Here is a 57,671-nt window from a genome sequence, read left to right as displayed (position 1 = left end):
CTGCATCTCAGCCCACCCCGGCCCGGCGCAGAGGCGCGCGCACCCAGTCCTTTTACGATACCAAGACCCAAGTGTTTTCTGCGCTTATCGATACGATCGATCTGTCCCAGCTCTCGAAGCTGGAAAACGATAGCGCGCGTGAAGAAATTCGCGATATCGTCAACGATATCATCACGATCAAAAATCTGGTTATGTCGATTTCCGAGCAGGAAGATTTGCTCGATGACATCTGCAACGACGTTTTGGGTTATGGCCCGCTGGAGCCCTTGCTGGCCCGTGATGATATTGCCGATATCATGGTCAATGGTGCGGGCCAGACTTTTATCGAAGTCGACGGCATTACCGTGGAATCGGACATCCGGTTCCGCGACAATGCGCAGCTTCTGTCGATCTGCCAACGTATTGTGGGTCAGGTTGGTCGTCGCGTGGATGAATCCAGTCCAATCTGCGATGCCCGTCTGCCGGATGGTTCACGCGTAAACGTGATTGTCCCGCCGCTATCACTGGACGGCGCGGCGCTGACCATCCGAAAGTTCAAGCGCGACAAGCTCACGCTTGATCAACTGGTGCGCTACGGCTCCATCACGCCGGCTGCAGCGTCGCTGCTCAAAATCATTGGACGCGTACGCTGCAATGTCGTTATTTCCGGAGGAACCGGTTCGGGAAAGACGACGCTTCTGAATTGTCTGACGGCCTATATCGATGGCAATGAGCGGGTCATCACCTGCGAAGACTCAGCGGAGTTGCAACTGCAGCAGCCGCATGTGGTGCGCCTTGAAACGCGTCCTCCCAACATTGAGGGCGAGGGTGAAGTCACCATGCGCGACCTTATCCGCAATTGCCTGCGGATGCGGCCCGAACGGATCATCGTTGGGGAAGTGCGCGGGCCGGAGGTGTTCGACCTCTTGCAGGCGATGAATACGGGCCACGATGGTTCCATGGGCACAATCCACTCTAACTCGCCGCGAGAATGCCTTAGCCGAATTGAGTCCATGATCGCGATGGGCGGCTATACGCTGCCTGCTAAAACAGTGCGCGAAATCATCTGTAACTCCGTGGATATCATCATTCAGGCACAACGCCTGCGCGATGGGTCGCGCCGCATAACCCAGATCACCGAAGTGGTGGGCATTGAAGGCGATGTCATCACCACGCAGGACCTGATGCGTTTTGAAATCGATGGAGAAGACATGTCCGGCAAGTTGATCGGGCGGCATGTTTTTACCGGCATTGGGCGTCCGCATTTCTGGGATCGCGCTCGGTACTTCAACGAGGACAAGCGGCTGGCCGAAGTTCTGGATCAGATGGAGCGTGGATAATGCTCAACGGCAGCGTCATCCTTATCGCTATTTTGGGTGCCATATCGGCAGCTTCGTTTGCCTATGTCCTCCTGTTTCAGCGTATCGAATCGGCGAAGAAAACGACGTCGCGCATGAGCCGTGTGAAATATGCGGAAACCGACCACGTCAAAATTTCAGCTGCGCGCGACCGGGTGGCTGAAATGTCCAAGCGCCGACGGTCTGTGCAGGAATCGCTGAAAGGCATCGAAAAGAAACAGGAAGAGAATACGAGAAAAGCCTCTCGCTCCATTCGCTCGCTTCTGCTGTTCGGTAATATTCCTGTCAGCGTTACCATGTTTTACGTTTACAGCGGCATTTTTGCGCTCATCGTCTTTCTTGTCGTTCTGCTTGCAGGTGCCCCTTTGTGGGTAGCGAGCCTTGTAACGGTGATCAGCGCGGGTCTCGTGCCCCGATTGACGATTTTGTACCTGTTTAATCGCCGCATGACCAAATTTCGCGACGAGTTTCCTAACGCGCTGGATGTGATGGTGCGCTCGATTCGGTCTGGTCTGCCGCTGAACGATGCGCTGGAACTGATTGCCTCCGATTCCCAGGAGCCAGTCAAGAGCGAGTTTCAGCGCGTGGTTGACAGCCAGCAGGTCGGCTTTACGGTCACCGAAGCGTGTATGCGCATGCAGCAGAACATTCCCCTGATGGAGGTAAACTTCTTCTCCATCGTCATCGGTATTCATGCACAGGCGGGTGGAAACCTGTCGGAAGCGCTCGGCAACCTGTCCCGCGTACTGCGCGAGCGGCGAAAACTCGGTGCCAAAGTCAAGTCGCTGTCATCGGAATCGAAGGCATCGGCGTGGATTATCGGCTTAACGCCCATCGTCATGGGCGCTGTGCTGAACTTTGCGTCGCCGGGGTATATCACTGTTCTGTTCACGGATTTTCGCGGCCAGATCATGGTGGCAGCCAGCGCGGTCTGGATGCTGATCGGCATTCTGGTCATGCGCCAAATGGTTAACTTTAAAGTTTGAGGTGTTCTGATGCCGTCAACCCTCTGGGGTGTGAGCCTCGACCAGCGGCTTCTTCTGGCGGTTCTGGTTGCCGTTGCGGTGCTTGGGTTGATCTATGTGGTCGCTACGCCGTTTCTGGATGGTAACAGCCTCAATCGGCGCATGAAGTCTGTTGCGACCGAACGGGAGCGTATTCGCGCACGCGAACGCGCACGGCTTAGCGCCCAAAAACTGACGAAGGCATCGCTCCGGTCTCGCAACAACACGTCTGTTCAAACGATTGTGGAGCGCCTGAACCTGCGCAAGGCGCTGGTCGATGACGGTACATTGGCAACCCTTCGTACCGCTGGTTTCCGTTCACAAAATGCGCTGAACACATTCCTGTTTGCCCGCTTCACCCTTCCCTTCGTTTTCGCCTCTCTTGCTGCTTTGTACGCAGTAGTTTCTGGCACATGGGCACAGTCGGGCGGTAAAAGCATGATGATCGTGCTGGCTGCTCTCGCCCTGGGATTTTATCTGCCCAACATCTACGTGTCGAATGTGCGTCAAAAACGGCTGGCATCCATTCGAGGCTCCTGGCCCGATGCTCTGGATCTGATGCTGATCTGCGTGGAAGCGGGCGTGACTGTGGAACTTGCAATGCGCCGCGTGGCCGATGAAATTGCCGGACAATCCCCGGAGCTTGCGGAAGAGCTCGTGCTGACAACGGCCGAACTGTCGTTTCTACCAGAGCGTCGCATGGCGCTGGAAAACCTCGGGAACCGCGTGGGGCTGGATAATGTAAAGGCTGTTGCGCAGGCTCTGATTCAGGCTGACCGGTTCGGCACCCCAGTTGCTCAGGCCCTGCGTGTTCTGGCGCAGGAAAGCCGCGATATGCGCATGGAAGCGGCAGAAAGAAAGGCCGCCTCACTTCCACCCAAGCTGACGGTGCCGATGATTATCTTCTTTCTACCGGTCCTGTTTGTCGTCATTCTGGGTCCTGCCGCGCTCCAGATCATCGACCAGTTCATGAAATAAGTCGCCTATTACGGTTTGGCGGCCAATTGCTTCCATGCGTTTTGCTGTGCCAACATTCCGCGCAGATAGGTCAGGTTCGCCTGAGCCTGATCCGGGGAAAGTTCACGCGTGGCAATTGCTTCGGCTTCCGAAAACCGGCCTTGCAGGCCTACGGCCAATGCAAGGTTCTGGCGTACGCTGCTGTCGGCACCCGGCTGCTGTGCGGCTTGTTGCATGTAGTTTTCTGCGGTTTTCAAGTCCTTGGCAAGAAGGTAGGACATGCCGAGATTGGACAAAACCGAAGGCTCGTTTGGCTGCAAATCCAGAGCCTCGCGATAGCGTTGCCGTGCCTCGTTCGCGCGGCCAAGCTGGTCCAGAACTGCACCTTCGGCAGATTTCAGCCGCCAGTCCGGCCTGTCTGGTGTTTGTGCCCGCACGATGGTTGTCAGGGCCTGCTCCAACTGGCCTGCGGCGGCCTGCGCCTTGCCATAGGCTGAAAGCACCTCTCGGTCATTGGGATGGTGGATTGTCACCTGCTGCATCACCGCCAGAGCCTGTGCACTGCGCCCGGTGGAGCGCAGGAGGCTGGCATAGTTCAAACCCGCCTGCTTATCCTTGGGGTTGCGCTCATAGGCTCTGCCTGCACCGTCCGTCGCCCTGTTCAGTTCCGGCAACGTCATGGACGATACGGCACCGGGCTTCGGAATGGAGCCTGTTATCAACTCCCGCTGCGGCTGGGTGTTGCATCCGGCAAGCAAAATCAGCGCAAGGCCGAGACCCGTATGACAAATTGGCTTGGTATATCTTCTTGCAGCGGCCATTTCGGCTCCCTAACGCCTTTGCGGACCACGCATTGCCCGCCCGAATCTCCCTGAAATCAATAATTGGTTAACCCTAATAGAGCGTTAACGCAGAAACACCGCTTGATTTGCAGCCATCGGCTCTATTCTATACCCAATCAGTTCCGGTGATTGCGAAGGTACTTCGAATGGCTCCCTACCAGTATATTTCCCGCCCCTCCCCCTTCACCGATGAGGGGGCAACCTTGCCGGTTTTTGCCGTTACGCCTGACAATATCGAGGCTGACAATATCGACCCCGTCGCGCTGGACTGGGCCCGCAAAACCGGCTTCAAGGCCGAATCCGGTGCGGTGCTGTTGTTACCTGCGCAGGATGGCAGCCTTGGAGGCGCGCTGTTCGGGCTTGGAAAAACACCGGCCATCGCACCCTTCATCACCGGCCGCCTTGCGCGCACCCTGCCTGCCGGACAGTGGCACATTGAAACCGCACCGCTGACCCCGGAGCGGCTGTCGCTGGGCTTCGGCTTGGGAAGCTACCGGTTCGAGACGTATAAGGAAATCAAGGACGACCGGCCTCTGCTGCGTCGCCCTGTCGATGCGGATGGGGCCGATATCGACAGGCAACTTGCCGCAAGTTTTCTCGCCCGCGATCTCATCAACACCCCCACCAACGATATGGGGCCGGATGCGCTGGAAGCGGCGTTCCGCGCACTGGGCGCTCATTACGATGCACAGGTTTCCGTAATTGCGGGTGATGAGCTTCTGTCGCAAAACTTTCCGCTGATACACACGGTGGGACGCGCAAGCGCGCAAGCACCGCGTTTACTGGAAATGCGCTGGGGCAACAGCGGGGGCCGCAAGATCACGCTGGTTGGCAAAGGTGTTTGCTTCGATACCGGCGGGCTGGATATCAAGCCGTCATCCTCCATGCTTCTGATGAAGAAGGATATGGGCGGAGCCGCCAATGTCATGGGTCTGGCGCTGATGATCATGGATGCCGGGCTGAATGTGGACCTGCGCGTGCTGGTGCCAGCGGTGGAAAACTCGATTTCTGCCGATGCTTTCCGCCCCGGTGATATCTACAAAAGCCGCAAGGGTCTCACTGTGCAGATCGACAACACCGATGCGGAAGGCCGCTTGATTCTGGCTGATGCTTTGACCTATGCCGATGAGGAAGAAACCGATCTGCTCATCGATATGGCAACCCTGACGGGTGCGGCCCGGGTCGCGTTGGGTGCGGATTTACCACCCTTCTTTACCGATGACGAAGAGCTTGCCGTCAGCCTTTCCAAAGCCAGCGATGCGGTGGATGACCCGATCTGGCGCCTTCCCCTCTACAAGGGCTATGAGAAAGATGTGACGTCGCGCATCGCGGATTTGACCAATGCGCCTGCTGGCGGCATGGCCGGTGCCATTACGGCGGCGCTGTTCCTTAAGCGGTTTGTCGAGAAAGCACCGAGCTGGGTGCATCTTGATATCTTCGGCTGGGCACCGACCGAGCGTCCTCACGGACCGATCGGCGGCGAGGCACAGGCGATCCGCGCACTTTACGAGCATATTCGCCATATCGCTGGCTAACGAAACGGTTGCGTAACGATCCGATGGTAATGTCAGGTACTATCGTCGGAGGCGCTCATGCCGGTTGAACTCAATCCATCGCAGGCGCTGGGTCTGTGGCACGCGGTTGCGCTGCGTCACGTGCAGGATAACGACCCAGACCTGACCATGCGGCAATGGTCGATTCTTCTGCATATCTATCTGGTGCCGCCGCCGCATACCGTGCGCGGCCTTGCCACCACATTGGGGGTCACCAAGCCTGTGATTACCCGTGCGCTGGATACAATGGGGGAAATGGGTCTGGTTAACCGCGTGCGTGATGAGCGCGATAGACGCAATGTCATCATCAAACGCACCGTTGCCGGTGCGCTATATCTGGAAAAATTCGGCGATCTGATTATAGATCGAGGCCGCACACTGATTGTATAGGATTCACAATGCCGCTCGACAGACGCTTGAATGCCTATCGCTCCGATCTGGCAGACGCACGATTGGAGGGTATGGTGGAAGCAGGTCGCTTTACCGAAGGTCATAGCGCCCACGTGACCGTGCCGGTCGCCGACCTCCGCCAGCGTCCCAATGGGCAAATTGGCATTGATACGCAACTTCTCTACGGTGAACCGGTGCGGGTGCTGGATGAAGAGGATGGCTGGGCGTGGATCCTATCGGAAGTGGATGGCTATGTTGGCTACCTCCAGCAGACGGACCTTAGCAGCAGCAACGCGCAACCGACCCACCTGATTACGGCTCCCCGCACCTTCGCCTATTCCAGCGGCGATCTGCGAAGCCCGGTTGTATTTCCCCTGTCCATGGGCAGCCGTGTGGTGGTGACGGGCAGCAGCGAAACACGCGGCACCGACTATTTCACGCTTTCAACGGGGCAGTCCGTCATTGCCAACCACTGCATTCCGATAGGCCAATTCGTATCACGGGATTACGTTTCGATTGCTGCGCGGTTTATCGAAACGCCCTATCTCTGGGGTGGCCGTTCCGGCTTCGGGATCGATTGCTCGGGGCTTGTCCAACTGAGCCTGATGATGGCGGGCATCGCCGCACCGCGTGATTCCGACATGCAGGCGGCATTCGGCACAGCCATAGAAAAGGACGAGTTGCAACGTGGCGATCTGGTGTTCTGGAAGGGCCATGTGGCAATCATGCTGGATCATGACAGCATCATCCACGCCAACGGCCACAGCATGAGCGTTGCCTGCGAACCGCTGGACGATGCGATCCAGCGAGTCAGTTGGCTCTACCATGAGCCAACCGGATACCGCCGTCCCGTTCGTTAATAGCCGTTATTCCGGTCCACCACATGCTCCAGTGGCAAGCCATTTTCAAAGCGGTCGATCTGCCGGGAGACATGTCTGAACAACGCGTGGACATCCGACGCCGCCGCCGCATGGGGTGTGATATAAACCTGATCGTATCCCCACAACACACTGTCACGCGGTAGCGGTTCCTGTTCGAAGACATCCAGCGATGCCCCTTTGAGCGTACCGTTATCGAGCGCGCTCACGATATCCCGCTCCACCTGACTACCGCCGCGCCCTCCATTTATGAAGACTGGCCCACCCAGCGGCCCGGATTGGTTGAGTTTGGCAAACAGCGACCCATCGAAAATGTCAGTTGTCTCCGCCGTCAGCGGTAGCAGCCCAACCAGAATATCTGTGCGGGCCAGAAAAACGTCGAGCCCGGACTGGTCATAAGTGTCCATTGTGTCAATGGATTTGCGCGTACGCGACCAACCGATGACCTTGAAGCCCATAATCTGCAGCTTGCGGGCCGCATCTTGTCCCAGAACGCCCAGACCCATCACGCCCACGGTCACCTCGCGTGCTTCAGGTTGCGCACGTTCGTTCCATTCGCGCTGCCGTGCCTGCGCCTGATAGGTAGCATGTTGACGCAAGTGCATGAGACACTGCATCACCACCCATTCGCTCATGCGCGTGGTCAGCGTCGGGTCGACAAACCGTACGAGTGGTGCATCCGGCAAACCCGGCAGTTTCAAAACGTGGTCCACCCCGGCACCGCCGGAAAACACAACTTTCAGGCCCGTTGCCCGCTGAAACAGATCGGCAGACGGTTTCCAGACGACGGCATAGGCAGCATCCGAAACAGCGTGCGGGGTCGCGGTGTCATCGGCCAGGTTGATCACCTCGCGCCCGTGAAACACTGTTTGCAGCGCGTCCCGTACGCTCTCCGGATTCATTTTCAGATCAACGATCACGCTTGGCTTCAATGACATTGTATGTTCCTACTCACGGATGACGCTGGACGTGACAGCTTCCAGATTGAAAGCCGCCGCCATCAACGCCTGCGTATAGGCGTGCTGTGGTGCATCGAAAATCTCATCGGCAGGACCTTGCTCCATGACCTTGCCCAGCCGCATGACGATCATGTCATTGGCAAGCGCACGAACGACTTTGAGATCGTGGCTGATAAAGAGGTAGGCAAGATCGTGGCGGCGTTGCAGATCGCGGAGCAGATCCACCACCTGCGCCTGCACGCTCATATCCAGCGCCGAGGTCGGCTCGTCCAGCATGACGAATTTCGGTTTCAGCACCATGGCGCGGGCAATGGCGACACGCTGGCGCTGCCCGCCGGAAAACTCATGGGGAAACCGCCAGCGTGTCGCCGGATCAAGCCCCACTTCTTCCAGCGCCTGTGCCACGCGCCGGTCCCGCTCGGTGGCCGACAGCCCGCTTTCATGGATTGCCAGACCCTCGGCAATGATATCGGCGATGGGCATACGCGGACTAAGAGAGCCGAACGGATCCTGAAACACCACCTGCATTCGTGCTCTCAGCGGCTTCATCCGGGCAAAACGATAGTCCTGAATATCCTTGCCGACGAAGGCGATGCGCCCCTTGGAGGCGATCAGCCGTGTCAGCGCCAATCCGAGCGTCGTCTTGCCGGAGCCGGATTCGCCCACCACGCCCAGCGTGTGCCCGGCGCGCAAGCGCATGTCGATGCCATCCACCGCCTTCACATAGTCCACGACCCGGCGCATGAACCCGGCTTTAATCGGAAACCACACTTTCACATCAGTGGCTTCCAGCACGACAGGCTTTGCTGCGTCGCGCGCCGGTGGCGTCCCCTTGGGCTCGGACGTCAGCAAATGCCGGGTATAGGCATGACGGGGATTATCAAAAATTTCGACGACCGGACCGGACTCGACGATTTTGCCGCCGGTCATCACGCAGACGCGGTCGGCAAATTTGCGCACGATTCCAAGATCATGGGTAATGAACAGCATGGACATGCCATGCTGGACCTGAAGGTCTTTCAGCAGCTTCAAGATTTGCGCCTGCACTGTAACATCAAGTGCTGTGGTCGGCTCATCGGCAATCAGCAGTTCCGGGCGATTGGCGAGTGCCATGGCAATCATCACGCGCTGGCGCTGCCCGCCGGATAGCTCATGCGGGTAAGCCGCCAGCCGCTTTTCCGGCTCGCGGATGCCCACCTGGTTCAGCAGTTCCAGCACGCGGGCGCGTGCGGTCTTAACCGACACCTCGCCGTGAAGGGCCAGAATTTCTGCAATCTGCTTCTCGATTGTGTGAAGCGGATTGAGCGACGTCATCGGCTCCTGAAATATCATGGTGATGTCGTTGCCGCGCACCCGGCGCAGGTCCGCATCCGTGGCTCGCATCAAATCCTGCCCCTTGAACAGGATGCTGCCACCGGGATGGCTTGCCGCCGGATAGGGTAGAAGTTTCAGAATGGAATTGGCGGTCACCGATTTGCCGGAGCCGGACTCGCCCACCAGCGCCAGCACCTCACCACGCTGAATATCGAACGAAACGCTGTCGACGGCCAGCGTCGTCTTGCCGCCCTGATGGAAAGCGACGGACAGATCGCGAATGGAAAGCAGAGGCTCTGTCACATCACTCACCGGAATGTCTTTCTGGGATCAAAGGCATCGCGCGTTGCCTCGCCGACAAAAATCAGCAAGGACAGCATGATCGACAGCACGAAAAACGCCGTCAACCCCAACCAGGGCGCCTCGATATTGGTTTTTCCCTGAGAAATCAGTTCGCCCAGCGACGGAGACCCCGGCGGCATGCCGAAGCCGAGAAAGTCCAGCGAGGTCAGCGTGGTGATGGAGCCGGACAGGATAAAGGGCAGAAACGTCAGCGTCGCCACCATGGCATTGGGCAGCAGGTGCCGGAACATGATGGTGACATTGCCCACGCCCAAGGCGCGCGCGGCGTTCACATATTCAAAATTGCGCGCCCGCAGGAACTCTGCCCGCACAATGCCGACAAACCCGACCCAGGAAAATAGAAGCATGATGCCAAGCAGCACACCAAAGCCCGGCGGCAGCACGGCCGCAATGATCAGCAGAATATAGAGCACCGGCATGGACGACCAGATCTCAATAAAGCGCTGCATCAACAGATCCGTCCAGCCGCCGAAATACCCCTGCACCGCCCCGGCCGTTACCCCCACCAACGCCGACAGCGCGGTGAGAATAAGCCCGAACAGCACGGAAATTCGAAAACCGTAGATGATCCGCGCCGCCACATCGCGCGCTTGATCATCCGTTCCAAGCCAGTTGAAATTGGCAGGACGGCACTCGGGATCATTCACCCCCTGCGGGTAACCCGCGCAGCGGTCTTGCCTGCTCAGCAGCCAAACGGGCGGTGTCGGAGCGGAATGCGGGATGTAGGCGTTGGCGGTCTGGTAGGAGTAGCGGATGGGCGGCCAGATGGTCCAGCCATGCGCGTCAATCTCGTTCTGTATGAAATCCGAACGATAATCCGTCTGCGCCAGAAACCCGCCGAACTTTTCCTCGGGGTAATCAACCGCCACGGGAAACAGGATTTCACCCTTGTATGAGGCAATGATGGGCCGATCATTGGCAATCAGTTCAGCGCAAAGGCTCAAGCCGAACAGGACGGCAAAAATCCAGAACGACCAGTAGCCGCGCCGGTTCGCCTTGAAATTTCCCCAGCGGCGAAGGCTGATTGGAGAAAACAGACCGGTTCTTGGCGGTGCATTCACTTGAGAGACACGTGTCATGGTCACACGTCCCTCCGGTCAAAATCGATGCGCGGATCTACCCAGGTGTAGATCAGGTCCGAAATCAGCCCCACGACGAGGCCCATCAGCGAGAAGATAAACAGCGTGGCAAAGACGACGGGGTAATCGCGCTTGACGATGGCGTTGTAGCCAAGCCGCCCCAACCCATCGAGTGAGAAGATATACTCAATCATCAGCGAGCCGGTAAAAAATGCCGATATGAAAGCTGCCGGAAAGCCCGCAATGATGATCAGCATGGCATTGCGAAACACATGGCCGTAGAGCACCTTGCGCTCGGCCAGCCCCTTGGCCCGCGCCGTGACCACATATTGCTTGCGGATTTCCTCGATGAAAGAGTTCTTCGTCAGCAGCGTGGTTGTGGCAAAGGCAGACAATGACAGCGCCAGCAGCGGCAATGTCAGGTGCCAGGCGTAATCAACGATCTTGCCCCATAGGGTCAGGTCGGCAAAATTATCCGATACCAGACCGCGCTGCGGAAACCAGCTATAGAAAGACCCACCCGCAAAAACGACAATCAGCATGATGGCGAACAGGAAGCTTGGAACCGCATAGCCGACGATGATGACGCCGGATGTCCAGACATCAAAGGCAGACCCGTCCTTTACCGCCTTGGTAATGCCAAGCGGCACCGAAATAATGTAGGAAAACAACAGGATCCAAACACCAAGCGAAATGGAAATCGGCAACCGGTCGATAATCTGATCCACCACCCGGGTGTTGGAATAGAAGCTTTCACCAAAATCGAAGCGGATGTAATTCCACATCATCAGCCCGAACCGCTCCAGCGGCGGCTTGTCAAAACCGAACTGCTTTTCAAGCTTGGCAATAAAGTCCGGGTCCAGCCCCTGCGATCCCCGGTATTTGGAGCCGCTATCCTCTGAGAAGCTCTGTTGCGCCGTCAGGTCACCGCCCCCGCCGGAAAGCCGGTCGCCGCCATTCTGCCCGGTCAGATCGGAAATTACCTGCTCCACTGGCCCACCGGGGGCAAATTGTGCCACAGCAAAGGAAATCGCCATGATGCCGACAATTGTCGGTATCATCAGCAACAGGCGGCGCAGAATATACGCGCCCATCAGCGGTCCTGTTTCGTGCGGTCGGTGGCAGGTATGGTCAAGACTGTCTGTCTCCGTCCATTGGGAATTTGATTCGTTTGACGGGCAATGTCGGCGGCACACCGGCCAAAGGCAAGCACTTCATTTCTGCGCATCTGCCGACCACCAGAGTTCAGGAAAACCAAGACCATATTTCGGCAGGTCCTGCGGGCGGGCGATACGGGTCCAGTAGGCAATGCGGGAAGCCTGGCTGGCGTAACTCGGCACGATGATGTGATGAGCCAGCAGAACCCGGTCGAGCGCCTTGACACTGGCGATCAGATCATCCCGATCCTTGGCAAAAATAACCTTCTGAATAAGCGCATCCACGCCTGCATCCTTGATGCCGCTATAGTTTGCCGACCCCTCGCGGTCTGCGGCGGCAGAGCCGAAATACTCCGCCTGCTCGTTGCCGGGGTTGAGCGACTGAGCCCAGGCGTTATACAGCATGTCATAGTCGCGCGCGCGCCATCGGTTGGTGTACTGGGACGCATCGACAATACGCACCGTCACGGCAACACCAATGCTTTTCAGGTTCTGTGCGTAGGGCAGTGCCACCCGCTCTATGATATTGCTGGGCAGCAAAATCTCGAACCCGAAGGGCTCACCCGTGCGCGTGTTGGTCATACGACCATTGCGCATTTCATAGCCAGCCTGCGCAAACAGGTCCATTGCTGTGCGCAGATTATTCCGCATCCTGTTCTGATCGCCACCCACCGGGTTTGTATAGGCCTTCGTAAAGACGCTTGGCGGCACCTTGTCACGCACGGAATCCAGAATGTCCAGCTCTTGGCCCGTGGGCAGGCCTTGGGCGGCGAGCTCCGTGCCGAAGAAGAAACTGTCGATGCGCTTGTAAAGATCATAGAACAGGCGATGGTTCAGCGCTTCGAAATCGAAGGCATAATTGAGCGCTTCACGGACACGCGGGTCACTGAACTTTTCCCGGCGCATATTTGGAACGAACCCTACCATAACGCCACGGCTGGCGGATTCGTTCAGCAGTTCCTCGCGCTTTATGCGTCCATCCCGTATGGCTGGAAAGTCGTACGCCGTGGCCCATCGCTTGGCGGCGTTTTCCCACCAATAATCAATATTTCCGGCGCGGAAGGATTGAAACATCACGTCCCGGTCGCTGAAGAAATTATAGACGAGCGTGTCGAAATTATCGTGCCCCACCTTCACATTGAGATTGGCACCCCAGTAATCCGGGCGGCGCTCGTAGCGGATGGTGGCACCCGGCTTCATATCCGCGATACGGTAGGGGCCCGAGCCCATGGGCGGTTCCAGGGTGGTGCGGGTAATATCGCGCCGGTTGCCATTGGCATCCGTCCCCTCCCACCAATGCCTGGGCACAATGGTCAACTGACCAACACTCACCGGAAGCTCGCGATTGTTTTTCTCAGCAAAGGTAAATGTCACGTCCCGTTCGCCGGTCTTTTCCGCCTTCATCACATGGGTGTAGTAGAACTGAAGCTGAGGGTTCAATTCCTTGGATTTCTCAAAGGAAAAAACCACGTCCTCAGGTGTGACCGGCGTTCCATCCGCCCATCGCGCCTCGGCACGCAGCCGGTAGGTGGCGCTGGATATATCGTCTGGATACGCCACCGCTTCCGCCAAAAGGCCGTAGGAGGATGAAATCTCATCCTGCGACTGAACCATCAGGGTTTCGAAGACATTGCCCAACCCATCTGCCATTTCTCCCTTGGCAAGCAAGAAATTGAACGAATCAAACGTGTCGTTATTAGACCCAATCTGCAACGTGCCGCCTTTGGTGACGGCAGGGTTGACATAATCGAAACGGCTAAAACCCGGAGCATATTTTGGTGGAGCGATGGTAGAAATGGCCGTGCGCCACTGCAGATCCTGCGCATAAACCAGTGGCATGGATGCAGCCAATGACAGAAAGATTGCTCCTATTGTCCGTATCCACCGCTGTCGCTTTTGCATGCGTACCCTGTCTTCCTGTTTCGTCTGCCGCACAATAGGCCCAATCATGTCAAATGACAGGCAAAGCCCGAAGAAGCACTTCGAAATTATGATTTGCGCTATAGCTTGTTTTGACGAAGCCTCTCGCACCCATCCATCGGAACCCGCCATGCCCGCCTTTTTGCGCCGTGCCTTCCACGCTCTTGTCGCCGTCACCACTCTGTTTGGAACCGCACAGGCGCAAGATGCGCCTGCTGCCCGTGACCTGTTCGGGGCCGTGAGCCTGCCGTCGGTTGCCGCTGCACAGCCCTATGGTTTCTATGCCAAGGGATGTCTGGCGGGGGGCGTTGCCGTTCCGACGGACGGGCCGACATGGCAAGCGCTACGCCTGTCGCGCAACCGGCGCTTCGGCCATCCGCAGATGATTTCTCTGATCGAGCGCCTGTCGAAAGACGCGGCGGAAAAGGACGGCTGGCCCGGCCTGCTGCTGGGGGATATCTCGCAAGCCCGCGGCGGACCCATGAAGAACGGCCACGCCTCCCATCAGGTGGGGTTGGATGCCGATATCTATCTGACCCCGATGCCCAACCATCCTCTCAGCGCAGAAGAGCGCGAGACTTACCCAACGCCGTCGCTTTTGAAAAAAGACAGCCTGTTTGTCGACCAGAGCCGTTGGACGCCTGCCCACAGCAATCTGATCATGCGCGCTGCCAGCTATCAGCAGGTGGAGCGTATTTTTGTGCATCCCGGCATCAAGAAACAACTGTGCGAAACGTGGAAAGGAGACCGCGCGCTACTCGGCAAGGTGCGCCCCATGTACGGCCACAACTATCATTTCCATATCCGCATCAAATGCCCTGCCGATGCGGTGAACTGCAAGCCGCAGGCCCCGACGGCACCGGGGGACGGCTGTGACAAGTCGCTCGCATGGTGGTTTACCGATGAGCCCTGGGCGAAACCAACGACCAAACCGACAAAGCCAGCCCCACCACCGCGCCTGGCAACGCTTGCCGACCTGCCCAAAAGCTGCACCGCGGTGCTGAACGCGCCGGCTGCGGCCTCGCTTCAAGCGGCAACTTACCAAGGCGGACCCGCCATGCCGGGCACAATAGCGGCGGACCCGCCGATTGGCGCGCCATCGGCACTTGGCTTCGTGCCCGTGCCCAAAGCGCGGCCTGCACCGTGAGCGGAGGCTTTTCAAGACCGGGTGGCTAGGCTATAGAGCCTTCAATCGATTAACTTTATCGTCGGAGCTGCCATGTCGAACGGCCAGTGCATTGCGCTTATCGCGCATGACCAGAAAAAGGACGACATGGCTGATTTTGCGCGTGTGCATGAAGCCGTGCTGTCGCAGTTCGAGATTGTAGCGACCGGCACCACCGGCGGGCGGGTGCAGGACGCCTGCCCGAGCCTCAACGTCGTACGGCTGAAAAGCGGCCCTCTGGGAGGCGACCAGCAGATCGGGGCGCTGATTGCAACCGGCAATGTCCAATTGCTGATCTTCTTCGTCGACCCGCTGACGGCCATGCCGCATGATGTGGACGTGAAAGCCCTGATGCGCCTTGCCACCGTTTATGATGTGCCAATGGCGCTGAACCGTGCCACGGCCGAGCAATTGGCCCTGTTCCAACCAGCTTCCCTTTGATTCCCGCCCAACCGGACTGTGCCCTCCATGCTGCATATTGAAGACGCCCTGCATTTTCCCATCCTCATCGGCGATATCGGCGGCACCAATGCCCGTTTCGGGCTGCTGAGCGAGGCACACAGCCAGCCCGTACATTTCCCGATTTTGCAGACCGGTGATTTCCCGACCATTGAGGCCGCAATCGAGGTGACCCTGCGTGGCGCGGGGCTGGCGTCGCCGCGCTCGGCCATTCTCGCCATTGCCGGTCCGGTGCAGGGAGACGAAATTCCGCTGACCAATGCAGGCTGGGTCATCCGCCCGCGCGATATGCTGGCCGCTCTTGGGCTCACCGATATTATCGTCGTCAATGATTTCGAGGCACAAGCGCTGGCCGTTGCCGCATCGACAGAACAGGACCGCGAGCAGATCGGGCGCGGCGACATGCTGCCTGCTGCCTCCCGTGTCGTGCTTGGCCCGGGCACAGGGTTGGGCGTGGCCGGTCTGCTCCATGCCCGCGATACGTGGTTTCCCATCCCCGGCGAAGGCGGCCATGTGGATGTTGGCCCACGGTCCGAGCGCGATTACCAGATCTGGCCGCATCTCGATCCGATTGAGGGACGCATTTCCGCCGAGCAGATTCTCTGTGGTCGCGGCATTCTCAACATCTACCGCGCCATTTGCACCACCGATGGCGTCGAACCTACCCTGACAACCCCTGCCGATGTGACCACCGCCGCATTGGCCGGACGGGACATTGCGGCACAGGAAACCGTGGCCCTGTTTGCCACCTATCTCGGTCGCGTCGCGGGCGATTTCGCGCTGACATTCATGGCGCGTGGCGGCGTGTTTCTGGCAGGCGGCATTTCGCAGAAAATACTGCCTGCGCTGAAATTGCCAGCCTTTCGCGGTGCGTTTGAAGACAAGGCCCCCCACTCCCGTCTGCTCGCAACGGTGCCTACATATGTTGTCACTCATCCTGCCGCCGCTCTCTGGGGCCTGGCGGCCTATGCGCGCAACCAGCATGATTTCGGCCTCAGCACGGATGGCAGGCGCTGGCGCTAAGCAAAAAAGTCAGAGCAACCTTTGCGCGTCCTGTCGGACGCACGGCGCTCTGGTCAAAGCGGACTGAAAAGACTATAGAACCCGCAATTCAGCGCGGTTAGGGACCCAGATTTTTGACAGCAAGTGACAAGACCGCCCGCGGCATGGACACCGAGACGATTACCGGCGTCCTGAAACGCGTGATTGCGGAAAATGGCCGTGCGCATGTGCGTGGCTACGCCTTCGCCATTTTCTGTCTTCTGGTGGTGGCTGCAACAACCGCGTTTACCGCATGGATCATGGAATCTGTGGTCAACGAGGCCTTTGCCAACAAGCGGGCCGATGTGGTGCTGGTGATCTGCGGCTCCATCTTCGCCGCCTTCGTGTTGCGCGGGTTTGCTACCTACGGGCAGGCGGTCAGCCTCTCCAAGATCGGCAACAATATCGTCGCCACCTATCAGCGCCGCCTGTATTCGCACCTGATGGCGCTCAGCGTCGGTTATTTCAGCGAGTCGCGCTCTGCCCATTTGTCGGCGCAGGTCAGCCAGAACGTCAGCGGCATTCGCGACGTGCTGAACATGACCGTCACCTCCATCGCCCGCGATCTTCTGACCCTCATTGCCCTTATCGGCGTCATGATCAGCAAGGACGCGCTGCTGACATTGATTGTTTTCGTCATCGCGCCGCCGCTGCTCCTTGGCTTGCGCTATGTGTCGAAGCGTCTGCGCAGCGCCACCCGTGAATCGGTGGAAATCAACAGCCATGTGCTGGGCGCGATGCAGGAAACCATTCAGGGCATTTCCATCGTCAAGGCTTTTACCATGGAAGCGCAGTTGCGCGGCAAGGTCGATGCCATCATTGACTGGGCGGAAAACCGCGCCAACCGCATAGCCCGCCTGAGTGAGCGCACCGCCCCCATGACCGAGACCTTTGCGGGTCTCGCTATTTCCAGCGTGCTGGCCTATGCGGCGTTCCGCTCCATTTATAGTGGCGTGCAGCCGGGTGCCTTTTTTGCCTTCGTGACGGCGCTGCTGATGGCGTATGATCCGGCCCGCCGCCTCGCCCGTTTGCAGGTCTCGCTGGAGCGTGCTGTTGTCAATGCCCGCATGATCTATGAAATTCTGGATACCGTTCCCCATCAGCGCGACAAGCCCGGCGCGGGAGAATTGCAGATTACCGATGCGACCATCGAGTTTCGCGGTGTGTCTTTCGGCTACGGTGAAACAAGCGACATTCTCAAATCCGTCAGCTTTACCGCCGAGGGTGGCAAGACCACGGCGCTGGTTGGCCCCTCCGGCGCTGGTAAGTCGACGGTCATCAGCTTAATTCCGCGCTTTTACGATCCGCACTTCGGCAGCATTCTGGTCGATGGGCAGGATATTGCCGATATCACCAAGCAGTCGCTGCGTGCAGGTCTGGCTTACGTATCGCAGCAGCCGTACCTGTTTGAAGGCACCATTCGCGACAATATCCGCTATGGGCGGCCTGATGCCACGGATATCGACGTGGAAAACGCCGCACGCCTTGCCCATGCGCATGATTTCATTCTGAATCAGCCCAAGGGTTACGATACGCCGGTTGGCGAAAATGGCGTAACGCTGTCCGGTGGCCAGCGTCAGCGGCTGTCAATTGCACGCGCTCTCGTGCGCAATGCGCCCATTCTTCTGCTGGATGAAGCCACATCAGCCCTCGACACCGAGTCGGAAGCCGCCGTACAACAGGCTCTGGACGAGGCGATGCGCGGGCGCACGGTCGTGGTCATCGCGCATCGTCTGTCCACCATCGTTCGCGCCGACAAGATCGTCGTCATGCGGGAGGGGCAGGTTGTGGAAGAAGGCACCCATGAGGCGCTTGCGGACCGCGAAGATGGCCTTTACGCGCGCCTGCACAATCTACAGGGTAGCCGCATTAAGGCGGGCTCCCGGCCTATCGAATAAAAGGACCAAGCATGAGCAATGCGGATATGAAACTGGTTGTGGTGGGTGCCGGTGGCCGCATGGGCCAGACCCTGATCCGCGTTATCCAGGCCATGGACGGCGTGACACTGTCCGCTGCGCTGGAGCGCACCGGCTCCCCCTTGATCGGCAAGGACGCCGGTGAACTTGCGGGCGTCGGTCCTCTGTCCATTCCGGTGACGGATCAGCCACTGGAAGCCTTCGTCCATGCCGATGGCGTTATTGATTTTACCGCCCCCGCCGCCACTGTCGAATTTGCTGCACTAGCCGCACAGGCCCGCATCGTCCACATCGTCGGCACCACCGGTTGCTCAGGCGAAGACGATGCCAGCATCAAGGCGGCTGCCCGCCATGCCCGTATCGTCAAATCCGGCAATATGTCTCTCGGCGTCAATCTTCTGGCCGTGCTAGTGGAGCAGGCGGCCCGTGCGCTGGAAGCGGCAGACTGGGATATCGAAATTCTGGAGATGCATCATAAGCACAAGGTCGACGCCCCTTCCGGCACCGCGCTGCTTCTGGGCGAGGCAGCAGCCAAGGGCCGCGCCATTGACCTTATGCCGAATGCAGTCAAGGTGCGCGACGGCCACACCGGCGCGCGCGTGAGCGGTAGCATCGGCTTTGCTACCCTGCGGGGTGGCTCCGTGGTGGGTGATCACAGCGTGCTTCTGGCTGGTGAAGGCGAGCAGATCGAACTGCGCCACACCGCCCTTGACCGCACTATTTTTGCCCGTGGCGCTGTGAAAGCAGCCCTTTGGGCGCACGGCCAGAAGCCGGGACTGTATTCCATGCTCGACGTTCTCGGCCTATCTTCAACTTAACCGTCTTGAACAGCAAATATTGGAGGGAATATCATGAGCGGAACTCTTGTGCTTGTGCGCCACGGCCAGAGCGAATGGAACCTGAAAAACCTGTTTACCGGCTGGAAAGATCCGGACCTGACGGAACTGGGGCATGAAGAAGCCAATGCAGGCGGCAAGGCTTTGGCTGATACCGGCATTCAGTTCGATGTTGCCTTCACGTCCACCCTGCAACGGGCGCAGAAAACCTGCCAGATCATCCTCAACAATATCGGCCAGCCCGGTCTCGAGACCATTCGTGATGAAGCGCTGAACGAGCGCGATTATGGTGACCTCGCCGGTCTGAACAAGGACGACGCCCGCGCCAAATGGGGCGAAGAGCAGGTTCACATCTGGCGCCGCTCCTACGATGTTCCCCCTCCGGGTGGCGAGAGCCTGAAAGACACCGGCGCGCGGGTCTGGCCTTACTACATGAACGAAATTCTGCCTCGCGTTCTGCGCGGCGAAAAGGTGCTGGTCGCTGCCCATGGAAATTCTCTGCGCTCGCTGCTGATGGTTCTGGACCGTCTGGACCGCGACAAGATCCTGTCGGTCAACCTCGCAACCGGCGTTCCCATTGTCTACACGCTCAATGCCGACTCCACCGTTGCGTCGAAAGAAGTCCTCGGCGATATGTCCGGAGCGCATTAGAGCGCTGTCAGGCGCTCTAACCTCATCTTTTTACCTTTGCCAGCGCCGCCGTCAGCGCGCTGGCAAAGCTTTCCCGATCATCGCGATTGAGAAAAGAGCCCACATCGGTCTGGCGTCCCTGCCCGCTGACCGACATGGAAACGATGCCGATGTCCTGATGGCGCGCCACGCGAAAACGCGCCCAGAACGGGTTGAAGCGGTGCTCCGTCATATGGCCGGATGGCGTGAATTTGCGCACGGACAGGCAGGTGTGCGACACGCTGACCTCTTCGCGCGCATGGGCGGCGCGATAATTCAGTCCGAAAGCAACAAACAACCCCAAAAAGTCGAGGCCAAAGAACAGGAAAACCGGCCAGGCGCCGATGATGAGAAACACAAAGCCGTGGACAATGCTCATCAGACCGAAGATCAGAAGCAGCACCTTGAACCCCTTCAGACCCAAAGACCGGTGCGGGGTGAGTTCTGCTGCAAAAATAGGAGCGTCGTTGCCTGCCATCACAATTTGCCTTCTGTCAGGTCTGCGCACTATAGATGCCCTATGAAAAACGTGAAGCCTAAAATCAGCGCCAGCACTTCAAAAGCGACAAAACCCGGTTCTGCGCGCCGCAAGCCAAGGCCGAAAACCGCCTATACCCGTGCTGAAATTGAGGAGATCTTTCGCCGGTTTGCCATCCAGAGGCCGGAACCGAAGGGCGAACTGGAGTATGTCAATCCGTTCACCCTCGTGGTTGCGGTGGCGCTTTCTGCACAGGCGACGGACGCAGGCGTGAACAAGGCGACGCGCGCGCTGTTTGCCGTTGCCGATACACCGCAGAAGATGCTGGCGCTGGGTGAAGATACGGTGCGCGAGTACATCAAGACCATCGGCCTTTATCGCAACAAGGCAAAAAATGTCATCGCCCTGTCACAAATGCTGATCGACAATTTTGGCGGCGACGTTCCGCAGACACGCGACGAACTGATCACGCTTCCCGGAGTGGGTCGCAAAACCGCCAATGTTGTAATGTCCATGGCCTTTGGCGAAGCGACGATGGCGGTGGATACCCACGTTTTTCGCATTGCCAACCGGCTCTGTCTTGCGCCGGGGAAAACCCCGGACGAGGTGGAAGACCATTTGATGCGGATTATTCCGCAAGCCTTCCTGTACCATGCCCACCACTGGCTTATTCTGCATGGCCGTTACACCTGCAAGGCCCGCAGGCCGGAATGCGAGCGCTGCATCATCGCCGATATCTGCAAGGCCGCAGAAAAAACCAACAGCATACCGGCAGAACTGGTCGAGCTTCCGGCTCAGCTTGCAGAGAATGAAACATCCTTCCTCGAGAGCAGCTTGTGAAGATGCACCATCAGCCCCGCCGCAAACAGCGGCGTCAACAGGTTGAGAACTGGCACCGCCAGAAACGCAGCGATCACCAGCCCGGCGATAAACACGGTTGAGGCATGTTTTGCGCGAAAATCCCGCGCCTGGCTCGGCGCGCGAAACCGCATGGCCGCAAATTCAAAGAACTCCCGCCCGAGCAGATAGCCGTTCACCACGAAAAACGCGATGAAGTTGATGCCCGGCACCAGAAGCAGCAGAAGTGCGATGATATTGCCCAGAATGACCACGCCGAGAAACTTGATCGATCCCGACAACGCTTCGCCAAACGGCAAGGCTTTGCCCTTGGGCTCAGCCGCATAATCGCGCGTTTCCACCACTTCGGCCACATCGTCCAGAAAGAACCCGGCGATAATCGCCGTGGTCGGCGCAATCAACAGGCCAAGCGTCAACGCCAGACCAATACTGGCGAGGATGCCGAACACCAGCCCGCTCCAGTCTGCCCAATCGGGCGCAGTCGGCAACAGACCATCAAGCCACGGCCACGCTAGCCAGACGAACAAGGCTCTTAAGCCAAACCACAGGCCAACGAGCACCACCAAAGTCAGGCCAATAACCTTCCAGAAAACGGAGCGGGTTTCCGGTGCAAAGAGATTGAGAAAAGCCAGTCTGGCAGCCGTAAAAATCATTTGTAAATCCCGTCGAGCAGCACGTCACGGGCATTCTTTAACGCACTTTTCGTCCTTCCGTCAGAAAATATGCAAATGCCAGCACCGGCAGCGCCAGTCCCGCCCATGCTGTTGCGGGCCAGCCGCCATGGGCAAAAATCCAGCCGCCAAGCGCCGACCCTATGGCACCCCCGATGAAGAATGTTGCCATGAACAGCCCATTCAACCGGCTGCGCAGGTCAGCCCCAAGCGCATAGATGGCACGCTGGCCCAGCACGAGATTCATACTTACCCCGAAATCCAGCAAAATGGCTGCGACAGTCAACAGCACCAGCGACAAGGTGGAGCCTTCCGCGCCAATGTGCGTGATGATAAAGGCGAGCGCAACGGCCGCCATTGCGCCTGCTGTTGCGGGCTTGCTCAGGCCACGGTCGGCGAGCCTTCCGGCAATGGGGGCAGCAATGGCACCCGCCACGCCCGCCAGGGCAAACAAGGCAATGCCGTTTTGCGACAGGCCAAAGGCCGGGCCACCCAAAAACAGCGGCGTCGTTGTCCAGAACAGGCTGAACGCCGAAAACAGACAGGCCTGATAGAGCGCACGGCGGCGAAGCACGGGCGTATTCAACGCGAGATGGCCCATGGATGCCAGCAGCGCGCCATAGCTGGTTTTGCCGGCCGGCACGCGTTGCGGCAACACGCGCGCCAGCACCACGGCCAGCACAACCATAACGGCGGCTGATAGGAAAAAGACCGTGTGCCAGTTACTGTATTGCGCGATGAAGCTTGCGACCGGCCGCGCCATCATAATGCCGACCATCAACCCACTGACGACATTGCCCACCACTTGGCCGCGCATCGCCTCCGGCGCCATATGCGCCGACAGCGGTACGATGATCTGCACCGCCACCGAGCCGAGACCAATGAACAAGGCAGCCAGCAAAAACAGCGTGGAGGTGGATGCAAGCCCCGCGGCCAGCAGCGCAAGGACCACAAGACCGACCATAGACACAATCAGCCGCCGGTTTTCAAAGAGATCGCCAAGCGGCACCACCAGCAGAAGCCCGAGACCATATCCGATCTGTGTCAATGTCACGATCAACCCTGCCGACCCCGGCGACATGCCGAGCGCAACGCTGATCGGCCCGACAAGGGGTTGCGCGTAGTAGAGATTGGCCACGATCAGGCCGCAGGCGGCGGCCAGAAAAAACGTCATGGATCGCGAAATCGCGTCCGCTGCGTGAACGGGTGCCGCATTGTTGGAAGCTGTCATGGGAGAATACTCTGTGCCGGTGATTGCGATCTTCTATCGCACCCGCACCGACAACGACAGCGCAACTTTCAACGATGCAGTCACACTTGCGTCACTTGAACGCTTCACCGGGATAGGCGCCCCAGACTTCACCTTGCGAAATCCAGCCTTCCGCACCACCCGCATTGGCATGGCACCAGTCGCCATTGCATTCACCCATGCGGATCACCACGCCGGGTTGAAGGCGCGCCACCACAGCCGCATTGACCTGTGGCTCACGGCGCATGTTGACATACACGCTGTCGCCCTTGCCGCGCATCCAGGGTGCGGTCACCGCCGTGCGTTCGCCCGAAAGAAGCGCCTGATTGACCCAGCCTTCCGTGCCATCGGCATCGCGGATACGCCGCCAGTTGTCGTATTCCTGAATGATTTCCACCGGCAGACCGGATTTGAGGTAGCGCCATGCCACGGCGTAATCCACCGAGGGGCCGATGCGCAGATTGACGCTTTTGGATTTCAGGCTGACGAACCGTGGAAGCGGCAGGCCGCTGGGGCCTTTGGCGGCTTGTGCAGCCGCACTCGACGCAACGGCACCAAACGTTGCGAGGCTGACGAAAATGGCAATGCAGAGCCTTGAAACACTGTGAGGCATGGCGATCCGTTTCCGACACAACTTTTCGGCAAGTCCTTTGCCGAGAGCAAATCTCACGCGGCCACTGAGCGAAAAGCCAGCAAGTTTGGTTGTCTTCCTGCCCGGGTCTGGTAGAAAATGCCCTTGAAATCGTATTTATCAGCCAACTTGGTTAAAGTTCCGTCAACGAGAGTTCTCGAAAGCGTCGTCCATGTCGTCAACGTCCGCGAAGAAAAAGCCGAAGGTCTATATCACCCGCAAACTGCCGGATCTGGTGGAAACGCGGATGCGGGAACTGTTCGACGCCGAGCTGAATATCGATGATGTGCCGCGCACGCGCGAAGACCTGATCCGCGCCCTGCAAACGGCGGATGTTCTCGTGCCGACCCTCACCGACCGGATTGATGACAGCCTGATCGCCGAGGCCGGTCCGCAACTCAAGCTGATTGCCAGCTTTTCCAACGGCGTCGATCACATCGATGTGGAAGCGGCCGCCCGGCGCGGCATCACCGTTACCAACACGCCCAATGTGCTGACCGACGACACGGCTGATATGACAATGGCGCTGATACTGGCCGTGCCCCGCCGCCTGACCGAAGGTGCTGCTATTCTGGCTGACAAGCGCGCCGAATGGGCGGGCTGGTCGCCCACATGGATGCTGGGACGGCGCATATCCGGCAAGCGCATCGGCATTGTCGGCATGGGCCGGATTGGCACGGCGGTCGCACGGCGCGCCAAGGCTTTCGGCCTGTCCATTCATTACCACAATCGAAACCGGGTTGACCATCACACCGAAGAGCAGCTGGAAGCCACCTATTGGGATAGTCTCGACCAGATGCTGGCGCGGGTGGATATCGTTTCCATCCATTGCCCCTCCACGCCCGCGACCTACCACCTGATTTCCGCACGGCGGCTGGAACTGATGCGTCCGACAAGCACCATTATCAACACCGCGCGCGGTGATATCGTGGACGAGGCCGCGCTGATCAAATGCCTGCGCGAAGGGCGCATTGCCGGGGCGGGGCTCGATGTGTTTCAGAATGAGCCCGCCATCAACCCCAAGCTTGTGAAGCTGGCCGAACAGGGCAAAGCCGTGCTTCTGCCCCATATGAGTTCGGCAACGCTCGAAGGGCGCATCGACATGGGGGACAAGGTCGTTATCAATATCCGCACCTTCTTCGACGGCCACCGCCCACCGGACCGTGTTCTGCCGGGACGGCTTTAGAGCATATTCCGACCGGAGTGAAACGAGGATCGAAAAGAATATGCTTCAACATAAGAATATTAGAGCGCCGATCTGATACAATCAGGTCGGAAAACGCTCTAATTCAAGGGGTTACACCTATGACCACTGCCACAATCAAGCTTGATGAAAGCTGGAAACAGGCGCTCGCAAACGAGTTTACCAGCCCTTACATGGCCGTTCTCAAAACCTTTCTCAAGCAGGAGAAGGATGCGGGGAAAACGATTTTCCCCAAGGGGTCAGAGTATTTTAGGGCGTTGGATCTGACCCCGCTCGACAATGTGAAGGTCGTCATTCTTGGACAGGACCCATACCACGGCGTCGGCCAAGCCCATGGCCTCAGCTTCAGCGTGCGCCCCGGCGTTGCCATTCCGCCATCGCTCAAGAATATCTACAAGGAACTGGAAAGCGATCTTGGTATTGCGCCAGCGCGCCATGGCTTTCTGGAAAGCTGGGCACAGCAAGGCGTGCTGCTTTTGAACAGCGTGCTGACCGTGGAGCGGGCGCAGGCCGCATCCCATCAGGGCAAGGGGTGGGAAAAGTTTACCGATGCTGTGGTGCGGGCCATCAATGCCGGGCCACACCCGGTCGTATTTATGCTGTGGGGTTCCTACGCGCAGAAAAAAGCTGCCTTTGTCGACACCACCCGCCATCTGGTGCTGAAATCGGCGCATCCGTCGCCCTTGTCAGCGCATAACGGCTTTTTTGGCAATCATCATTTTTCCAAGGCCAATACGTTTTTGCAGGACAATGGTTTAACGCCGATCGATTGGGCGCTGCCAGACAATCCTGTCTCTGCCGATTGAACCAATCCTCGTTCCAGCCGTTCTTTATCCAAACCGCATGATTGAAGGTAAAAGAACGATGGAAAACGAGCGCACCAACAAGCCAGTTCCGAATAAGATCGCCCCGACGAGCGACACCAATCGACAGGAAGATTATCGCGATTATGAAGAGCGCGATATTGAAGATGGCTGGCCCTATGCCGATGAGCCGGGCGCCGTTTCCAAGCCTGCGGAAAATCGCGCCTATGGCGAAACCGGCACGAATTTCGATGGCGACACCAATCCGGGATACGAAACCTTGACCGAATCTGAATCCCAGAAGCACGAGCACAAGCTCGAAGTATACCCTGATGGAGACGAGGCGCAGATTACTGATGATTCCGCCTTGGAGGAAGCCGTCAACGATGCGATCGAAAACGATGAGGCGCTGGATGCAACCGGCATCGATATTCGCGCAGCAAACGGTGTTGTGTTTCTTCAAGGGTTTGTGGGCGACGCACGCGAGCGCCAGCGCGCTGTCGAAATTGCAGGCAGCATTGCGGGTGTGAAAAAAGTGAAGAGTCAGTTGACCTTGAACGGTGTGGACGCCAACATCCCCGCCGACTACGACGAATAACAATCGGCCCCATGCACCCGGAAGACGGTGCCATAAAATTAAGGCTTCCATGGCGCAGGCATCTTCTTCAAACGACACAGACCGGCAATCGAACAGCTATCTGATCGGCATTGGGCGCGGCATTGGCGGCGCCCTTTTGTTTGCCATCCCCATGCTGATGACCATGGAAATGTGGTCGCTTGGCATGTTTATGGACCGCACACGCCTGTTCATTCTCTTGATCGTCACGCTGCCCTTGCTAGTGGTTTTGGCTCACCGCATTGGATTTGAGCGTACACTGTCCTGGTCGGATGCGCTGCGCGACGCCTGCCTCGCCTATGGTATCGGCATCTTTTCCAGCGTCATCATTCTGACCGTTTTCAACCAGCTATCGCCTGATATGTCGCTTGATGAAATCGTCGGCAAAATCGCTCTGCAATCGGTATCGGCGGGCATGGGTGCCCTGCTCGGTCGCAGCCAGTTGGGAAACGATAGTCTCGAAGACGATGATGACGACGACAGCCCAACCGGCGATGTCGGCTATCTGGATGAACTGTTTCTCATGGCCATCGGTGCTTTGTTTTTAAGCCTCAACATCGCACCGACGGACGAGATGATCGTGATTGCCTACAAGATGACCGGCTGGCACGCGTTGGCGCTGGTTGTCGTGTCTGTGCTTGCCATGCATGGGTTCGTCTATGCGGTCTGCTTCAAGGGCTCCCACATGCTCTCGCCGGACATGCCATGGTGGCACGCATTCTTCCGGTTTACGATGGTCGGCTATGTGCTGGCACTGTTGATCAGCTTTTACACGCTCTGGACGTTTGAGCGCGTGGATGGCGTATCCTACACCCAGGTTCTCTACACCGTCATCGTTCTGGGCTTGCCCGCCTCCATTGGGGCCGCAGCAGCCCGACTGATTTTGTAAGGCAGAATTCCCATGGCAAAATCGTCTCCCAACCCGGAAAGTTCGCAGGAAACCGCGCTGATCGAATGGATTTTTGGCATCATTTCCGCCTGTCTGGTGTTGGCGATGATTGGCTGGGTCTGTTGGCAGGCATTGAGCAGCACCGGAGGCAAGCCGCTTCTCAGCATTGAAATTATCAACCAGACACAGCAGGGTCCGTCTTTTGAGGTGGAATTTCTGATAAAAAACGACGGCCCGATGGCAGCAGCCGGGGTAACGGTTCAGGGTGAATTGATGGCAAACGGGCAGTCTTTGGAAAACCGCGAGGTGGTTTTTGATTATGTTCCGGCCCATTCCGAGATGGATGGCGTGCTTTTGTTCAAAAATGACCCGAAAACCAGTGAAATGGACATTCGCGCTTCGGGCTATACTGACCCTTAAAACCCTCGAGGCACAGGGAACAAAAGCCGGAAGCAGTCATTCTCTCACAAAAAGGGAGAACGGCAATGTTGATCCGTATCGGCTACGAAATTGGCATATCCTGCTTTCAGGCAACGCCCATCACCACCTGCCTTTCGGTAGAGGATGCGCGTCGCGATGAAATTGTCGAGGAAACCGGTCCCCGGACATTTCCCGATGTTCCTCTGGAAAGCTACAAGGACCCGTTCGGCAACAACTGCCTGCGTCTGGTAGCGCCTGCGGGCGGTGTAACGCTCGCCTATGATGCAATCATGCGCAACAGCGGCGAGCCGGACCCGGTTGCCTGGGACGCCATTGAGCATCCTGTAGAAGACCTGCCGCCGGAATGCCTGCCGTTTCTAACCGGAAGCCGCTACTGCGAGACGGACCAACTCGGTGATATTGCATGGCGCCTGTTTGGCAACGTTCCAAAGGGCTGGGAGCGAGTTCAGGCCATTTGCGACTACGTGAACAACCGCATTTCCTTCAGCTACGGCTATGCGCGCAACACACGCACGGCATTGGAAGCGCATGAAGAGCGTGTTGGCGTCTGCCGTGACTTCGCGCATCTGGCTGTTGCCTTTTGCCGGTGCATGAACATTCCTGCCCGTTACGTCAATGGCTATATGGGCGATATTGGCGTACCCGCCGATCCAGCACCCATGGACTTCAACGCATGGCTGGAGGTCTATCTTGGTGGGCGCTGGCACACATTCGATGCCCGCCACAATACACGGCGCATCGGGCGCATTGTGGTGGCTCGCGGCAAGGATGCCAATGACATTCCCATGCTATCTACATTCGGCCCGCATCAGTTGACCACGTTCAAGGTATGGACCTACGAGGAAACCAGCAGTGAGGTGACGGAAACGGCGCCGCAAAATCAGGTTTCGCTGATCAATCCATGGTTCAGTGAGGATTGGGCCCGCCACGTGCAGGAACGTTCCTCGCCGCAGATGTAAGGGTCTGGCAGGCAATAGCATCCTCCCGAAACCCTTCGAACAGCCGGGACAGCATGTCTTTTCCGGCGCACACCAGATCAAAATTCTGTCCGAAAAGAAGCCAATCGGAAACCAGTCCCTTCATGGCCCAACAGATCGTGCGGGCAGCGGCGTCGGGTGTCCAGTTGCGGCGCAGATATCCGCGCTTCTGTGCATCCTGAAACAGAGCGGTAAAGGCAACCATGCGCTCTTTTTCGGCTTCCTTTTGCTTGTTGAGAACGGCGACAAGCTCACCCCGGTAATCACATCGCAAAAGAATGGTGTAGATGCGCTGGCGCTGCTGGTCGGATGAAATATCCGTCAGCCAATCAATCCCGGCCGATTCCAGACGGTCCATAGTTTGCTGTATACCTTCATCCAGCCCATGGGCCAGCATGTCTTCCTGCGGCAGATTGACGGTTTCATAAAGCGCCAGAAACAACGCAACCTTGTTGGCAAAATGCCAGTAGATCGCGCCCCGGGTTACGCCCGCTTCACGCGCAACGTCTTCCAGTGTGGTGTCGGATACGCCTTTCAGGAAGAAGATGTGCTCAGCCGCATCAATGATGCGCTGGCGGGTTTCCTGTGCCTCGGCCTTGGTTCTTCGCACCATTGGCCCTCCTCGCTCGAGTCTGTCGGGTTCATTCTGAACCAGACAGACTCTCGATTCGTTTGTTGTGGTTTGTCTTTTCGGGAAAACCGGATTCCACTTTTCCCTGACAAACTTTAAGCGCAAGCTGTGCCGGAGCCTCTCTAAAGAGGCTCCGGCTTTGTCTGAACCGGTCAGTGCGCCACAGGCGGCACCGTCGTGGGCGTATCGGCGTTGATTGCGTCCGGCTTATCCTTTGACTTGCGCGTAAACAGTCCCGTAATGAACACGAAGAAGATCGGCACCATGAAGATCGCCAGAACCGTCGCCGAGATCATTCCACCCATGACGCCCGTACCGATAGCCCGCTGGCTGCCGGAGCTGGCACCGGATGCAATCACCAGCGGCACGACGCCAAGGGTAAAGGCAAGCGATGTCATCAGGATCGGACGGAAGCGCAGATGCGCTGCCTCAATGGTTGCTTCCAGCAAGGATTTGCCCTCCGCGTGCAGATCCTTGGCAAACTCGATGATCAGAATCGCGTTTTTCGCCGAAAGCCCGATGATGGTGATGAGGCCGACCTTGAAGTACACATCGTTGGACATATCCCGCAGCAGCACCGCAACAACCGAGCCGATAACACCAAGCGGCACCACCAGCATCACAGCCACCGGAATGGACCAACTTTCGTAGAGTGCAGCCAGGCACAGGAACACCAGCAGGCAGGACAGCGCAATCAGGATCGGCATCTGACTGCCGGACTGGATTTCCTGCAGGGACTGGCCGGTCCACTCATAGCCAAAGCCGGGCGGCAACTGGCTCATCAGGTTCTGCATTTCTGCAATTGCATCCCCGGAGGAGTAGCCGGGCTTGGTCTCACCGCTGATACGAATGGCCGGGTAGCCATTATAGCCCACCGTTTGCGATGGCCCCACCGACCACTCGATGGTGGAGAAGGCTGACAACGGCACCATGCCGCCATTGCTGTTGCGAACGTTGAGGTTCAATAGATCCGACGTTTGCATACGCTGGTTTTGATCTGCCTGCACCGTAACGCGCTGCATACGGCCTGCATTGGGGAAGTCGTTGACGTAGGTTGACCCCAGATTGGTGGAGATCGTCGAGTTGATATCCGCGAACGTCACTCCGAACGTATTGGCCTTTTCTCGGTCGATCAGCAGATTAACCTGGGCTGCGTCCAGCATACCCTCGACACGCACACCGGCGAGGATAGGACTTTTGGCAGTCAGACCCAGCAACTGGTCACGCGCTGCCGCCAGAGCGGCGGTGCCTGCACCGGCCCGGTCTTGCAAGCGGAAGGTAAAGCCGCTTGTGGTGCCAAGGCCCTGAATGGGTGGCGGTGACAGGGCGAAGCTGATTGCATCCTTGATCTGGCTCATGGCGATGGTCGCACGCATGGCGATGGCGGAGGCGACATTATCGGCATCGCGCTCGCTCCAGTCATTCAGCGTAACGAAGGCGAGACCCGCATTTTGTCCGGCACCCGAGAACGAGAAGCCATTGATGGCGATAATGGTTTTGACGCCACTTTCCTTCTTGAAGATTTCCTCAGCCTGCTGAATGACCTCATTGGTACGGTTGGCGGTGGCTTCCGATGGCAACTGAATGCTGACGATCACAAAGCCCTGATCTTCGTCCGGGAGGAACGAGGTGGGCAACTGCATGAACAGATAAACAAGTCCACCCAGCAGCACCACATAGACCAGCATGAACCGGCCCGCACGCCGGATCAACCAGCCCACGCCCCCGCTATAGGTATGGGATGCGCTGTCAAAACCCCGGTTGAACCAGCCGAAGAAGCCCTTTTTCGTGCCGTGGTGGCCCTTGGGAACCTGCTTGAGGAAGCTGGCGCACAGAGCAGGTGTCAGCGACATGGCCAGCAAGGCCGAGAACATGATGGAGACCACCATGGTCAAGCTGAACTGACGATAGATTACGCCCACCGCACCGGGGAAGAACGCCATGGGAATAAACACGGCGCACAGAACCAGCGTAATGCCAATGATGGCACTGGTGATCTGGCTCATGGCCTTCTTGGTGGCTTCCTTGGGAGTCAGCCCTTCTTCGCTCATGATGCGCTCAACGTTTTCAACGACGATGATCGCATCATCCACGAGAATACCGATGGCAAGCACCATGCCGAACATGGTCAGCACGTTGATGGAGAACCCCATCATCAGCATCACCGCGCAGGTGCCAAGCAAGGCCACCGGCACAACCAGCGTGGGAATGATGGTGTAGCGAATATTCTGCAGGAACAGGAACATCACCAGGAACACCAGAGCGATGGCTTCCAGCAGGGTGTGCAGCACCTTTTCAATCGACACCGACACGAATGGCGATGTGTCATAGGGAACGGAGTATTCCACCCCTTCCGGGAACAGCGTTTTCAGCTCTTCCATCCGCGCCTTGACGGCGTTGGATGTCGCCAGTGCATTGCCGCTTGGGGCCAACTGCACACCGATGGCCGCAGACGCCTGACCATTGAGACGCGTGGATGTGCTGTAATCCTGCCCACCGACTTCCAGACGCGCAACATCACGCAAGCGAACGGACGAGCCATCCGGATTGGCGCGCAGAACGATGGAACCAAACTCTTCCGGTGTCGTCAACTGGCCCTTGACCAGAACTGAAGCACTGATCTGCTGGTTGACCGGGTTGGGCTTGGCACCAATGCTACCGGCGGCAATCTGCGCGTTTTGCGCACCGATGGCCGCTGTCACATCGGCTGCGGTCAGATTAAGACCCACCAGCTTGTCCGGGTCCAGCCAGACGCGCATGGAACGCTCGGTCGCAAACATCTGCGCACGGCCCACACCGGGCACACGCTGAATTTCGGACAGGACATTTCGGCTAAGGTAATCGCCCAGTGCAATCGCATCCATCTGTCCGTTTGTAGCGGTCAGTGAGACGATCATCAGGAAGCCCGAACCGGCTTCCTCGACCTGAATACCCTGCTGCGCCACGGAGGCAGGCAGACGCGCTTCAACGCGGCGCACACGGTTTTGAACATCCACGGCGGCATCGCCGGAATCCGTACCCGGTGCGAAGGTCACGTTGATTTCCACGGCACCGGCGGCGCTGGATGTGGATTCGAAATACAGCAGCCCTTCAATGCCGTTCAGCTCGTTTTCAATGAGCTGCGTCACGCTTTGATAGGTTTCTTCCGATGAGGCACCGGGATAGCTGGTGCTGACCGAAATCTGTGGCGGTGCCACCGCCGGGTACTGCGAAATGGGCAGCATGGGAATGGAAATGGCACCGGCAACCATGATCATGATGGCCACAACCCAGGCGAAAATCGGCCTGTCGATAAAGAAACTTGGCATCGATACGATCCTTACTTCTTATCTTCGGCAGCAGTGCCACTGGCAGTGCCAGCATCGGACGGCGCAGCCGCAGGCGCTTCCCCCGTGGCAGCCTTGTCGGCAGGAGGGGTAGAGCCGGCAGCAGGTGTTTCAGCAGCGGGGGCCGCACCCTCAGGCTTCCACTCTGTCGCTACGACCTTTGCGCCCTGACCGATCTTCTGGAAGCCTTCCACGACCACACGCTCGCCACTCTTCAAGCCGTTCTGGATCATCCAGCGGTCTTCGTAGACGCGGCCAGTCGTGACCGGACGCAGTTCCAGAGTATCGTCCGCCTTCACCACATACACATGCGAATTGCCCGAAGCATCGCGCTGTACGGCCTGTTGCGGAATGGCGATGGCGTTGTTTTCCACGCCCTGCTCAATCTGCACACGGACATACATGCCCGGCAGAAGATCATCATCAGGGTTGGGAAACTCGCCGCGCAGCGTTACCTGACCGGTGGTGGCATCAACAGCCGCTTCCGAAAACAGCAGACGGCCCGGATGGGCGTAAGGCTTGCCATCATCCATCAGCAGGCGGACGCGGGCTTCGCCGGGGGCAGTTTCCAGAGCACCGTCCTTCAACGCCTTGCGAAGCTTGATCAGATCCGTGGCCGATTGCGTGAAGTCGGCATAGACGGGATCGAGCTGCTGGATGGTCGCCAGATTTTCCGTACCGTTGGCACTGACGAGCGCACCCTCGGTAATCAACGCACGGCCGATACGACCGCTGATGGGGGCCGTTACGCTGGCATATTGCAGATTGAGCTTGGCGGTGTTGAGACCGGCCTGTGCAATGGCCACATCGGCGTCCGCCTGTGCAAGCGTTGCCACGGCGTTTTCCAGCGTCTGTCCAGAGGCAACATTGGCCTTGCGCAGTTGCTCCTGACGATCCGCTGTCTGGCGCGCCTGCATTTGTGTGGCCTGCGCCCGGCGAAGCGTGGCTTCGGCACTTGCCACCTGAACCTCAAACGGCGCAGGGTCGATGCGGTACAGCACATCACCTTCCTTCACCATGGACCCCTGCTCGAACACCCGCTCTACCACAATACCGGTTGCCCGTGAGCGCACCTCGGAAATGCGGGTTGCCGCAATACGGCCCGGCAGTTCATTCATAATTGGCAGGGGCTCTGCTACAGTGGTGACAATGCCGACCTGTGCCGGAGGCTGCGCTGGCGGTGCGGCGGCCTGCTCGGAATCCTTGTCCTGGCATGAGGCCAGCGCCAGTGCGGCAGCAATGGTGAAAGCAAGCGAAAAACGATGTGTTGGGCGCATAGGGTTTCCAATAAAAGCATGTCCAGGAAAAAGCGGAATCGCTTTTACGTCTGGACAATGCGTCAAACATAAACTTGCGGCGCTCGCCTGCCCTCGTGATACTCAAACGCTTGGGAGAACGTTTCAACAGTCACAGCCGGACCTGCAAACGCAATCCCGGCGTCGCATACGCGGCACCGGGATGAATTTACAAACATGACTGTATGTTAAGAGCGATCCGCTCGCATTGCAACATGGCACGTGACGAATTTAGCCCATAGAAATGATGAGGCCGATGACAAATGGATGAAACGCCGTCAATGCGCCTCGTCCCAGTTGTGTGCGGCGCGCGCATCTACCTTCAGCGGCACACGCATGGAAAGCGCCGGCATTGCGGCATTTTCCATGACCGATACGATGGTTGGAATGGTGCGCTCCACTTCGCTTGTCTCCACCTCGAAGATCAGTTCGTCATGCACCTGCAACAGCATCCGTGCGCCAAGATCCTGCTTCGTCAGCACATCTTCCATCTGAATCATGGCGCGGCGAATGATATCGGCTGCCGCGCCCTGAATCGGCGCATTGATGGCTGCACGCTCGTTGAACGCCCGAACCGACGGGTTGGAAGAGCGAATATCCGGGTAATGCGCCCGCCGCCCGAAAATGGTTTCCACATAGCCATGCTCGCGTGCAAAAGCCTTGGTGCTGTCCATATAGTCACGAATGCCGGGAAAACGCTCAAAATACCGCTTGATATACTCACCAGCCTCGGACCGCTCAATGGCAAGCTGGTTGGCCAGTCCAAACGCGGAAATGCCGTAGATAATGCCGAAATTAATGGCCTTGGCGCGGCGGCGGATTTCGCTCGCCATGCCTTCCACCGGTACGCCGAACATTTCCGATGCGGTCATGGCGTGAATATCGATGCCATCGGCAAAGGCTTGCCGCAGTTGCGGAATATCGGCAACATGCGCGAGCACCCGCAGTTCGATCTGGCTATAATCCGCTGACACCAACATATGCCCCGGCGTGGAGATAAACGCCGTGCGGATTTTACGCCCTTCGGCATTGCGAACGGGAATGTTCTGCAAATTGGGTTCAGACGACGACAGCCGTCCCGTGGTGGTTGCCGCCAAGGCGTAGGACGTGTGCACACGCTTGGTCTGCGGGTGAATATATCCCGGCAAGGCATCCGTATAGGTGGATTTCAACTTGGTGAGCTGTCGCCAGTCCACGATCTTGCGCGGCAGCGGATAGCCTTGCTCTGCCAGTTCCTCCAACACCTGCGCCGAAGTAGACCACTGCCCGGTCTTGGTCTTGGAACCACCGGGAACACCCAGCCGCCCGAACAGAATATCACCAAGCTGCTTAGGTGAGCCGATATTGAAGCTTTCGCCCGCAAGCTCATAAATTTCATGTTCGAGGGCAGCAGCGCCCTGCGCCAATTCCCCCGACAGCCGCGACAAAATTTGCCGGTCCACGGTAATGCCGCGCTCTTCCATATGCGCCAGCACCGGCAGCAAAGGTCGCTCCAGCCGCTCATACACGCTCATCAGGCGATTGGCGACAAGGCGTGGTTTCAGCACATGCCAGAGCCGCAGGGACACATCCGCGTCTTCCGCTGCATAGGCCGTCGCCTTGTCGATGTCCACATGATCGAACGTAACGGCCCCTTTGCCGGTGCCCGCTACTTCCTTGTAGGTGATACATGTGTGGCCCAGCCAGCGCTCCGCCAGCGCATCCAGCCCGTGCTGGCCTGTTCCCGCGTCCAGCACGTAGGACATCAGCATCGTATCGTCGATGCTGCGCATTGTGACGCCGTAACGGCGCATCACCTGATAATCATATTTCAGGTTCTGGGCGACTTTCAGCACCGCATCGTCTTCTAGCAGTGCTTTCAGGCTGGCAAGCCCCTGCGCAAAGGGTATCTGGTTTGGCGCAAGCCCGCCGCCCAAGAGATCACCATGCCCATCCAGATGCGCAAGCGGCACATAGGCGGCGTGGGTTTCAACGCCGGATGGATCGCGGCGTGTATCGCTATAGGCAAGAGAAAACCCGACCAGCTCCGCCTGCATGGCATCCAGCGACGTGGTTTCCGTATCAAAAGCAACCACACCCGTTTCACGCGCTTTGGCAATGAAATCGGTGAGCGTGCCCAGATCGCGAATGGACAGATAGCGCGAACGATCGATCTTGTGGGTGGCGAACAGTTCGGCGCGCGACTGCGCCAGCTTGTGCGGCGTCATATCACCCGGGGTTGCCGGCTGAACGGAACCGGTGCTGACTTTTGGCTGCTGGGTCGTAACCATCTGGCCCGGATCAAGATCCGGCCCCCGTGCGGCTGGCCCCCATTCAACCGGAACATTGGCGGCATCGATCGCGGAGGCATCGCAGTCGCAGGCTTCCGCCACGCGCCGCGTCAGCGCGGTAAACTCCATGGCCTTGAGGAAGGCAATCAGCTTTGGGCCATCCTGCCGGTGCAGGTGAAGGTCTTCCAGCGGCACGTCGATGGGGGTATCGGTACGCAAGGTGACCAATGTTTTCGAAAGCCGCGCCTGTTCGGTATTGGCAATGATCGTTTCGCGGCGTTTGACCTGCTTGATTTCACCCGCGCGCGCTAGCAGGGTTTCCAGATCACCGAACTCTTCCAGAAGCTGCGCCGCCGTCTTCGGCCCGATGCCCGGAATGCCCGGTACGTTATCGGTGGAATCGCCGGTCATGGCCTGCAGGTCGATCATCTTTTCCGGCGGAACACCCCATTTCTCGATGACTTCGGGAATGGAAATCTGCTTGTCTTTCATGCTGTCATACATTGAGACATTGGCGGTCACGAGCTGCATCAAATCCTTGTCGGATGAAATGATGGTGACATCCGCCCCCGCCTTTTCCGCCATGCGGGCGTACGTGGCTATGATATCGTCGGCTTCAAATCCTTCCGTCTCGATGCAGGGCAGGTTGAACGCACGGGTGGCATGACGAATGAGCCCGAACTGCGGGATGAGATCATCCGGCGGTGCTGTGCGGTTGGCCTTGTAGGCATCGTATAGTTCGTTGCGGAAGGTCTTGGATGAATAATCGAAGATGACGGCAAAATGCGTGGGCGTCACGCCAACGGACGTATCACGGGCATTGGTCAACAACTTCCACAGCATGTTGCAGAAACCGGAGACGGCATTGACTGGCAGGCCATCCGATTTGCGGCTGAGCGCGGGAATGGCATGGAACGCCCGGAAAATGAAGCCCGAGCCATCGACGAGGAAGAGATGATCAACTTTTTTCATGGGGAGCATGGATAACGCAATTTGGCGCATATCGAAATTGGTTTTCGACGATAAGACAGAATTGTCACCGCCATCTTTGGGTGGCGGTTCGTTTAAGGGCAATGTTATAATACCAATAGATGCGCCGATATGCCCGCCCACTCCGGGTTTGCTTGTTCAATCAGGCTGATTTTCCACTGCCGTGGCCATTTCTTCATCGTCTTCTCGCGGGTAATGGCAGTTGTTAGAAGATCATGCTCTTCAAACCAGACCAATCGTTTCACACCGTGGCGCTGCGTAAACCCTGGAAGAAGTTCGTTTTGGTGTTCAATTATCGTCCCGGCAAGTCGCGGGTCACGCCAATGTAAAGCGTTCCGTTGCGTTTGGATGCGAGGATGTAGACGTAACCCTTCATATTAGAATTATCGAAATTGAATTGTGCTGAGTCAATATTGAAACTTGCATCTAATCCCTGCCACCGTCCTCTCCTCACCCCTGTGCTTGTCAGAGGGGTCCACCCGCACGAGGACACGCTCCACTTGCGTTTGCCGAGCCATGGACCCCTGTGGACCACGCACAGGGATGAAGGAGGAGAGGGTGTTTTCAATTGTCACTGAAATCATTATATGCAAATAATTGAATATTCCGACATGCAATTCGGGGACATTTCGCAAAATGGGTTTGAAAGCTTTGTTGGTCCGCTCCTGGAACGCGCAGAACGACAAACCGCCATCTCTGACAGGCGTTCTGTTTTTCACAATTCCGGTAACTGCTCTACTCAGTATATTCGATTCTGAAAATCCATATTGGGTCGTACTTGTTCAAGTCGTGCTGATATCGCTCCTTTTCGTACCGGTATTCCGGTTGAGTGATCGCCTCCTTTCGATGAAAAAAAACAAAGCACCGGCTCGAAAAAAAGCTGTGCCATTTCTGCTATACATCACCTTATTTTCCGGCATGACCTTTATTTTTTATTATGGGAGTGATCATTCGCCCTACGGCAGTATATTCTTACTCATAATGATTTCGACAAACTTCCTTTGATATAAATACCAATAGTAAATTTGTTCGCGCAACCTTACGAATTTGTAATGCTCGCTTTGTATAGTTAACCCTTGAAAAGCCACATTTACACGGCCATTTGCTTACCAACGGCACCTGATCATGCCGTCGTCTGGTAGCCGGCTCGTCCCCCGCTATGGCCGCCAGACAAAGGACAAGGGCCTATCCCCCCTCTCCGGGCCTTTGTCCGCATCTTCGTGAAAGCCGTCGTGGCACTGCCCCTCGCCACGGCGGCTTTTCGTTGTCTAAAGGTTCCCTCTATTTCCAACCTGAGCTAGGTTCAGCTGGAAGAATAAGGAATCACGCATGACATCCCTGGAAAAAGCCCTCGAATCTGCTGATCGTAACCTTGAGCCTGCCGTCGAACGGCTGTTCGAGCTGCTGCGCATCCAGTCCATCTCAACCGATCCGTCCTTCGCACCCGAATGCCGAAAGGCTGCCGAGTGGCTGGCGGACGATCTTATATCGCTGGGCTTCGAGGCCTCGGTGCGCGATACCCCCGGCCACCCCATGGTCGTGGCGCACCACAAAGCGGCTGACGAGCAAGCGCCGCATGTTCTGTTCTACGGCCATTACGATGTGCAGCCGGTGGACCCAATTTCGCTTTGGGAAAGCGATCCGTTTACCCCTCAGATCAAAACCCTTGCCAACGGCCAGAAGGTTATCACCGGTCGTGGCACGTCAGATGACAAGGGCCAGTTGATGACGTTCGTGGAGGCCTGCCGCGCCTACAAGGATGCCCACGGCGCACTTCCCTGCGCCGTCACGCTTCTGTTTGAGGGTGAGGAAGAATCCGGCTCACCCTCGCTGAAACCGTTTCTTGAGGCCTATGCTGAGGAGTTGAAGGCGGATTTCGCCCTCGTTTGCGATACCAATATGTGGGATGCTGAAACCCCGGCCATTTCGGCGGGCCTGCGTGGTCTGGTGGGTGAAGAGATCGTCATTACGGGTGCGGATCGGGATTTGCACTCCGGCTATTTCGGCGGCGCTGCAGCTAACCCGGTGCATATTCTTGCCCGTATTATCGCTGGCCTGCACGATGCTGATGGCCGCGTGACACTGCCCGGCTTCTACGATGGCGTGACCGAAACGCCCGATGCCATCAAGGCGATGTGGGACACACTGGGCCAGACTTCAGAGACGTTTTTGGGCGAAGTTGGCCTGTCCATTCCCTCGGGCGAGAAAAACCGCTCCGTGCTGGAATTGACCTGGGCGCGCCCGACAGCCGAGGTCAACGGCATTTGGGGCGGCTACACCGGCGAAGGCTTCAAAACCGTCATTGCGGCGGAAGCCAGTGCGAAAATCTCGTTCCGTCTAGTGGGCGATCAGGACCCCGGCAAAATCCGAGATGCGTTCCGTACCTATGTCAAAAGCCAAATCCCCGCCGATTGCTCTGTCACGTTCCACGAGCATGGCGGCTCTCCGGCCATTCAGCTTCCCTATGACTCCGCTCTTTTGAACAAGGCCAAGGACGCGCTGTCGCAGGAGTGGCCAAAGCCTGCTGTTATGATTGGTATGGGCGGCTCCATTCCCATTGTGGGCGACTTTCAGAAGATGCTCGGTATGGAATCCCTGCTGGTGGGATTCGGGCTTGCAGACGATCGTATTCACTCGCCGAATGAGAAATATGCCTACCAGTCTTTCCAGAAGGGGATCCGCTCATGGATCCGCATTCTGGATGCAATCTCACATTAATTATTTGGCCTCACAAGCTTTCGGCAGGGCCGCCTCGAGCGGCCCGTTCGCTTGCTGCAGATTTGCGGTTTCGATATGCAGGGGATGATAGGGCGGCTCCTGAATGGCAGGGTCGACCACGCGGATGATGTAGCATCCCGCAAACACGGTCTGCTTACCCTTGGTGTCGGTCGCCCGGATGGCGACCGGCACCGACGAATAGGCGCTTCCGGCAGCCCCTTCGGTTTCAATCTTGCCGGTTACGAACTCCACTTTCTCCGTATCGGCATAGCCTGCTACGAAGCTCTGATAATCGACTGCGGGTTTTTCACCGCTGAAATAGCTGTAGGCGCGGGCATATTCGCGGCGGTTGACAGCGTTGTAGAGTGACTTGATCAAGCTCGCCCCATCAGAGCGATTGTCCACGTAATCAGGAATGGTCTGCGCCTCAGCCCCAGTGGCGGCACAGCCAAGAAGGGTGGCTATCATCATCCATCGTTTCGTCACGGCTTTCAGTCCTTCTGCGATTGCGGTCTGAATTGATAACGCCTCAAGAATTTAATGGTTGCCCATCATGATTGTCCGTGAACCATCTCAGCATCCCGGCGTTGATCCCCGATGTGCTCGACGGGCGCGCGAACAAAGGTGTTTGCCATGAAAAAAATTCTTCTCGCAGGCGTGGCCATAATTGTGATTGGCGGGGCTGCCGTCTACTTCCTGTCCAAGGAATCGGCCACCGTGCCAGTAGCGCAGGGGTATGGGCCAAACCCGACCTTGCCAGCGCCAAATCCCAAATTGATCCCCACTGTCAATATCGCGCCTGCACAAGGCTGGCCGCAAAATGGGAAGCCGACAGCCGCCAATGGCATGAACGTCGCCGCCTATGCCAGCGGATTTGACCACCCGCGTTGGCTGCACGTTCTGCCCAATGGCGATGTGCTGGTAGCCGAAACCAACAAGCCACCGAAAGAAAAAGACCCGTTCAGCGTTCGCGGCTGGGTTATGGGCGTTGTCATGGGGGCGGCTGGAGCAGAAGTACCCAGTGCCAACCGCATAACGCTGGTGCGCGATGCGGACGGCGATGGCGTTGCCGAAATGAAGACGACCTTTCTCTCCGGGCTCAATTCACCCTTCGGTATGACACTGTCCAACGGCAAGCTGTATGTTGCCAATACCGATGCTATCGTCGCCTTCCCTTATACCGATGGGCAGACCGAAATTACGGCACCGGCTGAAAAGATCGCCGATCTCCCCGGCGGCCCCATCAATCACCACTGGACGAAAGATGTGATTGCCAGCGCAGACGGCACCAAACTTTATGCCACTGTCGGCTCCAACAGCAATGTTGCCGAAAATGGCATGCCCGCAGAAGAAAACCGTGCCGCCGTGCTGGAAATCGATCTGGCGACCAAGCAGACGCGCGTCTTTGCCTCCGGTCTTCGCAATCCCAACGGCTTGGCGTGGCAGCCCAATAGCAAGGCCCTGTGGGTGGCCGTCAATGAACGCGATGAAATCGGCAGCGATCTGGTGCCCGACTATATGACATCGGTGAAAGACGGCGGGTTCTATGGCTGGCCCTACAGCTATTATGGCCAGAATGTCGACGTTCGCGTCAAGGAACAGAAGCCTGATCTGGTCGCCAAAGCCATCGTGCCGGATTATGCACTTGGGCCCCATACGGCATCGCTGGGCCTGACCTTCAACACTGGCAGCTTGTTCGGCCCACAATATGCCAATGGTGCATTTGTTGGTCAGCATGGCTCCTGGAACCGCAAGCCGCACAGCGGCTACAAGGTCATATTCGTTCCATTCCAGAACGGTATGCCCGCCGGTGAACCACAGGATATTCTCACCGGATTCCTGAGCGCTGACGGCAAGGCCCTTGGTCGCCCCGTTGGCGTTGCCATCGATAAGGCTGGCGCACTGCTGGTGGCTGATGATGTGGGCAATACTGTCTGGCGCGTTGCTCCGGGCGCGCAAACGGCGGCGTTAACCACACCATAAGGATGACTTTAACACGTTGTTAACGCCTCCTTAAATTGCCGCATTTACAGTTCAAGGCCAACAAACGCAGCGGGGTTCATCTGAAAAATGAACCCCGTCTTAAATTTGGTGCGCACCTTGGCCCCAAAACTGGAAAGCAATGCATAGTCCGACATGGCAACCGGCAGAAAATCAGGCAATCGCGTTGAACCCTACTTCGGCAGGTCGCTCGATGACGATGAGGATGACGACCTGCGGGCCGATGCGCGTGACCGCGTGAGCCCGCGCCAAACGGGACGCGCAAAGGCCGCAAAGACCACCAAAGCCGACAAACGCAAGCCCACGACAACACGCAGCCGGTCCAGAGGCCGCTCCGGGGGCCTGTTCGCGCCCTTGCGCAAACTGGTGTATTGGGGCGTGGTCTTCAGCATCTGGGGCGTTATCGGCATTGCCGGTGTCCTGTTTTATTACGGTGCGCGCATGCCGAACGCCACCTCCTGGGCCATCCCGGATCGCCCCCCCAACGTCAAAATCCTGTCTGTAGACGGTACAACGCTGGCCAACCGGGGCACCACGGGCGGGGAGGCGCTGTCGCTGGAAACCATGTCGCCCTACATCCCGCAGGCCGTGATCGCCATCGAGGACCGCCGCTTTTACTCTCATTTCGGTGTCGATCCCCTGGGCTTTGCCCGCGCCATGCTTACCAACGTAACCACCGGGCGCATGGTGCAGGGCGGCTCTACGCTGACACAGCAGCTTGCCAAAAACCTGTTTCTATCACCCGACCGCACGCTGGAGCGTAAGGTGCAGGAAGTGCTGCTCGCCTTCTGGCTGGAGCATAAATACACCAAAGACCAGATCCTGGCGCTCTACCTCAACCGCGTGTTTTTCGGCTCCAATTCCTATGGTGTCGAAGCGGCATCGCGGCGCTACTTCAACAAATCCGCGCGAGACGTGAACCTCGGGGAAGCCGCTCTGCTGGCGGGCCTGTTGAAGGCACCGTCCCGCCTCTCCCCGGCACGCGATCCGCAAGCGGCAGAAGAACGGGCGCAGGTCGTGCTGGGTGCCATGCGCGAAGAAGGCTTTGTAACGGAGCGCGATATCAAGACCGCGATGTCGCAGCCGCCAACGCAGGCCAAAAGCCATCTGACCGGCGCCGAAAACTACGCGGCAGATCTGGTGATGGACCAGCTTCCTGCCCTGATTGGCGATGTGAAGCAGGATCTGGTGATTGACACCACGCTCGACCTGACACTGGAAAAAGCAGCGGAGAAAAGCATTGCCGGGCTTCTGGATGCCGATGGCAAAAAGCTGAATGTTTCACAGGCCGCCCTTGTTTCACTGGATGGCACGGGGGCCATTCGTGCTATCGTCGGCGGGCGCGATTATGGCGACAGCCAGTTTGACCGCGCCACCAAGGCCAAGCGCCAGCCGGGCTCCGCCTTCAAGCCCTTTGTGTATGCCGCGGCCATGGAACTGGGCAATACGCCCATGTCGCTGCGCAACGATGCCCCGGTAAAGATCGGCAACTGGACGCCGGAGAACTACGACCAGAAATATCGCGGACAGGTCACGCTGGCCAATGCGCTGGCCCACTCGCTGAACACCATTGCAGCCCAGCTTGTGATGGAAGTCGGCCCCGCCGAGGTAACAAAGGTTGCACACCGCATGGGCATTACATCCGCCTTGCAGTCCAATGCGTCCATCGCGCTTGGCACCTCGGAAGTCAGCCTGATGGAACTGACCTCGGCCTATGCTCCTTTCATGAACGGCGGCTATAAGGCCACCCCGCACATTATCCGTCGTGTTTCTACAAGCGATGGCACGGTGCTTTATGAAAACACCTATGACGAACCGCCTCGAGTGCTGGACCCCATTGTCGTCAGCGAAATGAATGGAATGATGATGCAGGTCGTGCTGTCGGGCACCGGCAAAAGCGCGCAGTTGAAGGGTTGGGATTCGGCTGGCAAATCTGGCACGACACAGTCCTTCCGCGATGCCCTGTTCGTTGGCTATACCAGCAATCTGACGACCGGGGTCTGGTTCGGCAATGACGATGGCAAGTCGATGAAGAAGGTGACAGGCGCGGGCTTGCCCGCCAAGGCCTGGAAAGAGTTTATGACGGCGGCCCACAGGGGCCTGACGCCGGCACCCCTGTTCGGCACAACAGGCGTTCAGCCGCAGTTTGGAGACGATACGATCGCTACCGGTGATCCCAATGCTTTCCCGGATGGTCCGCAGGCTGTGACCGATCCGGGAATTGCGGGACAGGGTGTGCCACTGGATGATTCGATGATGGTGCCACCGAACGAGGTTGGTGAGAGTGGTGGTGCCACCCACCGCACCACGCTTTTTGACTTTCTGACGGGTGGATGACTTAGACTGTCGTAAGCGCGGTCAAAATCCTCTGCCGATTTGACAATTTCCCGTCATCAGGTGCCTTGCAGTCCCCCAAACCCCTCATTATATAGCCCCCATACCGCTCGACAGGCGGGTCGATACACCCAAACAGACCATCCCGTTAGGGGCTGTCAAACGAATGCCGGACCGGGTTCCGACAGCTTGCTTCAAGGAGAGAAATGACATGGCTAAAGTAATTGGTATTGACCTTGGAACGACGAATTCCTGCGTATCCGTCATGGATGGCAAGGACGCGAAGGTCATTGAAAACGCAGAAGGCGCGCGCACCACGCCGTCCATGGTCGCATTCAGCGAAGATGGCGAGCGTCTGGTTGGCCAGCCTGCCAAGCGTCAGGCCGTCACCAACCCTGAAAACACCCTGTTTGCCGTCAAGCGTCTGATTGGCCGCCGGTACGACGACAAGCTGGTGGAAAAGGACAAGGGCCTCGTTCCCTACAAGATCGTTCGTGGCGATAATGGCGACGCCTGGGTAGAAGCCAACGACAAGGCGCATTCCCCATCGCAGATTTCGGCCATGATCCTCCAGAAGATGAAGGAAACCGCAGAAGCCTATCTCGGCGAAAAGGTCGAGAAGGCTGTGATCACGGTTCCGGCGTACTTCAACGACGCCCAGCGTCAGGCCACCAAGGATGCCGGCCGCATTGCCGGTCTTGAAGTTCTGCGCATCATCAACGAGCCGACAGCCGCAGCTCTTGCCTATGGCCTCGACAAGAAGGACGGCCGCACTATTGCCGTGTACGACTTGGGCGGTGGTACATTCGATATCTCGGTTCTTGAAATCGGCGATGGCGTGTTTGAGGTGAAATCCACCAACGGTGACACGTTCCTTGGTGGTGAAGACTTCGACATGCGTCTGGTTGAATACCTTGCCAACGAATTCAAGAAAGATCAGGGCATTGACCTGCGCGGCGACAAGCTGGCGCTGCAGCGTCTGAAGGAAGCCGCTGAAAAGGCCAAAATCGAGCTGTCATCCTCGCAGCAGACCGAAATCAACCTGCCCTTCATCACTGCAGATGCTTCCGGTCCAAAGCACCTGACCATGAAGTTGACCCGCGCGAAGTTTGAAACGCTGGTGGACGATCTGGTTCAGCGCACCGTTGCACCGTGCAAGGCGGCGTTGAAGGATGCTGGCGTTTCGGCCTCCGAGATCGACGAAGTCGTTCTGGTCGGTGGTATGAGCCGCATGCCGAAGGTACAGGAAATCGTCAAGCAGCTGTTCGGCAAGGAGCCTCACAAGGGCGTTAACCCGGACGAAGTTGTTGCCATGGGCGCTGCCATTCAGGCAGGTGTTCTGCAGGGCGACGTCAAGGACGTGCTGCTTCTGGACGTAACACCGCTGTCGCTGGGCATCGAAACACTCGGCGGCGTGTTCACACGTTTGATCGAGCGCAACACGACGATCCCGACCAAGAAGTCGCAAACCTTCTCGACGGCGGAAGATAACCAGAATGCCGTGACGATCCGGGTCAGCCAGGGCGAGCGCGAAATGGCAGCCGACAACAAGCTGCTTGGTCAGTTTGATCTCGTCGGCATCCCACCGGCACCGCGTGGCGTTCCGCAGATCGAAGTGACATTCGATATTGACGCCAACGGCATTGTGCAGGTTTCGGCCAAGGACAAGGGCACTGGCAAGGAGCACCAGATCCGCATTCAGGCCTCGGGCGGTCTGTCAGACGCCGATATCGAGAAGATGGTGAAGGACGCGGAAGCCAACGCTGAGAACGACAAACGCCGTCGTGAAACGGTGGAAGCGAAGAACCAGGCAGAAAGCCTGATTCATTCCTCCGAAAAGTCGTTGTCGGAATATGGCTCCAAGGTGACAGAGGCTGATCGCAATGCGATTTCCGATGCGATTGCCGGTCTGAAAGCCGCAGTCGAGCAGGCCGAGCCTGATCTGGACGATCTGAAAGCCAAGACCAACACGCTGATGGAAGCCTCCATGAAGCTGGGTCAGGCCATGTACGAAGCAGGCCAGACGGACGACGCGCAGGCGCAGGCAGATGCCGCCGCCGACGCGGCCCGCGATGGCGACATCGTTGATGCCGACTACGAAGAAATCAACGGCGACGACGATCGTAAGAAGTCCGCCTAAGGTTTCGTATCTCTTGGAAGGCCCGGTGTGTGAGCGCCGGGCCTTTTTGGTATATGAATTGCCCTAACGAAAATTGATTAAAACGGCTTTGCCTATGGTATCGCGCCTCGGGAATGACTAAATCCGTGCTGGAGCATTTCCAGTGAAAGCGGTATCGCTTTCACGCCCGGACAATGCGACAAACAGGAATGTAGAGCATCTGTGGTGAACGCATGTTCACTGGAGATGCTCGGCTCACAAGTTATCATGCGTTGCCTTGGCACCCAATTCACACAGGACTAACTGCAAGTCATGAAACGTGATCTTTACGAACTGCTCGGTGTTGCAAAAACCGCTGATGAAAAAGAGCTGAAAAGCGCTTTTCGCAAGCTGGCGATGAAACACCACCCGGACAAGAACCCCGGTGACGCTGAGGCGGAAGTCAAATTCAAGGAAATCGGCGAAGCCTACGAAATCCTGAAAGACCCCCAGAAGCGAGCAGCCTATGATCGCTATGGCCATGCAGCGTTCGAAAACGGCGGCATGGGTCAGGGCGGCGGTTTTGGTGGCGCGGGCGCAGGCGGCTTCTCGGATATATTCGAAGACATCTTCGGCGAAATGATGGGCGGTGGCCGTCAGCGCCGGTCGTCCAACGGGCGTGAGCGCGGTGCGGACCTGCGCTACAACATGGAAATTTCGCTGGAAGAATCCTTCGCCGGGAAAACAGCGCAGATTCGCGTACCAACGTCCATCGTCTGTGACGTCTGCACCGGCACTGGTGCCAAGCCCGGCACCAAGCCAACCACCTGCGGCACCTGTCACGGCTCGGGCCGTGTCCGCGCCGCACAAGGGTTTTTCTCCGTGGAGCGCACCTGCCCCACCTGCCATGGGCGCGGCGAAACCATTACCGACCCCTGCACGAAGTGCCACGGTCAGGGCCGCGTGACCGAAGAGCGTTCGCTATCCGTCAACATTCCTGCGGGCATCGAAGATGGCACCCGCATCCGCCTGACTGGTGAGGGCGAGGCCGGTATGCGCGGTGGCCCGGCGGGCGATCTCTACATCTTCCTGTCCGTCAAGCCACACGCTTTCTACCAGCGTGATGGTGCAGACCTCTATTGCTCCGTTCCCATATCCATGACGACCGCAGCGCTCGGCGGAAAGTTCGACGTTTCCACATTGGACGGCACAAAGTCGCGTGTGACCGTGCCCGAGGGAACACAGGCCGGAAAGCAGTTCCGCTTGCGTGGCAAGGGTATGCCTGTTCTGCGTTCGCAACAGACCGGCGATCTCTACATCCAGATCCAGATCGAGACGCCGCAGAAACTCACCAAACGCCAGCGCGAACTGCTGGAAGAGTTTCAGGAACTGTCGTCCAAGGACAACAACCCGGAATCTTCCGGCTTCTTCGCCCGGATGAAGGACTTCTTCGATACCTTAAGTGATTAAATTTGCAGCGAAAATCGGCTTTCATGGTTTATAAAGTCAGCATTGATGCCCTGAAACTGACCGATTTTCGCAATTACCCTGCTCTTTCGTTGGAGTTGGACGAGCGCCATGTGGTGCTGACGGGAGACAACGGGTCCGGCAAAACGAATTTGATGGAAGCCGTCTCCCTGTTATCTCCGGGCCGTGGCTTGAGACGAGCGTCCTATGGCGATATCGCCCGGGTTGATGTCCCGACCGGTTTCTCCATTTTCTGCGCGTTGAACGGTATGGAAGGTTCGGTTGATATCGGCACTGGCACCGTGGGCGGCGATGAAGCGCAGGCGCGCCGCCTTCGGCTCAACGGCACCAATGCCAAAACCATTGATGAACTGCTGGACCATCTTCGCGTGTTGTGGCTGACACCGGCGATGGATGGCTTGTTTACCGGCACTTCAAGCGACCGGCGTCGGTTTCTGGACCGGCTGGTGCTGTCGCTGGATGCAGGGCATGGAAAGCGCGCCAGCGACTATGAGCGCGCCATGCGCAGCCGCAACAAATTGCTGACAGAATTTCGCCCCGACCCGGTCTGGCTGACCGGACTGGAACGCCAGATGGCTGAACTTGGCATTGCCATGGCTTTGGCACGGCATGAAATGCTGGGGCTGCTGTCGCGGCTGGTTGAAGACAGACCGCGCGAAACGCTGTTTCCCACTGCACAGCTTTCCATTTCCGGCTTTCTTGACGGATCCTGGCATCGTCCGGCATTCGATCTGGAGGAAGAGTTTCTGGATATGCTGCGCGAGGGGCGTTACCGCGACGCCAGCGCCGGACGCACGCTGGATGGCCCGCACCGGGCTGATCTGTTGATACGGCACCAGGAAAAAAACATGGACGCGGCCCGCTGTTCGACCGGCGAGCAGAAGGCCTTGCTGGTCGGGCTCGTGCTTGCCCATGCAAGGCTGGTCGCCAATATTACGGGTCATGCGCCGATCTTGCTGCTCGATGAAATCGCCGCCCATCTGGATGAGGGACGCCGTGCCGCCCTGTTCAATCTGGTGGACGATATTGGCGGGCAAGCGTTTATGACCGGCACGGATCAGGCTATGTTCGACAGCCTTGGCGACCGCGCCCGTTTCCTGAATATCTCCAATGGTCATGTATCGGGATAAGGATAACGCCATGTCCGAGCGCTTGAATGCCGACGAAATCGAGCGATATGCCCGCCATATCGTCCTGTCCGATATTGGCGGCACCGGCCAGCAGGCGCTGAAGAACGCTTGTGTGCTGGTAGTGGGTGCCGGAGGGTTGGGCAGCCCGGTTCTGCAGTATCTGGCAGCAGCGGGGGTTGGCCTGCTTGGAATTGCCGACGACGATGCGGTTTCCCTTTCCAACCTGCAGCGGCAGGTTATTCACGATACCAACAGCATTGGCCAGCCGAAAACTGCCAGCGCCGCATCTATGATCGCTCACCTCAATCCACATGTCCGTACCCGATGCCACGATATCCGGTTAACGGTCGATAATGCCGCCTCGGTGCTGGAGGGGTATGATGTGGTTGTCGACGGCTCCGACAATTCTGAAACCCGGTACGTTCTGGCCGACGCTGCTGAAGCATTGAAAATTACGCTGGTAACGGGCGCGGTCAGCCGGTTCGATGGCTCCGTCACCGTTCTCCAGCCTTGGAAAACCAACGGTGACGGAAAGCGCAATCCGCGCTACCGCGATCTGTTTCCCGCACCACCGCCGCCGGGCCTTTTACCAAGCTGCGCGCAGGCCGGCGTCATCGGGGCGCTGACGGGCGTCATCGGCACCCTTCAGGCCATGGAAGTTATCAAGGTTATCACCGGGGCAGGCGAACCATTGATTGGTCGCCTGCTGCTGTATGACGGATTGGCGGCTCGTTTCACGACAATTCAATACAACCGCAGAGACGTGCCGGAAATTGATTGACCAAACGGAGGCCGCAGCCTAGAGACAAAGTCTATCCGAGGGGAGCGCATGTTGCGCTGAGATGGCGAAAGCTGGACCCTTGAACCTGATCCGGGTCATGCCGGCGTAGGAACGGAGCCACTCTATGAGCAGATCGCTGCACGCGAATGCGCTACCACATGTAACAATATCGAAGCCATCAGGCGTACAGGACAGCAAGTAATGCGCCTGTTGCGGTCCGCCCTGTTCAGCATGATCGTTGTCATTCTGGTATGGCAAGCGCTGGTGCTGGTGGTTGCACCACCGAGTTACATGCTGCCATCGCCGCTTGCGGTTGCCGATGTGTTGGGCGCACAGACCGGTTTTCTGGCACGGCAAACGCTTACGACCTTGACAGAAATTATACTTGGGCTGGCCTTCGGTACGGCTCTGGGCGTTGCTACGGCCCTTGCCATCACCGTATCCCCCCGTTTGGGATCGGTGGTGTGGCCTCTGTTGCTAACCTTGCAAGCCTTTCCCGTTTTCGCAATCGCGCCCTTGCTGGTTTTGTGGTTCGGTTTTGGTATCACGTCCAAAGTCGTCATGGCCACGCTGATCATCTTCTTTCCCATCGCCTCCGCCTTTGCCGATGGACTGCGCCGCACAGACCAGCACCTGCTGGAAGCCTCGGCCCTTCTCGGTGCAAGCCGGTTTCAGACGTTCCGTTTTATCCGCATTCCCTTGGCCATTCCGGGATTGATGTCCGGTCTCCGGGTCGCAGCGCCTCTGGCGCCGCTGGGAGCAGTGATTGGCGAATGGGTGGGTGCGTCCGGTGGCCTGGGTTTTACCATGGTCACCGCCAATGCCCGGATGCAGACCGATATGCTGTTTGCAACACTTGCAATCCTCGCCGCCCTCACGCTCATCCTCCGTTTTCTTGTCGATGAACTCGCCCGTACCGTCGCCCCTTGGCAAAAGGAAACTTCATGACGCCGAACGATCTGGCACAGCTTCTGGAGCGCCTGCGCGCCCGGCGCCCGCGCATTCACTGCCTGATGAACACGGTGGCCCAAAAACTGACCGCCGATGGGCTGTCTGCCATTGGCGCAACGCCGTCCATGACAGCCAGTGTAGAAGAAGTCGCAGATTTTGCGGCCCGTGCCGATGCCATGCTCGTGAATCTGGGAACCCTGACAGCGGAAATGCAGCAGGCTATCGGTCTTGGTCTCGCGGCACTACAACCCAAGCCTTGGGTTCTGGACCCGGTATTTTGTGACGTTTCGCCCCTCCGGCTGACATTCGCGACGGCGCTGCTGGCCAATCAACCCGCTGCCATTCGCGGGAATATGAGCGAAATGGCCCTGTTCAGCCCCCGGCCGGATACCGTTCATATTCAGACAGGCGCACAAGACCGGATCACCCTCGGCAACCGTCAGGTTCAGGTTCTCAACGGTCATCCATGGCTTGCCGCTGTGAGCGGCACGGGCTGCCTGTCCGGCGCTCTGGTTGCGGCCTTCATGACGGTAACGGATGACCGCTTGGCTGCTGCCGCCGCAGGAATGGTCACCTTGGGCATAGCCGCCGAACAAGCCGCATCGTACGCACACGGACCGGGCAGCTTCGCCCCCGCTCTGCTCGATGCCCTCTACTATCTGACGCCCGACGACATCATTAACAAAGGACAGCTAATCCATGGCCATGCCTGACATTCGGCTTTACGCATTGGTGGACGCAGACAATCTCAGGCCGGACGCACTGCCGCAGCTGGCACGCCAAGCCGCTGAAAACGGTGCCACGCTGATCCAGTACCGCGATAAAAGCGCCAGCACACGGCAGATGGTGGACCGCGCCCGCGCCATTCGGGCAGCACTGGCGGGCACGCAGGTTCCGCTGTTGATCAATGATCGGCTGGATGTCGCACTTGCGGCGGGCGCGGATGGCATTCACATCGGACGCGAGGACCTTTCGCCAGCGGATGCCCGCCGCATCGCAGGGCCTGACATGATTATCGGCCTGACCGTCAAAAACCAGTCTGACGCAGACCTGGCCGCCGTTGCTGACATTGACTACGCCTGCATTGGCGGTGTTTTCGCAACAATTTCCAAGCAGAACCCGGACATCCCGGTGGGCATTGATGGCTTTAAAACGCTTGCGACCTTGATTCGCGCAGCACAGCCCGGCCTTCCGATCGGTGCCATTGCAGGGATCGACGAGGCCACCGCCCCCACCATCATCGCCGCCGGTGCGGATGGGGTAGCCGTGATCTCTGCCATCTTCCGCACAGAGGATTGCGGCCAAGCCACTGCCAGGCTCCGCTCCGTTATTGATACCGCTCTTGACGAAAGGCAGCGCTCATGACCGCCATTGCACTCACCATCGCCGGGTCCGACAGCGGCGGCGGCGCAGGAATTCAGGCCGATCTCAAGACTTTCTCGGCACTGGGCGTCTACGGCGCCAGCGTACTGACTGCGATTACAGCGCAGAATACCCATGGTGTTACAGCCATTGAAAACCTGACGCCCGGCATTATTGGCGCGCAAATCGATGCGGTCCTGTCCGATCTCGATGTCGGGGCGATCAAGATTGGCATGGTATCACGCGCTGTGACGGCTGAGGTCATTGCCGAGCGTCTTCGTCACTGGCAGCGCCTCGTGGTGCTAGACCCTGTGATGGTTGCCACCTCAGGAGACACGCTGCTAGAAGCAGATGCGATATCAGCACTTCGCCGGGAATTGTTACCGCTTTCCCTGATCGTGACCCCCAATTTGCCGGAGGCGGCACTTCTGGCTGACGATACGATGGCTGAGTCCGAGGCCGATATTGCGCGGCAAGCCCGGCTCATTCTTGCAGCGGGTGCCAGGGCCGTGCTGATCAAAGGCGGCCACGGCCACGGGGCAGAAAGTACGGATTTTCTGTATGATGGTACATCGATGCAGCGCTTTACCGCGCCGCGCCTGGATACAACGCATGATCATGGAACCGGCTGCACCTTATCCGCCGCCATTGCCGCCGGTCTTGCGTCCGGGCAGACATTGCTGGATGCCGTCGCATCAGCCAAAGCCTACCTTCACGCTGCTCTTAGCTCTGCAGATGCCTTGAAAATCGGAACCGGGCGTGGCCCGGTTCACCATTTTCATGCGGTATGGAAAGCAGGCACCTGACTTACTTCAGTTCCGCGGCAATATCAGACACAGGGGGAGCCGCCTTGATCAATTGGCTCTCCTGCATAAACGCGCCAAAGCGCGCATAGCGCTTTATATCCAACGCAGCCGGCCGCTTGGCAAAACGTGGCAGAGTATCGGCCCACGCCTGCTTGTTCAAAGCATTATCCAGTTCAGGATAGGCTTTGATAAATAGGCCCCAAGCTTGGTCCGGATGGTTTGTCAGGTAAATCGCAGCCTCCTCCACAGCATCCAGAAATTTTGGCAAGCGGGCGTCCGCCAAGTTATCACGGTGCGTCACATAGATCAGCTCATCATAAACAGGAACACCATGTTCTTCCGGGAAGAAGGCAAGCCCTTCCTTTCCTTCAAGCTTGATCTGTGTGAGTTCGAAATTGCGGTAGGCACCGATTGTTGCGTCCACCTGACCCGACAGAAGTGATGCAGACAAAGCAAAATTGACGTTGACCATCTCCACATCGTCTTTGGTCAATCCGGCAACTGTCATCATGCGGTTCATCAAGGCATTTTCAAAACCGGAGACTGAGTAACCAACCTTTTTGCCCTTAAGATCCCTCAAAGTTTTGATCGGGCCTTCTTTCAGCACCGTTAGCGTATTCAAGGGCGTTTCCACCAGTGTGCCAAAGCGCACCAGAGGCAGACCGGCTTCGTGGTCTAGATAGAGGTTCGGCTGGTAATGCACCGCGATGTCCGCCTGCTTCGCGGCAATCAGCCGGGGCGGCGCGGAAGGGTCGGCAGGTGGGAGAAGCTCCACGTCCAGTCCAGCTTTTTCAAACAGGCCCAGCTCTTTGGCGACCACCAGAGGCGCATGGTCCGGGTTGACGAACCATTCCAGCAGGACTGTGAGCTTTTCAGCCGCTGCTACGGGTTGCGCTGAAAGCACGGGAGCCAGCACCATCAGTGTACCCGCCATCCAGTTGCGAACGAGTTTCATAGCCAATCCTTTATCCTTGATAGTCAAACAATGAGATCGAGGCCCATCTGCCAGAAGTCCGCTTCCAGCCGGGTTGCTTCGCGAAACACACGCGAAAGTTCAGCAAATCGCGCCGGTGAAACTTCGGCCAAATGCCTGTTCAGCCAATCGATCTCGACCTGCATCGCGTGCTGAAACTCAGCGCCTGCGTACATCGCGATCCACGGCGCGTAGGCGTTGTCATCCAGGCGCGTCCACGGCTGATCCGCCAGCCAATTGGCGATAACACCATAGCCGATGAGGCACGGTGCCAGTGCCACATGCAAATCCACGAGGTCGCCACGGTTTCCGGTATCAAGCACATAGCGCGTATAGGCGATGGTCGGGCGGGCCTCCTCCAGTGAAGCGAGATCATGCTCCGAAATACCCCATTCAGCGCAGTAGGCCTCGTGAAGTCCAAGCTCGACATCCACAATGGTTTTGAGACTGCCCAAGGCCTCGCGAAGCTCGGCAATTCCCCGGCTCTTGTAAACAGCAAGGCCCCAGGCGCGCGCGAAATGGATGAGAAAAAGATAGTCCTGCTGCAAATAATGCCGAAAGGCGGATGCGGACAGCGTGCCCTGCCCCAACTGGCAGACAAACGCATGCTGGGTGTACTGCGCCCAGTCATCCACGCAGGATGCAATCAGTCGTTCAAAAGGTGTGCCCGCCATCGCGCCCGTCACTATCATTACCCGGCGGGCAGACGTGGCAGCAGGCGTTGCCGGTTCATGCACCAGCGAATGGACGCTTGATTCCTACGCCGGTACAAGCCGGATCAGGTTCAGCGGGTTTTGGTAATCACATCACCATCTCAGCCAGTGTACCGGCTCCCCGTCAAGATGGTGTGAGATCACCAAACCGATCAGCACTTGTCAACCGACAAACTCAACTATTTTAGCTATTCTCGAAATAAAGAGGCTAAATTCCCGAAGCATCTGCCTCAAACCCGACGCCGAGCGACGAAATGAAACGTTTTGTGCGGGCTTCTCGCGGCTGATCGAACAAAGCGCGCGCAGGCCCTGTTTCCACCACCTGCCCGGCTTCCAGAAAAATGACAGTACTTGCTATTCTGGAAGCAAGCCGAAGATCATGGGTTGCGATCACCATTGTCGTACCCTCGGTCGCCAAACGCGAAAGGACATCCACCACTTCACCAGCCAGCTCGGGATCAAGCGCCGATGTCGGCTCATCGCACAACAGAACCCGTGGTGATGGGGCAAGCGCGCGCGCAATGGCAACACGCTGCTGCTGGCCGCCCGATAAGGTTGACGGCCATGCATCAACCTTGTGACCCATGCCGACCTTTTCCAGCAGTTCCAAGGCACGCTCTCGCGCTTTGGCTTTCGGCCACTTCAAAACCGTCACAAGTCCTTCCATCACATTTCCCAAAGCGGTCTGATGTGGAAACAGCTGGAAGTTCTGAAACACCATTCCCGTCTGCCGACGAAGACGCTGAATGTCGGGGAAACCAACCCTTACGTTCTCGTTGAATGTCTGGCTCTCCGTGCCGATGCGAATGGTACCGGAGGTTGGTGTCTCCAGCAGGTTGATACAGCGCAGCAATGTGCTCTTGCCCCCGCCAGAGGGACCGACCAGAGCGGTTACGCCACCTTCATCCAAACGCAGACTGATATCGTTGAGCACAGTCAGGTCGCCAAACCGCTTGACGATGTGGGACAGTTCGATCATGCCCGCTCCTCCAGATATCCGCCATACCGGGCAAAACGCTGCTCAAGCCGATTTTGCAACGCCGAAAGCACTGTACTCAGGGCAAGATAGATCAAGGCAGCTTCGATATACAGAATAAGCGGCTCATAACTCGTTGCAACGATACGCTGTGCGACTTGAAACAGCTCCGGAACCGTGATTGCTGCCGCGAGCGATGTATCTTTGACGAGGGAAATAAATGTGTTGGACAAGGGTGGCACGGACACACGGGCTGCCTGGGGCAGAATGGTTCGCATCATCGCTTGGCGCCAATTCATGCCAATCGAGTAGGCCGCCTCCCATTGCCCCTTTGGCACAGCCGATATTGCGGCACGGATGATTTCGGACGTATAGGCTCCCACATTCAGTGTGAACCCAATCAATGCCGCCGTAAACGCATCCAGCAAGATCCCAATGCTAGGCAGGCCGTAAAAAATCAAAAACAGTTGCACCAGAAGCGGTGTTCCACGAAAAATCCAGACGTAGAAGCGCACCAAAGCAGCAAGTGGACGGGGCGCAAACAGACGTATAACTGCGACAAGCAGGCCTACTGTCAAACCCAACACAAAGGACAGGAGTGTCAGAGGAATTGTAAATTTCAACCCCGCCATCAGAAGAGGGCGGAGCGATTCCAGCATCAATTGCAGCCAATCCGGCACGTTTCAGCCTTTCATCAAGCGAAAGCCAGATTGCAGCTTTCAGATTTATTTCGATACATCCTGACCGAAATACTTATCTGAAATTTTTGCGTACGTACCATCCGCCTTGATGTCGGCAAGTGCTTTATTCAGTGCTTCTTGCAGGTCGGCTTCGCCCTTGCGGAAAATAACACCGGAAACTTCCGCCTTATCCTGCTCGGCAACAATCTTCACCTTCGCATCGGGCTTTTGCTTTTTGAAATCGAGGAACGACAAGCTATCGTTGATCGTTGCATCAGCCCGTCCGGTCAGCACCAGTTGGATCGACTGATCGAAACCATCGGTGCCAACAAGCTCCGCACCACTCTCAGTGGCAATTTTGCCGAAATTGCTGGTCAGCGATTGGGCAGACCTCTTACCCTTCAGGTCAGCAAAGGATTTGATATCAGTGTTGTCATCGGAGACGATCAAAACAGCCTTCGAGGCGATATAAGGCTCGGAGAAATCGTATTTCTTTTGACGTGCTTCGGTGATACCAACCTGATTGATGACCGCGTCATAGCGCTTGGCGTCCAGTCCGGCAATCAGACCGTCCCACTTGCCTTCCAGAAACTCAGCCTTCACACCCAGCTTATCCGCAAGCGCCTGACCGATCTCCACATCAAAACCAACCAACTGGCCTTCTGCGTTATGAAATGTGAAGGGCGCGTACGTCCCTTCCGTACCGATCTTGAACACACCGGCCGCTTTTATGTCCGCAAGGTCAGAAGCGACACTCACACTCATCATAGCAGACTGAACCGCAGCTACAGCCAAAATTGTTTTGAACCAGTTCATGAAAGTGCCCCTGAGCGACTGTTATTGAGAAAAGCAAAATGGAGCAGTCATCGCTGACTTTCAAGGAAGGTAAACGCGCAAACCTCGCCGACATTAGAATGTTTATTCAAACGCTGAAACACTATGTTAGTGGCAATAGAGGGATGAGAGATGGAAAACAGGGGCCCTTTCATTGACCTTTCCGGCAATTTGAGCGAGTTTTAGACATTACTGCTTCGGTTTTGTTTTATTCTGTGGACGATGCGGTTTGCAGGCATTTTGCGCTTCACCGCACTGCGCTTGCAGGTGGCTCACGACTAATCTGAGTAATCAGTTCTCCGTAGGTCAAGGCAAAGTGTGGCCCCGATAAGAGCGAGCGTTGCATTCAGGAATTGCTTGGATGGCTCACGAAAGTCTTCGCTATCTGGCACACCAGAACTTCCCGAAGGCGTGAAGTTTCTCGTGCGCACTGAGGCAACCTCGAATGCTACCGTTTCCGATATCTTCCCGGGTAAACCTGCCTTGACCTGCGTGCCCGCATGCACCTTGTTCGAAGCAGTGGTAAGCATCGCGTCATGATGCATGCGAACTGATGGAAGAACTACAGCGGCGTTTTCCCATCGTCAAAACAGCTGTCATTCCCCATTTGGTCGTTGGCCATTGCGTGTTCTTGTTCTGCTTCTGGTTATGACTGTGC

At 57.6% G+C, this 57,671-nt stretch carries 49 protein-coding genes, 2 pseudogenes and 2 riboswitches (1 of these 53 running past the window's edge); of the genes and pseudogenes, 30 read left to right on the top strand and 21 right to left on the bottom strand.

Annotated elements, in window-relative coordinates; all coding sequences use genetic code 11:
• The 3 genes in view from IFT84_RS12555 to IFT84_RS12545 are tightly spaced (at most 9 nt apart) and all read left to right on the top strand, a layout consistent with a single transcriptional unit that may run on beyond the window.
• Positions 1-1,319: the 3' portion of a CpaF family protein gene (locus tag IFT84_RS12555; RefSeq protein ID WP_446737602.1), read on the top strand. The gene continues 58 nt to the left of window position 1, outside the view; the window shows 1,319 of its 1,377 coding nt (coding positions 59-1,377); its start codon lies beyond the left edge, outside the window; it ends in the stop codon at positions 1,317-1,319.
• Complete coding sequence (locus IFT84_RS12550) at positions 1,319-2,323, top strand: type II secretion system F family protein (protein WP_192119851.1); 1,005 nt, start codon at positions 1,319-1,321, stop codon at positions 2,321-2,323. The genes IFT84_RS12555 and IFT84_RS12550 overlap by 1 nt, the downstream gene beginning before the upstream one ends.
• 9 nt (positions 2,324-2,332) lie before the next feature.
• Positions 2,333-3,319 (top strand): type II secretion system F family protein, encoded by a 987-nt coding sequence (locus tag IFT84_RS12545; RefSeq protein ID WP_192119849.1) that lies wholly within the window; start codon positions 2,333-2,335, stop codon positions 3,317-3,319.
• Positions 3,320-3,327: 8 nt separating this feature from the next.
• Here the strand turns inward: IFT84_RS12545 and IFT84_RS12540 are convergent, their stop codons facing one another.
• Complete coding sequence (locus IFT84_RS12540; protein WP_192119847.1) at positions 3,328-4,119, bottom strand: tetratricopeptide repeat protein; 792 nt, start codon at positions 4,117-4,119, stop codon at positions 3,328-3,330.
• Positions 4,120-4,286: 167 nt separating this feature from the next.
• Here IFT84_RS12540 and IFT84_RS12535 point away from each other — a divergent pair, with 167 nt between their 5' ends.
• From IFT84_RS12535 to IFT84_RS12525, 3 genes are read left to right on the top strand one after another with little or no spacing between them, the layout of a single operon-like run.
• Positions 4,287-5,675 carry a leucyl aminopeptidase family protein gene (locus tag IFT84_RS12535; RefSeq protein ID WP_192119845.1) on the top strand — a complete coding sequence of 463 codons (1,389 nt, stop codon included), beginning with the start codon at positions 4,287-4,289 and terminating at the stop codon, positions 5,673-5,675.
• Positions 5,676-5,732: 57 nt separating this feature from the next.
• Complete coding sequence (locus tag IFT84_RS12530) at positions 5,733-6,083, top strand: MarR family winged helix-turn-helix transcriptional regulator (RefSeq protein WP_192119843.1); 351 nt, start codon at positions 5,733-5,735, stop codon at positions 6,081-6,083.
• 8 nt (positions 6,084-6,091) lie between these two features.
• Complete coding sequence (locus tag IFT84_RS12525) at positions 6,092-6,943, top strand: C40 family peptidase (RefSeq protein ID WP_192119841.1); 852 nt, start codon at positions 6,092-6,094, stop codon at positions 6,941-6,943.
• Here the strand turns inward: IFT84_RS12525 and IFT84_RS12520 are convergent.
• The 5 genes from IFT84_RS12520 to IFT84_RS12500 all read right to left on the bottom strand — a co-directional run bounded on the left by IFT84_RS12520 (position 6,940) and on the right by IFT84_RS12500 (position 13,672).
• Entirely contained in the window at positions 6,940-7,899 is a 960-nt protein-coding gene (locus IFT84_RS12520) for a 2-hydroxyacid dehydrogenase (protein ID WP_192119839.1), read from the bottom strand. The two genes, IFT84_RS12525 and IFT84_RS12520, sit on opposite strands and share 4 nt — an antisense overlap.
• Before the next feature lie 9 nt (positions 7,900-7,908).
• A complete protein-coding gene (locus IFT84_RS12515; protein ID WP_192119837.1) occupies positions 7,909-9,546 on the bottom strand; it encodes a dipeptide ABC transporter ATP-binding protein in 1,638 nt (545 codons plus the stop codon).
• Positions 9,543-10,676, bottom strand: a complete 1,134-nt coding sequence (locus IFT84_RS12510) for an ABC transporter permease (protein ID WP_192120392.1) — start codon at positions 10,674-10,676, stop codon at positions 9,543-9,545. Before IFT84_RS12510 ends, IFT84_RS12515 begins: the two co-directional genes overlap by 4 nt.
• Before the next feature lie 2 nt (positions 10,677-10,678).
• A complete protein-coding gene (locus tag IFT84_RS12505; RefSeq protein WP_192119835.1) occupies positions 10,679-11,770 on the bottom strand; it encodes a microcin C ABC transporter permease YejB in 1,092 nt (363 codons plus the stop codon).
• A gap of 120 nt (positions 11,771-11,890) precedes the next feature.
• On the bottom strand, positions 11,891-13,672 hold the full coding sequence (locus IFT84_RS12500) for an extracellular solute-binding protein (RefSeq protein WP_244651210.1): 1,782 nt from the start codon (positions 13,670-13,672) through the stop codon (positions 11,891-11,893).
• 211 nt (positions 13,673-13,883) lie between these two features.
• Here IFT84_RS12500 and mepA point away from each other — a divergent pair, with 211 nt between their 5' ends.
• The 6 genes from mepA (at position 13,884) to IFT84_RS12470 (ending at position 19,821) form a co-directional block, all read left to right on the top strand.
• On the top strand, positions 13,884-14,900 hold the full coding sequence (mepA, locus tag IFT84_RS12495) for a penicillin-insensitive murein endopeptidase (protein WP_192119831.1): 1,017 nt from the start codon (positions 13,884-13,886) through the stop codon (positions 14,898-14,900).
• A gap of 72 nt (positions 14,901-14,972) precedes the next feature.
• Entirely contained in the window at positions 14,973-15,359 is a 387-nt protein-coding gene (locus IFT84_RS12490) for a methylglyoxal synthase (RefSeq protein WP_192119830.1), read from the top strand.
• Between the two features lie 18 nt (positions 15,360-15,377).
• Positions 15,378-16,400 carry a glucokinase gene (locus tag IFT84_RS12485; RefSeq protein ID WP_446737596.1) on the top strand — a complete coding sequence of 341 codons (1,023 nt, stop codon included), beginning with the start codon at positions 15,378-15,380 and terminating at the stop codon, positions 16,398-16,400.
• A gap of 143 nt (positions 16,401-16,543) precedes the next feature.
• Positions 16,544-18,316, top strand: coding sequence for an ABC transporter ATP-binding protein (locus tag IFT84_RS12480; protein WP_446737601.1), 1,773 nt, complete (start codon positions 16,544-16,546; stop codon positions 18,314-18,316).
• Between the two features lie 11 nt (positions 18,317-18,327).
• A complete protein-coding gene (dapB, locus tag IFT84_RS12475; RefSeq protein ID WP_192119826.1) occupies positions 18,328-19,152 on the top strand; it encodes a 4-hydroxy-tetrahydrodipicolinate reductase in 825 nt (274 codons plus the stop codon).
• 33 nt (positions 19,153-19,185) lie between these two features.
• Entirely contained in the window at positions 19,186-19,821 is a 636-nt protein-coding gene (locus IFT84_RS12470) for a 2,3-bisphosphoglycerate-dependent phosphoglycerate mutase (protein ID WP_192119825.1), read from the top strand.
• 22 nt (positions 19,822-19,843) lie between these two features.
• Here IFT84_RS12470 and IFT84_RS12465 read toward each other — a convergent pair whose 3' ends face one another.
• Complete coding sequence (locus IFT84_RS12465; protein ID WP_192119824.1) at positions 19,844-20,317, bottom strand: DUF2244 domain-containing protein; 474 nt, start codon at positions 20,315-20,317, stop codon at positions 19,844-19,846.
• A 42-nt stretch (positions 20,318-20,359) separates the two neighbouring features.
• On the opposite strand from IFT84_RS12465, the gene nth reads away from it, so the two are divergent.
• On the top strand, positions 20,360-21,157 hold the full coding sequence (nth, locus tag IFT84_RS12460; protein ID WP_192119823.1) for an endonuclease III: 798 nt from the start codon (positions 20,360-20,362) through the stop codon (positions 21,155-21,157).
• On the opposite strand, the gene IFT84_RS12455 is transcribed toward nth, so the two are convergent.
• The 3 genes from IFT84_RS12455 to IFT84_RS12445 all read right to left on the bottom strand — a co-directional run bounded on the left by IFT84_RS12455 (position 21,112) and on the right by IFT84_RS12445 (position 23,708).
• On the bottom strand, positions 21,112-21,828 hold the full coding sequence (locus IFT84_RS12455) for a sulfate transporter family protein (protein WP_192119820.1): 717 nt from the start codon (positions 21,826-21,828) through the stop codon (positions 21,112-21,114). The two genes, nth and IFT84_RS12455, sit on opposite strands and share 46 nt — an antisense overlap.
• Before the next feature lie 37 nt (positions 21,829-21,865).
• The gene (locus IFT84_RS12450; RefSeq protein WP_192119817.1) at positions 21,866-23,077 is read right to left on the bottom strand and encodes an MFS transporter; all 1,212 of its coding nucleotides are present in this window, start codon (positions 23,075-23,077) and stop codon (positions 21,866-21,868) included.
• A gap of 91 nt (positions 23,078-23,168) precedes the next feature.
• Positions 23,169-23,708, bottom strand: a complete 540-nt coding sequence (locus IFT84_RS12445) for an SH3 domain-containing protein (RefSeq protein WP_192119815.1) — start codon at positions 23,706-23,708, stop codon at positions 23,169-23,171.
• 190 nt (positions 23,709-23,898) lie between these two features.
• Here IFT84_RS12445 and IFT84_RS12440 point away from each other — a divergent pair, with 190 nt between their 5' ends.
• The 6 genes from IFT84_RS12440 to IFT84_RS12415 all read left to right on the top strand — a co-directional run bounded on the left by IFT84_RS12440 (position 23,899) and on the right by IFT84_RS12415 (position 28,638).
• Positions 23,899-24,912, top strand: coding sequence for a 2-hydroxyacid dehydrogenase (locus IFT84_RS12440; RefSeq protein ID WP_192119813.1), 1,014 nt, complete (start codon positions 23,899-23,901; stop codon positions 24,910-24,912).
• Between the two features lie 119 nt (positions 24,913-25,031).
• Positions 25,032-25,736, top strand: coding sequence for a uracil-DNA glycosylase (gene ung, locus IFT84_RS12435; RefSeq protein ID WP_192119811.1), 705 nt, complete (start codon positions 25,032-25,034; stop codon positions 25,734-25,736).
• A gap of 58 nt (positions 25,737-25,794) precedes the next feature.
• On the top strand, positions 25,795-26,331 hold the full coding sequence (locus IFT84_RS12430; RefSeq protein WP_192119809.1) for a BON domain-containing protein: 537 nt from the start codon (positions 25,795-25,797) through the stop codon (positions 26,329-26,331).
• 49 nt (positions 26,332-26,380) lie between these two features.
• Entirely contained in the window at positions 26,381-27,238 is an 858-nt protein-coding gene (locus IFT84_RS12425) for a TIGR02587 family membrane protein (protein WP_192119807.1), read from the top strand.
• 12 nt (positions 27,239-27,250) lie between these two features.
• Entirely contained in the window at positions 27,251-27,658 is a 408-nt protein-coding gene (locus IFT84_RS12420) for a TIGR02588 family protein (protein WP_192119805.1), read from the top strand.
• Between the two features lie 65 nt (positions 27,659-27,723).
• Positions 27,724-28,638 carry a transglutaminase-like domain-containing protein gene (locus IFT84_RS12415; RefSeq protein WP_192119803.1) on the top strand — a complete coding sequence of 305 codons (915 nt, stop codon included), beginning with the start codon at positions 27,724-27,726 and terminating at the stop codon, positions 28,636-28,638.
• Here the strand turns inward: IFT84_RS12415 and IFT84_RS12410 are convergent.
• The 5 genes and pseudogenes from IFT84_RS12410 to IFT84_RS12390 all read right to left on the bottom strand — a co-directional run bounded on the left by IFT84_RS12410 (position 28,586) and on the right by IFT84_RS12390 (position 37,544).
• Positions 28,586-29,266, bottom strand: a complete 681-nt coding sequence (locus tag IFT84_RS12410) for a TetR family transcriptional regulator (protein WP_342212875.1) — start codon at positions 29,264-29,266, stop codon at positions 28,586-28,588. The genes IFT84_RS12415 and IFT84_RS12410 overlap by 53 nt on opposite strands.
• A gap of 173 nt (positions 29,267-29,439) precedes the next feature.
• Entirely contained in the window at positions 29,440-32,595 is a 3,156-nt protein-coding gene (locus IFT84_RS12405; protein ID WP_192119799.1) for an efflux RND transporter permease subunit, read from the bottom strand.
• An 11-nt stretch (positions 32,596-32,606) separates the two neighbouring features.
• Entirely contained in the window at positions 32,607-33,890 is a 1,284-nt protein-coding gene (locus IFT84_RS12400; protein WP_192119797.1) for an efflux RND transporter periplasmic adaptor subunit, read from the bottom strand.
• A 296-nt stretch (positions 33,891-34,186) separates the two neighbouring features.
• Positions 34,187-37,150: a DNA polymerase I gene (gene polA / locus IFT84_RS12395; RefSeq protein ID WP_192119795.1), complete on the bottom strand. Its 2,964-nt coding sequence runs from the start codon at positions 37,148-37,150 to the stop codon at positions 34,187-34,189.
• A gap of 104 nt (positions 37,151-37,254) precedes the next feature.
• Positions 37,255-37,544: pseudogene (locus tag IFT84_RS12390) on the bottom strand (GIY-YIG nuclease family protein).
• Between the two features lie 941 nt (positions 37,545-38,485).
• Here IFT84_RS12390 and IFT84_RS12380 point away from each other — a divergent pair.
• Positions 38,486-39,886 (top strand): annotated as a pseudogene (locus IFT84_RS12380) (M20/M25/M40 family metallo-hydrolase); the annotation flags it as partial.
• Here IFT84_RS12380 and IFT84_RS12375 read toward each other — a convergent pair.
• Positions 39,887-40,372, bottom strand: a complete 486-nt coding sequence (locus IFT84_RS12375; RefSeq protein WP_342212870.1) for a hypothetical protein — start codon at positions 40,370-40,372, stop codon at positions 39,887-39,889.
• A gap of 147 nt (positions 40,373-40,519) precedes the next feature.
• Between IFT84_RS12375 and IFT84_RS12370 the strand changes: the two genes are divergently transcribed.
• The 10 genes from IFT84_RS12370 (at position 40,520) to thiD (ending at position 52,837) form a co-directional block, all read left to right on the top strand.
• Positions 40,520-41,869 carry a PQQ-dependent sugar dehydrogenase gene (locus tag IFT84_RS12370; RefSeq protein WP_192119789.1) on the top strand — a complete coding sequence of 450 codons (1,350 nt, stop codon included), beginning with the start codon at positions 40,520-40,522 and terminating at the stop codon, positions 41,867-41,869.
• 153 nt (positions 41,870-42,022) lie between these two features.
• The gene (locus tag IFT84_RS12365; RefSeq protein WP_192119787.1) at positions 42,023-44,224 is read left to right on the top strand and encodes a transglycosylase domain-containing protein; all 2,202 of its coding nucleotides are present in this window, start codon (positions 42,023-42,025) and stop codon (positions 44,222-44,224) included.
• Between the two features lie 208 nt (positions 44,225-44,432).
• On the top strand, positions 44,433-46,361 hold the full coding sequence (gene dnaK, locus IFT84_RS12360; protein WP_192119785.1) for a molecular chaperone DnaK: 1,929 nt from the start codon (positions 44,433-44,435) through the stop codon (positions 46,359-46,361).
• Positions 46,362-46,652: 291 nt separating this feature from the next.
• Positions 46,653-47,789 (top strand): molecular chaperone DnaJ, encoded by a 1,137-nt coding sequence (gene dnaJ, locus IFT84_RS12355; RefSeq protein WP_192119783.1) that lies wholly within the window; start codon positions 46,653-46,655, stop codon positions 47,787-47,789.
• A gap of 23 nt (positions 47,790-47,812) precedes the next feature.
• Positions 47,813-48,937: a DNA replication/repair protein RecF gene (gene recF, locus IFT84_RS12350; RefSeq protein WP_192119781.1), complete on the top strand. Its 1,125-nt coding sequence runs from the start codon at positions 47,813-47,815 to the stop codon at positions 48,935-48,937.
• 10 nt (positions 48,938-48,947) lie between these two features.
• Positions 48,948-49,718, top strand: a complete 771-nt coding sequence (gene moeB, locus IFT84_RS12345; protein WP_192119779.1) for a molybdopterin-synthase adenylyltransferase MoeB — start codon at positions 48,948-48,950, stop codon at positions 49,716-49,718.
• A 28-nt stretch (positions 49,719-49,746) separates the two neighbouring features.
• Positions 49,747-49,847, top strand: a riboswitch (TPP riboswitch).
• Positions 49,848-49,919: 72 nt separating this feature from the next.
• Entirely contained in the window at positions 49,920-50,666 is a 747-nt protein-coding gene (locus IFT84_RS12340) for an ABC transporter permease (RefSeq protein ID WP_192119777.1), read from the top strand.
• Positions 50,663-51,382, top strand: coding sequence for a hydroxyethylthiazole kinase (locus IFT84_RS12335; protein WP_192119775.1), 720 nt, complete (start codon positions 50,663-50,665; stop codon positions 51,380-51,382). Before IFT84_RS12340 ends, IFT84_RS12335 begins: the two co-directional genes overlap by 4 nt.
• Positions 51,369-52,034 (top strand): thiamine phosphate synthase, encoded by a 666-nt coding sequence (gene thiE, locus IFT84_RS12330; RefSeq protein WP_192119772.1) that lies wholly within the window; start codon positions 51,369-51,371, stop codon positions 52,032-52,034. The genes IFT84_RS12335 and thiE overlap by 14 nt, the downstream gene beginning before the upstream one ends.
• Positions 52,031-52,837, top strand: coding sequence for a bifunctional hydroxymethylpyrimidine kinase/phosphomethylpyrimidine kinase (thiD, locus tag IFT84_RS12325; protein WP_192119770.1), 807 nt, complete (start codon positions 52,031-52,033; stop codon positions 52,835-52,837). The genes thiE and thiD overlap by 4 nt, the downstream gene beginning before the upstream one ends.
• 1 nt (position 52,838) lies before the next feature.
• On the opposite strand, the gene IFT84_RS12320 is transcribed toward thiD, so the two are convergent.
• The 5 genes from IFT84_RS12320 to IFT84_RS12300 all read right to left on the bottom strand — a co-directional run bounded on the left by IFT84_RS12320 (position 52,839) and on the right by IFT84_RS12300 (position 56,995).
• Positions 52,839-53,771 carry an ABC transporter substrate-binding protein gene (locus IFT84_RS12320; protein WP_192120390.1) on the bottom strand — a complete coding sequence of 311 codons (933 nt, stop codon included), beginning with the start codon at positions 53,769-53,771 and terminating at the stop codon, positions 52,839-52,841.
• A gap of 44 nt (positions 53,772-53,815) precedes the next feature.
• On the bottom strand, positions 53,816-54,484 hold the full coding sequence (gene tenA, locus IFT84_RS12315; RefSeq protein WP_192119768.1) for a thiaminase II: 669 nt from the start codon (positions 54,482-54,484) through the stop codon (positions 53,816-53,818).
• A 64-nt stretch (positions 54,485-54,548) separates the two neighbouring features.
• A riboswitch (TPP riboswitch) is annotated at positions 54,549-54,657 on the bottom strand.
• 74 nt (positions 54,658-54,731) lie between these two features.
• Positions 54,732-55,502 carry an amino acid ABC transporter ATP-binding protein gene (locus IFT84_RS12310; protein ID WP_192119766.1) on the bottom strand — a complete coding sequence of 257 codons (771 nt, stop codon included), beginning with the start codon at positions 55,500-55,502 and terminating at the stop codon, positions 54,732-54,734.
• Positions 55,499-56,179: an ABC transporter permease subunit gene (locus IFT84_RS12305; protein WP_192119764.1), complete on the bottom strand. Its 681-nt coding sequence runs from the start codon at positions 56,177-56,179 to the stop codon at positions 55,499-55,501. The genes IFT84_RS12310 and IFT84_RS12305 overlap by 4 nt, the downstream gene beginning before the upstream one ends.
• A gap of 45 nt (positions 56,180-56,224) precedes the next feature.
• Positions 56,225-56,995 (bottom strand): amino acid ABC transporter substrate-binding protein, encoded by a 771-nt coding sequence (locus tag IFT84_RS12300; protein ID WP_192119762.1) that lies wholly within the window; start codon positions 56,993-56,995, stop codon positions 56,225-56,227.
• Between the last annotated feature and the right edge of the window lie 676 nt (positions 56,996-57,671).

It is taken from the genome of Rhizobium sp. CFBP 8762, assembly GCF_014841565.1.
GTDB lineage: Bacteria > Pseudomonadota > Alphaproteobacteria > Rhizobiales > Rhizobiaceae > CFBP-8762.
Note: the sequence above shows the minus strand (reverse complement) of the source record. Positions and strands in the feature narration are given on the sequence as shown.

Coding starts and splice junctions, on each gene's coding strand:
- IFT84_RS12550 (WP_192119851.1), top strand. CDS start 1,319: ATGCTCAACGGCAGCGTCATCCTTATCGCTATTTTGGGTGCCATATCG.
- IFT84_RS12545 (WP_192119849.1), top strand. CDS start 2,333: ATGCCGTCAACCCTCTGGGGTGTGAGCCTCGACCAGCGGCTTCTTCTG.
- IFT84_RS12540 (WP_192119847.1), bottom strand. CDS start 4,119: ATGGCCGCTGCAAGAAGATATACCAAGCCAATTTGTCATACGGGTCTC.
- IFT84_RS12535 (WP_192119845.1), top strand. CDS start 4,287: ATGGCTCCCTACCAGTATATTTCCCGCCCCTCCCCCTTCACCGATGAG.
- IFT84_RS12530 (WP_192119843.1), top strand. CDS start 5,733: ATGCCGGTTGAACTCAATCCATCGCAGGCGCTGGGTCTGTGGCACGCG.
- IFT84_RS12525 (WP_192119841.1), top strand. CDS start 6,092: ATGCCGCTCGACAGACGCTTGAATGCCTATCGCTCCGATCTGGCAGAC.
- IFT84_RS12520 (WP_192119839.1), bottom strand. CDS start 7,899: ATGTCATTGAAGCCAAGCGTGATCGTTGATCTGAAAATGAATCCGGAG.
- IFT84_RS12510 (WP_192120392.1), bottom strand. CDS start 10,676: ATGACACGTGTCTCTCAAGTGAATGCACCGCCAAGAACCGGTCTGTTT.
- IFT84_RS12505 (WP_192119835.1), bottom strand. CDS start 11,770: ATGGGCGCGTATATTCTGCGCCGCCTGTTGCTGATGATACCGACAATT.
- IFT84_RS12500 (WP_244651210.1), bottom strand. CDS start 13,672: ATGCCACTGGTTTATGCGCAGGATCTGCAGTGGCGCACGGCCATTTCT.
- mepA (WP_192119831.1), top strand. CDS start 13,884: ATGCCCGCCTTTTTGCGCCGTGCCTTCCACGCTCTTGTCGCCGTCACC.
- IFT84_RS12490 (WP_192119830.1), top strand. CDS start 14,973: ATGTCGAACGGCCAGTGCATTGCGCTTATCGCGCATGACCAGAAAAAG.
- IFT84_RS12480 (WP_446737601.1), top strand. CDS start 16,544: ATGGACACCGAGACGATTACCGGCGTCCTGAAACGCGTGATTGCGGAA.
- dapB (WP_192119826.1), top strand. CDS start 18,328: ATGAGCAATGCGGATATGAAACTGGTTGTGGTGGGTGCCGGTGGCCGC.
- IFT84_RS12470 (WP_192119825.1), top strand. CDS start 19,186: ATGAGCGGAACTCTTGTGCTTGTGCGCCACGGCCAGAGCGAATGGAAC.
- IFT84_RS12465 (WP_192119824.1), bottom strand. CDS start 20,317: ATGGCAGGCAACGACGCTCCTATTTTTGCAGCAGAACTCACCCCGCAC.
- nth (WP_192119823.1), top strand. CDS start 20,360: ATGAAAAACGTGAAGCCTAAAATCAGCGCCAGCACTTCAAAAGCGACA.
- IFT84_RS12455 (WP_192119820.1), bottom strand. CDS start 21,828: ATGATTTTTACGGCTGCCAGACTGGCTTTTCTCAATCTCTTTGCACCG.
- IFT84_RS12450 (WP_192119817.1), bottom strand. CDS start 23,077: ATGACAGCTTCCAACAATGCGGCACCCGTTCACGCAGCGGACGCGATT.
- IFT84_RS12445 (WP_192119815.1), bottom strand. CDS start 23,708: ATGCCTCACAGTGTTTCAAGGCTCTGCATTGCCATTTTCGTCAGCCTC.
- IFT84_RS12440 (WP_192119813.1), top strand. CDS start 23,899: ATGTCGTCAACGTCCGCGAAGAAAAAGCCGAAGGTCTATATCACCCGC.
- ung (WP_192119811.1), top strand. CDS start 25,032: ATGACCACTGCCACAATCAAGCTTGATGAAAGCTGGAAACAGGCGCTC.
- IFT84_RS12430 (WP_192119809.1), top strand. CDS start 25,795: ATGGAAAACGAGCGCACCAACAAGCCAGTTCCGAATAAGATCGCCCCG.
- IFT84_RS12425 (WP_192119807.1), top strand. CDS start 26,381: ATGGCGCAGGCATCTTCTTCAAACGACACAGACCGGCAATCGAACAGC.
- IFT84_RS12420 (WP_192119805.1), top strand. CDS start 27,251: ATGGCAAAATCGTCTCCCAACCCGGAAAGTTCGCAGGAAACCGCGCTG.
- IFT84_RS12415 (WP_192119803.1), top strand. CDS start 27,724: ATGTTGATCCGTATCGGCTACGAAATTGGCATATCCTGCTTTCAGGCA.
- IFT84_RS12405 (WP_192119799.1), bottom strand. CDS start 32,595: ATGCCAAGTTTCTTTATCGACAGGCCGATTTTCGCCTGGGTTGTGGCC.
- IFT84_RS12400 (WP_192119797.1), bottom strand. CDS start 33,890: ATGCGCCCAACACATCGTTTTTCGCTTGCTTTCACCATTGCTGCCGCA.
- polA (WP_192119795.1), bottom strand. CDS start 37,150: ATGAAAAAAGTTGATCATCTCTTCCTCGTCGATGGCTCGGGCTTCATT.
- IFT84_RS12370 (WP_192119789.1), top strand. CDS start 40,520: ATGAAAAAAATTCTTCTCGCAGGCGTGGCCATAATTGTGATTGGCGGG.
- IFT84_RS12365 (WP_192119787.1), top strand. CDS start 42,023: ATGGCAACCGGCAGAAAATCAGGCAATCGCGTTGAACCCTACTTCGGC.
- dnaK (WP_192119785.1), top strand. CDS start 44,433: ATGGCTAAAGTAATTGGTATTGACCTTGGAACGACGAATTCCTGCGTA.
- dnaJ (WP_192119783.1), top strand. CDS start 46,653: ATGAAACGTGATCTTTACGAACTGCTCGGTGTTGCAAAAACCGCTGAT.
- recF (WP_192119781.1), top strand. CDS start 47,813: ATGGTTTATAAAGTCAGCATTGATGCCCTGAAACTGACCGATTTTCGC.
- moeB (WP_192119779.1), top strand. CDS start 48,948: ATGTCCGAGCGCTTGAATGCCGACGAAATCGAGCGATATGCCCGCCAT.
- IFT84_RS12340 (WP_192119777.1), top strand. CDS start 49,920: ATGCGCCTGTTGCGGTCCGCCCTGTTCAGCATGATCGTTGTCATTCTG.
- IFT84_RS12335 (WP_192119775.1), top strand. CDS start 50,663: ATGACGCCGAACGATCTGGCACAGCTTCTGGAGCGCCTGCGCGCCCGG.
- thiE (WP_192119772.1), top strand. CDS start 51,369: ATGGCCATGCCTGACATTCGGCTTTACGCATTGGTGGACGCAGACAAT.
- thiD (WP_192119770.1), top strand. CDS start 52,031: ATGACCGCCATTGCACTCACCATCGCCGGGTCCGACAGCGGCGGCGGC.
- IFT84_RS12320 (WP_192120390.1), bottom strand. CDS start 53,771: ATGGCGGGTACACTGATGGTGCTGGCTCCCGTGCTTTCAGCGCAACCC.
- tenA (WP_192119768.1), bottom strand. CDS start 54,484: ATGGCGGGCACACCTTTTGAACGACTGATTGCATCCTGCGTGGATGAC.
- IFT84_RS12310 (WP_192119766.1), bottom strand. CDS start 55,502: ATGATCGAACTGTCCCACATCGTCAAGCGGTTTGGCGACCTGACTGTG.
- IFT84_RS12300 (WP_192119762.1), bottom strand. CDS start 56,995: ATGAACTGGTTCAAAACAATTTTGGCTGTAGCTGCGGTTCAGTCTGCT.